The following is a 43,304-nucleotide window of genomic DNA, read 5'->3' as shown; positions in this document are numbered from 1 at the left end:
AGCCGTCGCCGATCACGCATGCGCCGACCGCTCCTCGCGCCACGGTCGCCCCCGTTCCTCGGGACCCCATCGAGGAGGGACGCGGCCCTGGCTTCACGAACAGGCGTTCTCGACCTTCGAGAAGATGGTCGTCTCGAGCGCGACGTGATCGGCCGCGGCCTTCGGCTGCGAGGACCGTTCGACGGCGTGGAAGACCGCGTGGATCGCCTCGGCCGTCTTCTCGTCGGTCCGGACGAGGCGCCCGGTCCAGGCCGTGATCTCCTGGGGCGACGATGTGCTGGTCACGAAGCCGATGATGTCGCCCTCGGCCGTGCCGACGAGGATGCGGCTTCGATGCGTCTGCGCGTAGCCGGGATCGGCGGCGGTGTAGGTCCCGGAGACCGCCTCGCCCATCTGGAGGAGGCGGAGTTCCGCGCCGGCTTGGCTCCGCCAGACACCATCGAACATCGTTGCTCAAGCCCGCCGATCGAGCGGCCGCTCGCACGGCCCATCACAAGCGATATAGCAGATTTGATATAACGGATGCGCGAGCCCGGCAATGCTGGGGCGCGGTCCGCGTCGCGTGAGGCGCTGAGCGCGGCCCCGCTACCAGAGGGCCCCGTGCGGGTGGAACCGCACGGCGTCGCCCGGCACGACCTCGGTCCGGTCATCCTCCAGCTCCACGAGGCCGTCGGATTCGGTGAGCGATGACAGCATGCCCGCGCCGTCGCGCTGGAACTTCCGGGCCTCCCAGGCGCCGTCGGCGTCCCGGGCGAGGCTGACCCGGACGAACTCCCTGCGGCCCGCGCGCTTCCGATAGGGAAAGGCCGCCCTGACGGTGAATCCGCGCGACGGCGCGTAGGCCTCGCCGGCGAGCCGGGCGAGGAGCGGCCGCACCACGAACAGCAGGGTGACGTAGACAGCCACCGGGTTGCCCGGCAGGCCCAGGAACGGCTTGCCGTCGATCATGCCCATCGCGACCGGCCGTCCCGGTTTGATCCCCAGCCGCCAGAACACGAGGCGCCCGATGCTCTCGACGGCGGTCTTCACGTGATCCTCGTCGCCGGTCGACACGCCGCCCGAAGTCAGGATCACGTCGTGCTCGGCGGCCGCCGCCGAGAGCCTGGCCGCGAGGGCCGCCGGGTCGTCGCGGATGACGCCGAGGTCGCGCGCCGCGACGCCCATCCGCCGGAGAAGAGCGAGCAGCAGGACGCGGTTCGAATCGTAGATCGCGCCCGGCCCCAGGGGCGACCCGGGCTCGACGAGTTCGTTGCCCGTCGAGAACACGCCGACCCGCAGGGTGCGGCGGACCTTCAGCGTGCGCAGGCCGACCGCGGTCGCCAGGGCCAGGTCCTGCGGCCGGAGACGCCGGCCGGCCGCGATGATCGTCGAGCCCTTCGCCGCGTCCTCGCCGGCGTCGCGGCTGTTGGCGCCCCGCTTCAGCCCGAGCGGCAGGGACACCCGGCCGTCGGGCAGGACCTGGACGTCCTCCTGCATGAAGACGGTGTCGGCCCCCGCCGGCATCGGGGCCCCGGTGAAGATCCGGGCGGCCGAGCCCGCCACCGACACGCCTTCGGGGGAGGCGCCGGCCGCGACGACCGCGCCGACCGGCAGGATCGTCGCATCGGAGGTGCGCAGGTCCGCGAAACGGACCGCGTAGCCGTCGACGGCCGAGTTGGGGAACGGCGGGACGTCGATGGGCGCGACGCAATCCTCGGCCAGGACGCGCCCGTCGGCGTCCGGGACGGGAACGTCCTCGGTGCCGACGATCGCTGCGAGCCGCTCGCCGAACAGCGCGTGCGCGTCCTCGATGGTCATCAGAGGGCCGCCGAACGCGAAGCAGTCGTCGCTGAGCTGGGCCATCCGGCTAGAGCCTCCCGAGGACGTCTTCGAAGGGAACGGCCACGTCGAGCATCAGCCCCGTCACCGCCGCCGCGTCGTTCAGATCTACGACGGGAATGCCCGATGCCGGAAACGCGACGTCGCTCGCGATGCCCACGATGGTGGTGTCCAGCGGATGGAGGGGTGGGCGGCCGTTCTCGGCCCGATGGACCTCGATCTTGGGGATGGGCTCCCGCTTGTACCCTTCCACGACGACGAGGTCGCACGGGCTGATCCGCCGCAAGAGCTGGCCGAGGCTCGCCTCCTGCTCGTCGCGCAGCTCGTGGACCTGGGCCCAGCGGCGGCCCGACGAGATCAGAACCTCGCTCGCGCCCGCCCTGCGGTGCTCGTAGGAATCCTTCCCGGGCCAGTCCGTGTCGAAGTCGTGATGGGCGTGCTTGATGGTCGCCACCCGCACCCCGCGGGCGACGAGCAGGGGGATGGCCCGGACCAGCAGGCTGGTCTTGCCGGCCCCGCTCCACCCGGCGAGTCCGATTACGCGCATGCCGGACACCGCTGACAGCCCCTCTCGTGCCGTTCCCACTGCCCCGCGCGAGGGCTCAGGGCAAGCGTCGGCCGCGCCGCCGGGACGCGTGACCCCGGCGTCACGCAAATTGAAACGACTTCAAAAACGATATAACACCTCCGCTATAACGGCTGCCATTTGGTATGCCACGAGCGAGCGCCACGCCAACGGACCCGAACGGGCACGCCATGCACGACTTCAACCGTCCCTCGATCGCGCAGGTCTGAGCATGGGCGACGCATCCTCCGCGGCGGACTGGGCCGCCATCGTGACGGACGCCTACTGCGCCGACGCGAAGCCGCCGCTCACGCAGGAGCTCGCCGGCCGAGTCCGCGACGCGCTCGCCCAGGCGGCCGCGTCGCCGGCCGGAGACGCGCCGGGCTCCCTGATGGACCGCCTGAACGACGCCCTCGACGCGTTCGAGACCGAGCTGCGCTCCGTCGTCGGACCCAGGGTCACGTCCCTGGACGAGGCGACGGGCGCGGCCACGATGAAGCCGCGGTCCGAGGCCGGCCAGCCGCTCCGGGCCTTCGGCGGCCAGTAGCCTCCGACCGGACCTCAGGACACCGCGACCACCCGTCCCAGCAGTTGGAAATCAGATACCGCATGAGTGAGGCACCGGGGACAGTCAGGACTTTCTCGCATCCCGGCCGGGGGCGGAACAAGGCGCGCAGCGTCCCCAAGGGGCGCCAGGTCGAGCCGCGGGCGAAGGTCGAGATCGAGGCGCTTCTCGGCTGCCGCTCGCGCCAGCGCGACCTGCTCATCGAGCACCTGCACCTGATCCAGGACACCTACGGCCAGATCAGCGCCGAGCACCTGGCGGCGCTCGCCGACGAGATGGCCCTGGCCTTCGCCGAGGTGTTCGAGACCGCGACCTTCTACGCGCATTTCGACGTCGTGAAGGAGGGTGACGCCTCGATCCCGCGGCTGACCGTCCGGGTCTGCGACAGCATCACCTGCGCGATGTTCGGCGCCGACGAGCTGCTGGAGACGCTCCAGCGGGAACTCGCCTCCGACGCCGTCCGCGTCGTGCGCGCGCCCTGCGTCGGCCTGTGCGACCACGCGCCCGCCGTCGAGGTCGGGCACAACTTCCTGCACAAGGCCGACCTCGCCTCCGTGCGGGCCGCGGTCGAGGCCGGCGACACGCACGCCCATATCCCGGACTACGTCGACTACGAGGCCTATCGGGCCGCCGGCGGGTACGCGACCCTCGACCGGCTCCGCAGCGGGGACCTTCCGGTCGACGACGTCCTGACGGTGCTCGACGACGGCGGCCTGCGCGGCCTCGGCGGCGCGGGCTTCCCCACGGGGCGCAAGTGGCGCTCGGTGCGCGGCGAGCCCGGGCCCCGGCTGATGGCGGTCAACGGGGACGAGGGCGAGCCCGGCACGTTCAAGGACCAGCTCTACCTCAACACCGACCCGCACCGCTTCCTCGAGGGCATGCTGATCGGCGCCCACGTCGTCGAGGCGCCGGAGGTCTACATCTACCTGCGCGACGAGTATCCCATCTCCCGCGAGATCCTGACGCGCGAGATCGCGAAGCTCCCCGCGGGCGGTCCGCGGATCCACCTGCGCCGCGGCGCCGGCGCCTACATCTGCGGCGAGGAATCCTCGCTGATCGAGTCCCTCGAAGGCAAGCGCGGGCTGCCGCGGCACAAGCCGCCGTTCCCGTTCCAGGTCGGCCTGTTCAACCGTCCGACGCTGATCAACAACATCGAGACGCTGTTCTGGGTCCGCGACCTGATCGAGCGGGGCGGCGACTGGTGGAAGAGCCACGGCCGCAACGACCGCGTCGGCCTGCGCTCCTACTCGGTCTCGGGGCGCGTGAAGGAGCCGGGGGTGAAGCTCGCCCCGTCCGGCCTCACCATCCAGGAATTGATCGACGAGTATTGCGGCGGCATGGCGGAGGGCCACACCTTCGCGGCCTACCTGCCGGGCGGCGCGTCGGGCGGCATCCTGCCGGCGTCGATGAACGACATCCCGCTCGATTTCGGGACGCTGGAGAAGTACGGCTGCTTCATCGGCTCCGCCGCGGTCGTGATCCTGTCGGACCGGGACGATGTGCGCGGCGCCGCGTTGAACCTGATGAAGTTCTTCGAGGACGAGAGCTGCGGGCAGTGCACCCCCTGCCGTTCGGGGACCCAGAAGGCCCGCATCCTGATGGAGCAGGGCGTCTGGGATACCGAGCTCTTGGGCGAATTGTCCCAGTGCATGCGGGACGCCTCGATCTGCGGCCTCGGCCAGGCCGCCTCGAACCCGCTCAGCAGCGTCATCAAGTACTTCCCGGACCTGTTCCCCGCCCCGCGCGCCGCGGCTGCCGAGTGAGGCAACCGATGGTACCGGCGAACCCTATCCCGATGTCCGAGCCAGGAGCGGCCGCATGAGCAACGCCCCCGAACAGCGCGGCGACAAGACCGAGAAGCCCGAGATCCGGGCCGACGGGCTGCAGGATGCGGGCGGCCCCGCGTCGGGCCCGAAGCCGGGGGCCGGCGGCTCCTACTCGGAAGGCGCGAAGGCGGGCGGCCAGGCGGCCCCGGAGCCGTCGGGCCTGCACGATCTCAAGGAGCGGCCGACCGCCCCCCCGACCATCGCGTTCGAGTTCGACGGCCAGCAGGTCGAGGCCGCCCCCGGCGAGACGATCTGGGCCGTCGCCAAGCGCCTCGGCACCCACATCCCGCACCTCTGCCACAAGCCCGAGCCGGGCTACCGCCCGGACGGCAATTGCCGCGCCTGCATGGTCGAGATCGAGGGCGAGCGCGTGCTGGCCGCCTCGTGCAAGCGCACGCCGGCCGTGGGCATGAAGGTCAAGTCCGCGACCGAGCGCGCCACCAAGGCCCGCGCCATGGTGCTCGAGCTGCTCGTGGCCGACCAGCCCGAGCGCGCGACCTCGCACGACCCGACCTCGCACTTCTGGGTGCAGGCCGACTTCCTCGACGTGTCCGAGAGCCGCTTCCCCGCGGCCGAGCGCTGGACCGGCGACTTCAGCCACCCGGCCATGAGCGTCAATCTCGACGCCTGCATCCAGTGCAACCTCTGCGTCCGCGCCTGCCGCGAGGTCCAGGTCAACGACGTGATCGGCATGGCCTACCGCTCGGCCGACGCGAAGGTGGTGTTCGACTTCGACGACCCGATGGGCGGATCGACCTGCGTGGCCTGCGGCGAGTGCGTCCAGGCCTGTCCGACCGGCGCGCTGATGCCGTCCGCCTACCTCGACGCCGAGCACAACACCCGGACGGTCTATCCCGACCGCGAGGTGACCTCGCTGTGCCCCTATTGCGGCGTCGGCTGCCAGGTCTCCTACAAGGTGAAGGACGAGAGGATCGTCTACGCCGAGGGCGTGAACGGCCCGGCCAACCACAACCGGCTCTGCGTGAAGGGCCGCTTCGGCTTCGACTACGTCCACCACCCCCACCGCCTGACGGCGCCGCTGATCCGCCTGGACAACGTCCCGAAAGACGCCAACGACCAGGTCGACCCGGCCAACCCGTGGACGCACTTCCGCGAGGCGACCTGGGAGGAGGCGCTCGACCGCGCCGCCGGCGGCCTCAAGACGGTCCGCGACACCCATGGCCGCAAGGCGCTCGCCGGGTTCGGCTCCGCGAAGGGCTCGAACGAGGAGGCCTACCTCTTCCAGAAGCTGGTGCGGCTCGGGTTCGGCTCGAACAACGTCGACCACTGCACCCGGCTGTGCCACGCCTCGTCGGTCGCCGCCCTCATGGAGGGGCTGAACTCGGGCGCCGTGTCGGCGCCGTTCTCGGCGGCGCTCGACGCCGAGGTCATCATCGTGATCGGCGCCAATCCGACCGTGAACCACCCGGTGGCGGCGACCTTCCTCAAGAACGCCGTGAAGCAGCGCGGCGCCAAGCTGATCGTCATGGATCCGCGTCGGCAGGTGCTGTCGCGGCACGCCTACAAGCACCTCGCGTTCAAGCCCGGCTCGGACGTCGCGATGCTCAACGCGATGCTCAACGTGATCATCGAGGAGCGGCTCTACGACGAGCAGTACATCGCCGGCTACACCGAGAACTTCGAGGCGCTCAAAGAGAAGATCGTCGAGTTCACGCCTGAGAAGATGGCCTCGGTCTGCGGCATCGACGCGGAGACGCTGCGCGAGGTCGCCCGGCTCTACGCCCGCGCCAAGTCCTCGATCATCTTCTGGGGCATGGGCATCAGCCAGCACGTCCACGGCACGGACAACTCGCGCTGCCTGATCGCGCTCGCCCTCGTCACGGGGCAGATCGGGCGCCCCGGCACCGGCCTGCATCCGCTGCGCGGCCAGAACAACGTCCAGGGCGCGTCCGACGCCGGCCTGATCCCGATGGTCTACCCGGACTATCAGTCGGTCGAGAAGGCCGCGGTGCGGGAGATGTTCGAGGAGTTCTGGGGGCAGAAGCTCGACCCGCAGAAGGGCCTCACCGTCGTCGAGATCATGCGGGCGATCCACGCCGGCGAGATCAAGGGCATGTTCGTCGAGGGCGAGAACCCCGCGATGTCCGACCCGGACCTGAACCACGCCCGGCACGCCCTGGCGATGCTCGATCACCTCGTCGTGCAGGACCTGTTCCTGACGGAGACCGCCTTCCACGCCGACGTGGTGCTGCCGGCCTCCGCCTTCGCCGAGAAGGCCGGCACCTTCACCAACACCGACCGTCGCGTGCAGATCTCGCAGCCGGTGGTGTCCCCGCCGGGCGACGCGCGGCAGGATTGGTGGATCATCCAGGAACTGGGGAAGCGCCTCGGCCTGCCCTGGAACTACGGCGGCCCGGCCGACATCTTCCGCGAGATGGCCATGGTGATGCCGTCGTTCAACAACATCACCTGGGAGCGCCTGGAGCGCGAGGGCGCCGTGACCTACCCGGTCGACGCGCCCGACCAGCCCGGCAACGAGATCATCTTCTACGCCGGCTTCCCCACGGAGAGCGGGCGCGCGAAGATCGTCCCGGCCGCCGTGGTGCCCCCGGACGAGCTGCCGGACGAGGACTACCCGATGGTCCTGTCGACCGGCCGCGTGCTGGAACACTGGCACACCGGATCGATGACCCGGCGCGCCGGCGTCCTCGACGCGCTGGAGCCCGAGGCGGTCGCCTTCATGGCCCCGAAGGAGCTCTACCGGCTCGGGCTGGAGCCCGGCGACACGATGAAGCTGGAGACGCGCCGCGGCGCCGTCCACCTGAAGGTGCGCTCCGACCGCGACGTGCCGGTCGGCATGATCTTCATGCCGTTCTGCTACGCCGAGGCCGCGGCCAACCTGCTGACGAACCCGGCGCTCGACCCGATGGGCAAGATCCCGGAGTTCAAGTTCTGCGCGGCCCGGGCCTCCGCCGTCCACACGGCGATGGCCGCCGAGTAGGCGGCGTGACCTCCGGCGGCGCGCCCAGGCGTGCCGCCGGCCCCTGGCGGCGGACATCGGGCTCGCGGGCTGATACTGTTTCCAATTGATCAGCCCGGTGCCGTCTTTGCGAGCGCAGCGAAGCAATCCAGTCGGCGCCCCGCTGACCGATGTCGCGCAGCCCTGGGTCGCTTCGCCGCGCTCGCGATGACGCAGCGGGCTGATACCGTTTCCGGTTGATCGGCCCAGTGCCGTCCTTGCGAGCGCAGCGAAGCAATCCAGTCGGCGCCCCGCTGACAGATGTCGCGCGGCCCTGGGTCGCTTCGCTGCGCTCGCGATGACGGAGCGGGTTGCACAGACCGAAGCCGAGGCCCGACCTCGAGAGACCGCTCCCGACGGACGCGCGCCTCCGCGCGTCGCTCCTACGAATCAACCTTCATCAGCGAGGCGAGAAGGTCGAGCTCGCCCGCCACGGCCTCCGAGGCGAGCCGCTCCATGCGCAGGTAGCTGTCGAGGATGGCGTCGCCCGTGCCGGTCAGGACCGCCCCGCCGCCCCGGCGGCCGCCCTTGCTCGCGGAGACGAGCGGCTCCTGGAACGCCTTGTTCAACGTGTCGATGAGGTACCAGGCTCGCTTGTAGCTCATGCCCATCCGGCGCCCCGCGGCGGCGATGGAGCCGGTGTCGCGGATGCCGCTCAGGAGGGCGGCCTTGCCCGGTCCCAGCAGGGTGTCCGAGCCGAGCTCGATCCGCAAACTGATGCTCGTGTCCTCGCCCAACGCACACCGCCGCTTCGCTGGAGGCCCCAGCGCCTCGCAGGCGTCCCTACGCCAAACGGCCCCGTCGATCATCCCGGCGGGCGACAGGATCGTCCGTCCCGTTCCGTCGAGGCCAGCCAACGGTGCGCGCGTCACGCGGCTCACGCGGCGGGCGTGAAGCCCAGAGCGCGCAGCGCGGCGGCCGTCCCGGGCTCGCCCAGAAGGCTCAGGAACGCCGCGAGCGCCGGCATCTCCCGCGCGTCCGCGCGATACGCGAGGTCGTAGGCCTCCTCCGTCAGCGGGCGGAAGCCCAGCCCGTAGGCATCCGCGACGCTCGCGATGGCCACGCCCCAGTCCGCCCTGCCCTGCGAGACCGCCGCGGCGACGGCGTTGTGCGAGCGCGGCTGGTTCCAGAACCCCGCCGGCCGGGCACCGTTCAGCAGCCCGTCCACGAGCAGGCGCGTGCCCGATCCGGCGTTGCGGTTGACCATCACGGCGTCGGGGTCGGCGAGCGCCGCGGCGACCGCGTCCGCGGCGTCGCGCCCTTCGAACCGGGCGTCGCCGCGGCGAAACACGACGCCCTGGAGGCGGCGCCACCCGGGCGCGTGGGACAGGCCCTCGGTGAGGAACGGGGCATTGTACCGGCCCGTCTCGGGATCGAAGAGGTGCATGGCGGCGACATCGCACTCGCCGCGCCGCAGGGCGGCGAGGCCGCCGGCCGACCCGACCCAGATGGTGCGTGCGCGGTACCCTCGCTCGCCGAGCAGGCCGACCACCCGGTCCAGGCCGATGCAGTGGCTGCCGACGATCGTCAGGTCCGGCGCCCGCACGCCGGCGCCCAGGCGGACCACGGCGACGCCCTCCCCCGCCTCGACGCCGGCGCGCGCGGCCGGAACCGCGAAGAAGCCGTCCGCCTGCGAGAAGGCGGTGACCGAACCCGAGCCCTTCGGCAGCGGCAGGGCGATCGTCCCCTCGGGACCGTGGGCGAGCGAGGTCATCACGAACTCGGTGCGGCCGAGTTCGGAGGGCACCCGCTGGGACACCCGCGCCGCGATCGTCTCGTCCTCGCGCGGCGGCAGCCCGGCGAGCGCCCGCACGTACGGCACGACGAAGTCGTGGAAGGTGAACATCGCGGAGGTGGGGAACCCCGGCAGGACGATGACCGGCTTTCCCTGCGCCACCGCCACGCAGAGCGGCTTCCCGGGCTTCAGGGCCACGCCGTGGAACAGGATTCCCGGCTCGCCGAGGCGGGACAGCACCCGATGCGAGACGTCGCCGGCGCCTTTCGACGTGCCGCCCGAGAGCACGACGAGGTCGCTGTCCCGGAGGGCGGACCGGAGGGCGGCCTCGAGGACGGAAGCCTCGTCGCGCACGATCCCGAGCCGGACCGGCTCCCCGCCGTTCTCGGTCACCGCGGCCGCGATGATCGCGCCGTTCGAATCGTAGATCGCGCCCTCGGGCAAGGGCTCGCCCGGTGCGACCAGCTCGTCCCCCGTGGACAGGATTGCGACCCGCGGGCGTCCGGTGACATCGACGGCCGCGAGGCCGCACGCCGCCAGCATGCCGATCTCGCGGGCGGTGATCCGCGTTCCCGCGCGCAGCACCGTCTCGCCGCGGGCCATGTCGGCCCCGGCATAGCCCACGAACTGCGCCGGCCGCACCGCGGTCAGGACATCGACGGTGAGGCTCCGGGCGTCGAACTCCGTGTGCTCGACCATCACCACGGCGTCGGCGCCGCGGGGGATCACGCCGCCGGTGGCGATCGGCGTCGCCGTTCCCGGCTGGACGACGACGGTCGGCGCGACGCCGCAGGCGAGGATCTCGCGGTTCAGCGTGAGACGCCGCGGGCTCGCCGGCCCGGCGCCTTCCGTGTCGGTCGCGCGCAGGGCGAAACCGTCGACCAGGGACCGGTCGAAGGGCGGGACGTCCATGGGCGAGGCGACGTCGCGGGCCAGAACGCGCCCGAGCGCGTCGTCCAACGACACCGTCTCGGACGGCAGGCGCGCGTGCGGGACCGCCGCCCGGAACCGCGCGAGCGCGTCGTCCCGGCTCATCACCCGGAGAAACTGCTCCTGGCTCGAGGCCGCGGCGAGGCGCGCGACGAAATCCGCCGCCCCGTCACGGTCCGCGTCGGCGCTCACAGGGCCCAAACCTCTACCTCCTCGCCGGCCCGGAAGCCTTCGCTCTCCGGCTCGACCACGACGATGCCGTCCGCCTGCACCAACCGACCGAGCGGAAGGCCGGCTCCGCCCAGCGGCTCCACGCCGTCCGACCCGCTCCGGACGAAGACGACCTCGGACAGACCGATCGACGAGACGATCTTCCGGAGGAGGACGTGCCTCAGAGGCGAGCGCTCCCGCGCGCCGGCGAGCCGCGCGATGAGCGGACGGCCGAGGGCCAGGAACGCGGCGAGCGCCGCCTCGGGAGGCCCGGGCACCAGAAGGACCGGCCTGCCGGCCGCGGAGCCGACCGCGGTGGTCTCCCCGGGCCGCAGGGCGATGCCGTGCGCGCGGACGTCTCCGGCGCGGGCGAGGGCCGCCGCGCTGTGGTCCGAGCGGCCGAAACCGCTGCCCCCGACCACCAGCACCGCGTCCGCCGTGCCGCCGCGGATCGCCTCGGCGATCTCCTCGACTCCCCGGGCGCGAACCGCCTCGGTCGCCCCGCCCGCCCGCGCGATCAGACGCCCGAGCAGGGGCGACACGGTATCGAGGCTGGACGTCCCGGCGGTGACGACGCGCAAGCGCGGCTGACGGACGTCGACCGCCTCCAGGCCGGCCGCCTCCAAGACGAGCAGGTGGAGTGGCTCGATCCGGGTGCCGGCCTCGATCAGCCGCGCGTTGGCGGCGACGTCGTCTCCCGCCCCGCGCACGCCCTCCCGCGGGGCGATGTCCGCGACGACCATGCCGTCCGCGAATCCCTCCGGGGGCAGGACGGCATCGGTGCCCGACGGCAGCGGCTGTCCCGCCTCGACCCAGGGCGGCGGTCGCGCCGGGAAGATCGGCGCGTAGGCCGACGCGCCGCCCACCGCGGCGGCCGCGACCGCGAAGCCGTCCCGCATCGCCGTCGGGCCCGCGGGCACGGCGGCGTGCGCGACGACCGCTCGCGCGGCGACGCGTCCGAGCGCCGCTGCGAGCGGGACGGTCGCGGGTTCGACGGGAGCCGCCGCGCCGCTGAGCAGGATCGCCGCCTCCCGAAGCGGGATCAGCGCCGAGGACGCATTCCGGATCATCGTGGCGGCGATGCGCCATCCGGGTTCGATGATCAAGGGCCGGCGCGGCGGCCGACCCGCCGACACGACAACGGTCGCCCCGGGCGATATGCTCACCGCCTACCCGCACGCGCTCCCCTGACAGGCATGACAGGTCCATTCCGCCGAACCTGCGTCACGAGGTCGGCCTCGACGGCTGATCTCGCCATCCGCCTCGTCCGATTCCCGAGGACCGGCCCGGGGGCATGATGCAGACGCTCCAGGACATCCTCTCCCGCCTGTTCAGCCTGGATCGGGACGTGCTGGCGATCGCGTGGCTGTCGCTGCGTGTCAGCCTCACCGCCGTCGGCATCGGTCTCGTGCTCGGTATACCCCTGGGTGCGTTCCTGGCCGTCGCCCGCTTCCCCGGACGCGGCGCCGCGGTCGGCCTGCTCAACGCCTTCATGGGGCTGCCGCCGGTGCTCGTCGGCCTCGCGCTCTACCTCGTCCTGTCCCGCTCCGGTCCGCTCGGACCGCTCGGCCTGCTGTTCACCCCCGCCGCGATGATCGCCGCGCAGGCGACGCTCGCGACCCCGCTCGTCGCCGCCCTGACGCAGCAGGTCGTCGCCGACGCCCGGGTGCATCTCGGGGAGCAGCTGCGCTCCCTCGGGCTCTCGGCGCCGCGTCAGGCCGGGGCGATGATCTACGACGTGCGCTTCTCCCTCGTGACCGCGGCGCTCGCCGCGTTCGGCCGGGCGATCTCCGAGATCGGAGCGGTCCTCGTCGTCGGCGGGAACATCGACGGGTATACCCGCACGATGACGACGGCGATCTCGCTGGAGACCCAGAAGGGCGATCTCAGCCTCGCCCTGGCGCTCGGCCTCGTGCTGATCGGCCTCGTCCTGGTGGTGAACGTCGCCGTGGCCCTGCTCCGCCGGCACGCCGCGCGGGTGTACGGATGAGCGCGACACCGGCCATCCGCCTCGAGGACGTGACCCTGGTCCTCGACGGTCGGACGGTGCTCGACCGTCTCTGCCTGGAGGTCGCTGCGGGCAGCGTCACGGCCGTCATCGGCCCGAACGGGGCGGGCAAGAGCGTCACCCTGAGGGTCGTCGACGGGCTCCTGCGGCCCGTCGGCGGTACGGTGCAGGTCGGCCCGCACCGGCGGGCCTTCGTGTTCCAGCGGCCGGCGCTGATCCGCGCGACCGCGGCCGCGAACGTCGCGCTGGCTCTCGGAGACCTGCCCCGTCCTGCGCGGGCCGCGCGGGTGGAGGAGGCGCTCGCCCGCGTCCGCCTCTCCGAGCGCGCCCGCGATCCGGCGACGCGGCTCTCCGGCGGCGAGCAGCAGCGGCTGGCGCTGGCCCGTGCCTGGGCGGTCGGCCCCGGCCTGCTCCTCCTCGACGAGCCGACCGCGAACCTCGACCCGGCCTCGACCGAGATCGTCGAGGGATTGGTGTCCGCGATGGCGCGGGCGGGCACCACGGTCGTGCTCGTCTCACACAATCTCGGGCAGGTGGCGCGCCTCGCCGACGCGGTGATCGTGCTGGCCTCGGGCCGCGCCGTCGAGCATGGTCCCGCCCGACAGATCCTGTTCTCGCCCCGGACGTCCGAGGCGCGGGCCTACCTCGCTGGGGAATTGCCGTGGACGCCTTTCGTCGCCGCCTCCTGACCCTGGGACTGGCCGCGCTCCTGAGCGCGGCTGCTCTCCTGTCGCCGGCCGAGGCCGAACCGACCTCGATCGTCGTCGCCTCGACGACCTCGACCGAGCAATCCGGCCTGTTCAAGCACATCCTCCCGCTCTTCCGGGACACGTCCGGGATCGACGTGAAGGTCGTCGCCCTGGGCACGGGACAGGCGCTCGACGCGGCGCGCCGCGGCGATGCCGACGTGGTCCTGGTCCACGACCGTCCGGCCGAGGACAAGTTCCTCGCCGAGGGCTTCGCGAAGCGGCGGTACGACGTGATGTACAACGATTTCGTGCTGATCGGCCCGGCCTCCGATCCGGCCGGCGTGCGCGGCCTGGGCGTGCGCGAGGCCTTCGCCAAGCTCGCGGCCAGCAAGGCGGCGTTCGTGTCGCGCGGGGACCGCTCGGGCACTCACAGCGCCGAGTTGCGCAGCTGGAAGGAGGCGGGCGTCGACCTCGCGGCCGTGCGCGGCCCCTGGTACCGGGATGTCGGCCAGGGCATGGGCCCCGCGCTCAACACGGCCTCGGCCCTCGGCGCCTACATCCTCGCCGACCGGGGGACCTGGCTCGCGTTCAAGAACCGCGCCGACCTGGTCATCCTGGTCCAGGGGGACCGGAGCCTGTTCAACCCCTACGGCGCGATGCTGGTGGATCCCGACAGGCACCCCGGCGTGAAGGCGAAGCAGGGACAGGCCTTCATCGACTGGCTCGTCTCACCGGAGGGGCAGCAGGCGATCGCGGGCTACAAGGTCGGCGGCGAGCAGCTATTCTTCCCGAGCGCCGGCGCGCCCGTGACGCGCTGAACCCGGGATCCCCGGGTCGAAGCGCCGGATCGCCGTCGACGCGCACGCCTGCCCGTCCCGGGCATCCGCGAGGGTGGGCGGCGGATCTCGCCGGCATTCGCCATCGTGCGGCTCGGAGACCGGCCAGGGACGATGGTCGGCCGGGTCGGGGCGGCGTGGGACGTCGCGATCCGCTTCACCGAACCGGAGGTGCCGAGCGCGCGTTTGGCCGAGGTCACCCAGGACTGTGCGGGTCCACCGTCGCGAGGGAGATCATCGTGGTCGGGCATTCAACCGAGCGGCCTGAGACGCCCCCGGAACCCGCGGCGCCCGAACACTCCGCGTTCGGCGCGTACAGCTCTCCACCCTGCTTCATGCACGAGCTCGGCCCCGACTTCGTCGGCCCGGCGGCGAAGCCTCGGCCTTCCGAACCCTGCGGTCCTGAGAGCGCCGCATCCGACTGGCCGAGCGTGCGGCAATGGCGAAAGGAGACCCGCGCCGCGCTCATCGCGCGGCGGGTCGGCATCTCCGCCCAGGACCGCGCCGCCCGGAGCGAGCGGATCGAGCAGGGTCTCCGAGCCGCTCTACCTTCGCCATCGGGCCTATCGATCGGTCTCTACTGGCCCTTCAGGGGCGAGTTCGACGCCAGATCCCTCCTGACGGAGCTGCGCGGAAGCGGGGCGCGACTGGCGCTTCCGGTCGTCGTCGAGAAGGCGCGCCCGCTCCAGTTCCGGGTCTGGTCGCCGGGCGAGCGCATGATCCGCGGCGTCTGGAACATACCCGTTCCCGCAGAGGGCGAGATTGTCGACCCGGACGTCCTGGTCGCGCCGCTCGTCGGCTTCGATCAGGCAGGGTACCGCCTGGGATACGGCGGCGGCTTCTATGACCGGACCATCGCGTCCAGATCGACGAAGCCGCGGGTCATCGGCGTCGGCTTCGAGCTCGCGCGGCTCGCGACGATCCACCCGCAGGCGCACGACGTCCCCATGGACATCATCGTGACGGAAGGTGGCGTCTGGCCCCGCACAGAGCGACCCTGATCGCGCCGCGGAGCGGGCCGGTGTCCGCGCTGGCCGGCTCGGCGGGGCCTGGCCCAGGACCGTTCGGCCTGAGGTCGGCGGATGAGGGCGCGGGGGTCTCAACCGAGGCTCCTGATCGGGGGGCCCTTGGAACAGGCGGCCGCGGCGGCTCGTTCAGGCGTCACGGCCCGCCACGTTGGCGAGCCGGTGACGACCAGGATACAGCCATGGCTACAGGCACCGTGAAGTGGTTCAACGAGACCAAGGGCTACGGTTTCATCCAGCCCGACGATGGCGGCAAGGACGTGTTCGTTCACATCTCGGCCGTCGAGCGTGCGGGCCTTCGCTCCCTCAACGAGGGTCAGAAGATCTCCTATGACGTCGAGGCGGACCGCCGCAGCGGCAAGGAGAGCGCCGCCAACCTGAAGGCTGGCTGAGCACCGCGCGACGAGTGGCCTGGATCGGGGCCGCTCGTCACAGATCGGGCTTCGAACTCGGGGCAGGAGACCGCGTCAGGCTCTCGATCTCCCGCATCGGCCTCCCCGACTTGCGGGCGATCTCCTCTTCCTGCTCGGTGATGAGAGTGCGTGCCGGCTCGTCGCCGTCGAGGCCGCCCAGGATCTCGGCCGGCACGCGCCGATTCGAGGCGCGGCTGCCGTCGGCGTAGGTGACGTCGAACAGCACGAACCCCTGCACCTTCGGCAGAGACTTGGTACGCTTGGCCATGAGGGGTATGCCGGCTTCTCGGACGAGGCGAACGCCGTCGCGGCCCCTGCGTCTTGCAGGCGCGACGCGCGGTCAGGAGCGCGTCTCATAACCCATCCTTCCCGTTTGCCGGAATATCCATGGCGCCGGCCCACAGAGGGACGCCTGTGACATCTTGGATGCACATCGACACCGGCATCGTTCCCGGCGGCACACCGTTGCACCTGATGCAGCGCGGCCACGAGTTCTCGATCGTCGCCGACACGATCGAGCTGATGAACAGCACCCGCGGAGCCTCCGAGGAGGCGCTGGCGATCCTCGCTTGCGGCCGGGTGCGCGGCCGGGGCGCGGCGCGCGTGCTCGTCGGCGGCCTCGGCATGGGGTTCACCCTGCGCGCGGCCCTGCGCAACCTCGAGCCCGAGGCGCGCGTCACGGTCGCCGAGTTGGTACCGACGGTCGCGGCTTGGGCGCGTGGACCGCTCGCGGACGTCTTCGCCGGCTGCCTCGACGACGCGCGCGTCGATCTGCGCGAAGCCGATGTCGACCACCTGATCCGGTGCGGCCCGGCCGCCTGGGACGCGATCCTGCTCGATGTCGACAACGGACCGGAAGGGTTCGTGCGCCCGGAGAACGATCGCCTCTACGGCAAGCACGGGTTGGAATCGGCGCGGCGGGCGCTGCGGCCGGGCGGCGTGCTCGGCGTCTGGTCGGCCAATCCCGACCGCAAGTTCAAGGCGCGCCTCCAGCGCTCGGGTTTCGCCGTCGAAGAGGTTCGCCCCCACGCGAACGGGCGCAGCGGCCCGCGGCACGTGGTGTGGATCGCGACCGCCGCCGGCCCGACGGTCTGACCCTTCTGAACATCGATTGGGCCGCGTTCCGGCCCTGACGGCCTTGCCTCGGCAGCGAGCGGGCGTCCTTCGCACTCTATCCTTCAGGTCCCGGCCCTCTTACACTCGATCCGTCGCCGGATCGGCCAGACTTCAGGTTCCGGTGGCTGGGGGACGCGTGCCCCCTCCTACGGAGCCGTGAGCCCGCGATGGCCGACCTCATCGATTTCCCCGGGAAACGCCGAGGTGCCGGCTCGGCCTACCGGCTGCACCGGTTCGGCGCGGACGGCAGCGACCGCGGCACGGTCCTCATCCGAGCCCGCGACGACGCGGAGGCCAGGCATCAGGCCGACAGGCTGGCCGAGGGATTGTTGGCCGAGTTGTGGTCCGGGGACCGGCTTCTGGATCACTTCGCGCCGGCCGGCCACCCGGTTGCGGCCTGCATCGGTCCCCTGCGCGACGGGCCCTGATCCCGCGGACGCGCTGGCCTGCCGGCGCCGCGAGCCAGCCGTTGTTACATTGTTGCATGCTCTCGCGCGAGGTGCGATACGCCGCGGATGTCAGCTGAGGCCACGCTCTGGGATCTGGTGACCGCCGAGCGTATCGCCATCGAAGATGTCGGCGCCGCCGTCGACGCCTACCTGGCAGAACCGACCACCCAGGATCACGCCATCGGTCCGGACCACGTGCTCGATCTCGCGGCGGCCGTCGCGGCCCACCCCTCCGCGCCCGCGATCGTGGTCGACACCGAGTCCGACGAGCCGTCGCGCCGCATGGCGGTGCGGGCGGCCCTGCTCATGAGCCGCCCCACCACCCGATCAAACAGCGACTGAGATTGCGGCCACCCGCGCCTGTCCGCCGGACGACCGGCGGCGGCGTGCGGGCCTACTGGTCGTCATCGTCGTCGTTGACCTCGACGAGATCGCTGGTGTCGTCATCGTCCTCATCGACGACGAGGTTGTCGTCGTCGACCTGCTCCCCGTCGTCCTCGATGTCGAGCGCGTCGTCATCCTCGGCGTTGCTGTCCGTGTCCTTCTCGGCCTCCTCGGCCTCGACCTCGTCCAGCGAGACGAGTTCGGGGCCCTCCGTCTCGTCCTCTTCGTCGCTCGGCGCCTCTTTGCGCGCGACGACGGGAGCGCTCCCCCTGGAATACGATGTCGCGGCAGCGATCGGCACGACCTCGCCCGAGTAGGGCGAGATCACGGGATTCTTGCCGAGATCGTAGAACTTCTTCCCCGTCGTCGGGCAGATACGCTTCGTGCCGAGGTCCGGACGCGCCACTGAGACTCTCCCTGAAGGCCGTGAGACGCTGGATCGCCAGCGAGCATGCGGTGATGTCTACCACAGTCGGCAGCCCGATGCCCCGCCTCTTCGCGCCGAGCGAGGCGTGTCTGCACGACAGAGGTGCCGACACGCGATCGGCAGAGGAGGCAGAGGGGGAGAGTGCGGCGGGGCCCGATCTCCGTGATGCCGCGCGATGTCGCGGACGCTGCGGTGACGCAGCGACCGCGATGTCCGCGATGCGGGCGGGACGTCATCCAAATAGGGGTGGTGCTCCGGAGCACGTCGCGCCGTGATGTGTGGTGCTTAATCGTGTCTCGCACCGTCATCGCCGATGGGACTTGTGCGGCGCAGGTGCTGGAGGGTCTCCACCATGTTGACTCGCACCGTCATAGGCCTCGTCGCCCCCGTCTGCCTCGCCGCCGCGTGGGCCACGCCGTCCCTGGCACAGCCGGCCGCCAATGGCGGGCCGAAATTCCTCATCCACGGCAACTACTGCGGCCCCGGCAACAACGCGCCTCTGCCGCCTATCGACGCCCTCGACGCAGCCTGCGCCCGCCACGACGCCTGCACGCCGGATATCGGACTTCCGACAAAGGCCTGTAACCTTCGGCTGGAACGCGAGGCAGCCGCGGTTGCTCGGGACCCGCGGCAGCCGGACAATGTGCGCTCCCTCGCCGGTTTCGTCGCGTCGTTCGCGGCGTCGAACGCGTCGAGCCCGGCGCCGACGGTGCTCCCCGCGAGACTGGCGCGCTGAGAGCCCGACGCATCCGCCACCATCCGCCCGCACGGGCGTCGGGCGCCGGCACGAACCGGAAGCCGGCGGGATCGCCGGCCGTGGGGGTTCATCCCGCCTGCGCCGTCTGCCGCCCCCAGTCCCACGCGCGGGAATCCGGTGACGGCGACGGCGCGCGCGGGGCCCGCCCCGGCCGGCCGGTCCGGCCGCGTTGCGCGAGCGTGGGGCCTACCGTCCGCTGGGCGCGGCGTAGCTGCCGGTAACGCCGTTACCCCGGCTGCTGCCGCCCGCAGAGCCGGGGGTCTTGTTCCGGACGAAGCTCGCACCCGGATAGCGCCGCTGGACCCGCGACATCGAGTGTCGCCGCACGTGATGGCGCCTCATCCGCACGTCGGTGAGCATGTCGGACGGCGACGAGAGGCCGGTCGCGGGGCCCGCGGGAACGGCCGAGGCGGGGACGGCCAGGACGCCGAGGCCGACACCGGCGAGCGCGGCGAGAACGAGAATGCGCATAGAGCTCCTCCATGCCTCGGCGGAGATGGATCGCCGCGGCATGGAGGGAAGACCTGAAGCGCGCGTCTGGTTCAATGAGCGGGCCTTCGTGAGCGCAGTCTGCCGGGCGGCCGCGACGCCGGCGGCAGAGACAGCCTGGTCACGCGCGGTCACAGCTGCGCCGCCCGCGCGATTAATCCCGGACGCCGCGTGCGCAGCGGCACGTCGCTCCGAGACAATCGCTCCCATATCAGTGTCACGCAAGATGAAATGGGCCGTAAGTCTCGGACTGTACTGCGTAAAGGAGCAAGAATTAGCCTATGAAGACCCGTATCGCCGCTACCGTCACCGCTCTCATGCTCGCCGTAGCTCCGATCTCGTCCGCCATGGCCTACGATCGTCCTGCCTGGACTGGCTCCACGCCCTACGATGTCGAAACCACGGGCTCGTTCGGCGCCCCGTTCGGCGGCCGCTACGACCGCGACCCCTGGACCTGCCCGCAGAGCTCGGCCGCGGAGGGCAATGCCAACCAGCAGAACTTTCCGGTCAAGCAGTACGGCCAGACCGCCGGCGGCAACCGCTGCTGAGGTCGGGGGACACGATGCTGAAGGCCTTCTCCTACGCGATGATCGGCGCCTTCCTGGGCGGCCTCATGATGACCGTCGTCGGCTCGGCCGGCGTGCTGATGGGCCTGTGAACCCGGCAGGATGCCGGCGGCCACCCGGTAACGGACCACGAGACTGACGCGAGCGGCGGGGTGCGAGCCTCGCCGCTTTCGCGTGTCCTGCCGCTCGATCCGCCGATCCGACCTGCCCGCTCGCCGGCTTGTGGCGCGGACGAGAAACCGTGTCCCATGTAACGCGCGCGGTCACGCGCCGAAATCCACCTGTAACAGAAGCATTGCGTTATCGATCCGCGCGTCGAACGCCGGGTGCGCGCCGCTTCGCGCGGCAGCCCGATCGCGGCGCCACTGATGTTCCGGCAATCCCGACGCGGCGATTGCTGGAGCGCGGAGACGTGAGCGTCGGAATGTTCCGCCCGATCCTCGAGTGACCGAGATCGTTCCGATCCGCTGCTACAGGTGAGACCTTCCAGATCATGAGCACTTCAGACGCCCTCGACCGGACCGATTTCGCGCGGCGGGCGGGGGAGAACCAGGCCCGGCTGACCGCCGACCTGAAACCGGCCTACGACTTCGTCGTCTGCGGCGCGGGCGCCTCCGGGTCGGTCGTCGCGCGGCGGCTGGCGGAGAACCCCGAGGTGCAGGTGCTCCTGCTCGAGGCGGGCGGCTCGGACGACGCCGAGGCCGTGCTCGATCCTGCCCTCTGGCCGACCAATCTCGGTGGGGCGCGGGATTGGGGCTTTCGCGCGGAGCCGAATGCCCACCTGAACGGACGCACGCTCTCCATGGCGATGGGCAAGGGCCTCGGCGGCGGCTCCAGCGTCAACGTGATGGTCTGGGCGCGCGGCCACCGGTGCGACTGGGACGCCTTCGCCGCCGAGGCCGGCGACGCGGCCTGGGGCTACGAGAGCGTCCTCGACATCTACCGGCGCATCGAGAACTGGCGCGGCGCCCCCGATCCGGCGCATCGCGGAAGCGGCGGTCCGGTCTGGGTGCAGCCCGCCTCCGATCCCAGCCCCGTGGCCCACGCCCTGCTCGACGCCGCGCGGGACCTCGGCATCCCGACCTTCGACAACCCCAACGGGCGCATGATGGAGGGGCCCGGCGGCGCGGCGATCACCGACATGCTGGTCCGCGACGGCCGGCGCGTCTCGCTGTTCCGCGCCTACGTCCATCCCTGGCTCGACCGCCCCAACCTGACCGTCCTCACGGACGCGCTCGTCCGCCGCGTGACCTTCGACGGCCGCCGCGCCACAGGGGTCGAGTTCGTCCACGCGGGCGCGGTCCGGACCGTCGGCGCGCGTGCCGAGACGGTCCTGTCGATGGGGGCGATCCACACACCCAAGGTGCTGATGCTCTCGGGGATCGGCGACCGGGACGAGCTCGGGGCGCTCGGCATCCCGTCGGTGCAGCACCTGCCCGGCGTCGGACAGAACCTTCAGGACCACGTGTCCTTCGGCTGCACCTGGGAGTATGCCGACCCGATCGCGCCGCGGAACAGCGGCAGCGAGGCGACCTTGTACTGGACGAGCCGGCCCGGCCTCTCGGCGCCGGACCTGCTGTTCTGCCAGGTCGAGTTTCCGGTTCCGAGCGAGCAGACCGCGGCGCGCGGCGTTCCGGCCCACGGCTGGACGATGTTCGCCGGCCTCGCGCAGCCCACCAGCCGCGGCCGCCTGCGGCTGCGGAGCGCCGACATGGCGACGCCGCCGGTCATCGAGGCGAACTTCCTGTCCCACCCGGCCGACGTGACGGCGGCCGCGGCCTGCGTCGATCTCTGCCGCGCCCTCGGCAACGCGCCGGCGTTCCGCCCGTACGTGCGCGCCGAGGCCATGCCGGGCCCGCTGTCCGGCGCGGCGATGGCGGACTACATCCGCGATGCCGCCGTCACCTACTGGCACCAGAGCTGCACCGCCCGGATGGGCCGCGACGCGCTGGCGGTCGTGGACGGGGCGCTCCGGGTCTACGGCATCGACGGCCTGCGGGTCGCCGACGCCTCGATCCTGCCCCGCGTGACCACCGGCAACACCCAGGCGCCGTGCGCGGTGATCGGCGAACGGGCCGCCGAGATGCTGAAGCGGGCGCACGGCCTGTAACGCCCGTCGCCGCAGCGAGCACGATCGGCTGACCGGAGGGCTCGCTCAGGACGCCCCGTCGCGCGGACATCGCACCGGCCGAGCCGGGCGTCGATCCCGTCCCCGGAATCGCGACGCACAGCGCGTCGCGGACGGCCCGATCAGGCCGCGTGTGACGGCCGGAAGCGCTGAGGTCCCCTGAGCCGCTGTCGAGGAGCGACCGGGCGGATGATCCACGGGCTCACGGCCGGGAAAGACACCGCGGATCCTTGCCCGGCCTCTTTCCGAGGATGCCGGGCCGGGCCGTCCTGTTCGGGTGCCACGACGCGTCGTGGCGATCATCACTTCGGCGGTCGCGGATGGCTATCGACACGATTGAACACACGCTGCGCGCGATGGGAAACGCGGCGCGAGGCCTGGCCGCGATCGGTGCAGCCCTGCGATTGCGGCAAGACGCGAAGGAAGGCGCGCGGGAAAGCGCGAGGGCGGTCGATCCCGAGGTGGCGCGCCGACTGCGCGACGTGGTCGCCGCCGTCATCCCGGGCGGCCTCGGTGACCTCAAACCCGAGCAGGTGTCCGCGCTCCTGGCATCCGTCACCCACGCGCTCGAGGAGGCGCGGGATCTGCTGGATCACCCGGAGCAGCCGCCGGTCTGGCAGGTTCGCGATCCCGCGATGTTGCAGGCTCAAGGCCAGGCGTCGCGCAGCGTCGTGCGGCGCCTCGCGGCCTTGTCGACCGAGCGCCCGTCGCTCGCGGCCGCACTCACCGGGCGCTTCCTGGATGTCGGCACCGGCGTGGGCGGCATCGCGCTGGAGGCCGCGGCACACTGGCCCTCGCTGCGGGTCGTCGGCCTGGACATCTGGGAGCCGGCCCTGGCGCTGGCGTTCGCGAACGTGGCGGCGAGCCCCTTTCACGACCGTATCGAACTCCGTCTGCAGGATGTGACGCGGTTCGACGATTCGGCAGGCTACTCGCTGACGTGGCTTCCGGCACCCTTCCTCTCCCGGGACGCGGCCCGAACAGCGCTCGATCGGCTCACGGCGGCCCTCGAGCCGCGGGGGTATCTGGTGGTCGGACTCTACGCTCCGCCGGCGGATCCCGCGGCCGCCGCGCTCGCTGCCCTGCGGCTGGCCCGCAGCGGCGGACATCTGTGGGAATGCGCGGCCATGGAGGCTGAACTTCGCGCACGCGCCTTCACCGCGGTCGAGACTTTCGCGGGCCAGCCGGTCACGCTCGTGATGGGGCAGCGCCCGTAGAGCGATCGCACGCGCGGGGCCGACGCGGCCGACGTGGCGGCCGACGTCGCGGCCAACGGCGCGGGCCGCCTGCCCGCCGCGGCGTCGGAGTTCGCGGTCGTCCCGACCGGTCGAGGTTCGGTCGAAGCGCGCACCCGAGCCCCCGCGAGGGATCCCGCGTCGAGCCCCGCGTCCGGGCTTCTGTGACCGGGATCACAGCGACCGGCCATCGGTCGGCGGCAGAGTGCCTTCACCCCAACAGGGAGACGCACGATGAAGATGATCTCGACGAAGATGTTGATGGTGGCGGGTCTCGCGGCCGCGTCGTTGGCCGGTGGTGCCGCCAGTGCCGACGCCCGCGGGTTTGGCCGTAGCGGTTTCGGACACGGAGGCTTCGGCCATCACGGAGGCTTCGGCCATCGCGGGTTCGGGCACGGAGGCTTCAGGCACGGCGGGTTCGGTCACCATCGCCATTTCTACCGCCGTGGATTCCGTCGGCGCTTCGGCGGGTTCAGCTGGGGCTATCCCGCGAACAGCTCCTTCCTCGGCCCGAACTTCGGCGACTGCCGCGCGATCTACAATCCTGTCTTCTTCGGCCATGAGCGCGTGTGCGGCTAGCTGAGCGACCATCTTCGACGGAGCGCGTTTCCGTCACGCGATCGGCCGCCGCTGCACGCGGCGGCGGCCGGCTGACCGACGCCATCCCGCAACCCCTCGCTCCGACGACGGGATCCGTGACGGCGACCCCAGCCCCATCCGTCCCGGGGATGCCGCCCGACTCTCGTGATCCGAGCCGCATCGGCCGCGGATCGAGCGACAGCTCGTAGCGGCCGCGAATTCGGACCTCACGTGCCGCCCTCGCTTGAGGGCGGCACGTGAGCGTGGTGAGGGTTGTCTCACCGAGGATGGTATCGGTGACGCGATCCGGGCGCGTCACGGCGCCCTGGCGCTGCGCCGAGGAGCAGGGCGATGGCGGTGGGGACATCGATGGGTGCAGGTCAGGAACGCGAACCGGCGACACGCCGCGCGGCCCCGGATTTCTACGACAGTCTGCCCCGGTTCACCGCCTTCTCCAGCCTCATGGATCCAGGCCTCTACCGGCCCCTGCCCGCGGATTGGTGGCTCGGCGTGGCCGATGTCGTCGGCTCCCGGCAGCAGATCGGGCTTGGCCGCTACAAGGCGGTGAATGCGGCCGGCGCAGCCATCATCACGGCGGTCTCCAACGCACTCGGCCGGCGCGAATTCCCCTTCGTCTTCGGCGGCGACGGGGCCAGTTTCGCCGTCGCCCCGGACGACGCGGACGCCGCGAGAGACGCGCTGGCGGCGACGGCCAGCTGGGTCCGCGAGGCGCTGCAACTGGAGCTGCGCACCGCTCTCGTGCCGGTCTCGGCCGTGCGCGATCGCGCGCTCGACGTGCGCGTGGCGCGCTACGCGCCCAGCGCCCACGTTTCCTATGCCATGTTCAGCGGAGGTGGGCTGCCCTGGGCAGAGGCGGCCATGAAGGCCGGCGACCACGCTATCGCACCGGCCGAGGCCGGCACCCAGCCCGACCTGACCGGCCTCTCCTGCCGCTGGCAGGAGATCCGTCCCCGGCACGAGCTGATGCTCTCGCTCATGCTCGTGCCCCAGCACAGCGGCGACGCGCCGGCCTTCCGGCAACTCGTGCAGGAGCTCCTGCAGAGGCTCGAGATCAGCGCCGAGGTCGCGCGCCCGATGCAGGACGCGGGACCGGAGATGCGCGGACCGTGGGCGGGACTGGACCTCGAACTGCGCGCGATACCGGGCTCTCGCAGGAGCCGCTTCTGGGCCAAGTTCCGCCTCGCGGCGCGATCGATACCGGAATACCTGATCTACCGCACGGGCGCGCGGGTCGGCGCGTTCGATCCCGCCGTTCTGCGGCGCGAGATCGTGGGCAACACAGATTTCCGGAAGTACGATGACGCGCTGCGGATGACGCTGGATTGCACCCGCGCCTTCGCCGATCGCCTCGAGGCGGAGCTCGCCGGCGCGGAGGCGCAGGGGATCTGCCATTTCGGCCTGCAGCGCCAGGCGGCTGCGCAGTTGACCTGCATCAGCCCTCCGGTCCCCGGCAGCGGGCACATGCATTTCATCGACGGTGCCGGTGGCGGCTATGCCGCGGCGGCCGCGAATCTGAAGGGTCGCGCGGCCGATGGCGGTGCCTCGGCTCAGACCCGCCCGTGACGCGGCTCCGGACCGTGCCCGCTGCGGGACGGGGCGCGGGCACGCGATGACGCGATCGGCAGGGCCGTTACCGGCCCGGGATCCCCGCCGGGTGGCCGGGATGGGCCCTGTGCCGGATGTCTGCTCCGCGGCGGCGCGGTCGGCTCTGCGCCCGGGACGAAGCCGGATCGACGGCCCGCGCGATCGTCCGTGTCGAGCCAGCCGCGGTAATGCACCACCAGCCCGACGCGTGGCAGGGCGATCGAGACGTCGAAGCGGAACAACCCCGCCTCCTCCCACTCGCGGGCGGCGGTGCGGGGTGCGAGCGCCAGCGGCAGGGGCAGCCGCGCGACGGACCAGCCGCGCAGCACCATGCGCAGGCCGCCGCCCTCGGGCGCGAGGTCGAACCTGAAGCGGAGCGGGCCGAACCGCTCCACGAGGCAGCCGCGCTCTTCGGAGAACGCGCTCGTGAACCGGCGACCGGAGAACGCGCGCGTCCAGCGCTCCACCCCGCGCGCCTCGCTGAAGCCGACGTGGAGATCGTGCGCGCCCGCGACCGGCAATCCGAGGAGCGCCGCGAGGCCGCGCGCGACGGGGTGGCGGCCCCGTCGCACGACGGCGCGGCCGTGCGCCCCCGCCTCGCGCAGCACGCCGTGCAGGGCCGCGACGCGCGGCGCGAGTTCGGCGAAGCGCGGACCCAGGACGCGCGCGTAGAGCGCATCGGCCTGTCCCGACTCCCGCACGTCGTGGCGGATCGACAGGCGCGCGAAGCTCGGCTCGAAATCGGACAGGTCGAGCGCGGTCCCGGCGTCGCGCGCCCCGGGCGCGATCGCACCCTCCAGGATCCGCTCGGCCAGGATCGCCGCCGGCAGCACCGGGATCTCCGGGCCATGACCGTCGGCCGCCAGGAGGGTCCAGCGCCGTTCGACGCGGCGCCCTGCGGCCGTGCCGAACATCCGGACGACCATGCCGGACCGATCCGAGCCCCAGCGCGCGGTCAGCCGCTGCGCCAGGAGAAGCCCGCGCGCGAGCCCCTGCAGGGAGGGGATCCAGCCCCAGCGCACCGGCCAGCTCGCGCACCAGAGGCCGATCGTCTGCACCGCGAGTTCGGTCCCGGCCCTGAAGCTGACCGCCGGCCGGCCCGGAAGCCGGCCGGGCAGGAGATCGAGGTCCGGGACGTCCGCCAGGGCCAGCCAGCGGCGGCCGAGGGACGCGCCGTCGGACAGGGCGAAGTGCTCGCGCCGCAACGCCTGCCAGCCGACACCCGCCGACCAGCGCTGTCCGCGCCAGAGCCGGATCGGCCGGCCCACGTAGCTCAGGATGGCCGCGGCGACCGACGTCCCGGCGGTCGCGCGGTTCGAGGCGCTGATCGCGATCTCCACGGCGGTGACCGCCTCCATCCCCTGCGCCAGGCGACGGGCGACGGCACCGGACAGGGCGGGGACGCTCGATGCACCGGAGAGGATCGCGACGCCGCCCGCGCGTGCGGCGGCGTCGAGCTGGCCGATGCCGGTCACGAACGCCCGGCCGTCCGCGAGATCGAGGTACGGGATCGCCGCGGCGATACAGGCCTGAGGCAGAGCGTAGCCGCTGCCCTGGAAGGGGCCGGCCGCATCGATCACGAGGTCGGGACGGACGCGTTCCAGCAGGGGCGCGACGGCACCGCTGCGGTCGGCCTGAAGGGGACGGCACGGGGGATGGGCCGCGCAGAACGCCTCGGCCCGCGCCAGGCGGCGGCCGGCGACGACCACGTCGTGACCGGCCTCCGCGAGCCGCCGCGACAGGCGAGCCCCGAAGCCGCCGTACCCGCCGAAGACCAGGACCGTGCTCACGCCGCCTCTCCCTGCCCCGCCGGCTCGGCGTCCTGGAAGACCGCTTCCTGGTGGATCAGCCGCCCGAACCAGGGGTGGGCGATGTCGAGGATGAAGCGGAAGGCGCCCGGCGTCGCGTCCCCGCCGGCATCGGCGTGGGTGACGGTGAGCGCGCCGGGGGTGAGCCAGCCCGGCAGGTGCAGGCGGCGCCCCAGGCAGTCGATGAAGTAGCGGTGGCTGCGAAACGTCAGCGCCCCGTCCTCGACCGCCACCGTGAGGCTCATGCCGACGCCGGCGCCGACATGCTCCTCCAGGCCGGTGGGACCGGCGAAGCGCTTGGCCGAGTGGATCACCTGCGGGAAGCCGGAGGCGCGGGCGTACAGCCGCGTCCAGACCTGACCGCCGCCATCCGGGTCCTCGGTGACGGTGACGACGCCGGCGCGGCCGGTCTGGCGTTCCAGAGGCAGCGGGCCGCCGACCAGCCGCGTCGCCTGCGCGACGAGCCAGCCGAAGCGGCTGACGTCCATCGCGACGACGTGGCCGACATAGACCGCGCTCGCCCCCTGCGCGAGCCGCTTCCCGAAGCGGCGGCGCACGGCCGGCGACAGGCTCGCCCACGCGCGTTCCGGGATCAGGGCCCGGAAGCGCAGGTCCAGCAGGTCGCCCGGCTCGGTGAGCGACCGGGCGGGGGAGAACGCGCGGGACGGCCCCGCATCGGCTCGACGGACATGTCCCATCGCGGTCACCTGGGCCCCTCGATCGGTCCGGCTCCCTGAAGACGACCCTCGGATCGTCACTCAGCCTTGGCCGGCAGGAACTTCACGATCCGGCCGCCCAGCCGGATGAGCTTGGCCAGCGTGCCCCGGGGCACGTTGAGCATCTGGCCGTACCAGCGCTCCATCGACTCGGTGAAGTCGAGCATCGCGCGCAGGCGCCGCTTGGCGACCGCCCCGAGCGCCGGGTCCGCGTCCGCTTCGGCGACGCAGGCGCGCAGGGCCGCGATGGCGGGATCGATCTCGCGCTCCTTGCGGCCGGCGGCGATGCGCGTGACCATCTCCCAGAGGTCGGTCTCGGCGGCGAAGTGGTCGCGGCGCTCGCCCATCACGGGCACACGGCGGATCAGGTTCCAGCCGAGCAGCTCGCGCAGGGAATTCGAGACGTTCGACCGCGCGATGCCGAGCATGCCGGCGATGTCCTCGGCGGCGAGAGGGCGCTCGGAGAGGTAGAGGAGCGCGTGGATCTGCGCGACCGAGCGGTTGACGCCCCACTGGCCGCCCAGATCGCCCCAGTGCAGCACGAAGCGCTCGACCGCGGCCGGCAGGGGACTCGGCATGTCTGTTATTTCTGTCATGACAGAAATAACAGACCAGAACGAATACGCTGTCAAGCGGCCGGGATCGCGGGCTGTCGACGCTCGGCCGGGTCCCGGTCGCGCCGCCAGGGCGGGACCGGGCATCCCGTCCCGCGCCTGACCGGGAACGGCGCCCGCGTCAGGCGCGGGGGCGCCTCGCCCCGCTCTGGCGCGGGTGAGGCACCTCCATCGGGGCGGGTCGGGACCACCCCGGTCTCCGGTCCCGGCGCGGGCGGCTACTGGCCGTGCCGCTTCAGCCACGCCTCCATGTCGGAGATCTCCTTCTCCTGATCGTCGATGATCTTCTGCGCCATCGCCTTGGTGGCCGGATCCTTGGCGTGCTTCAGCGCGACCTTGGCCATGGCGACCGCGCCCCTGTGGTGCGGGATCATGTGCCTGCGGAAGTCGACGTCGGCATCGCCGGTATAGGGGACGTCCATGTCCTTCATCATCGCCGTGTCGGCGGCCTTGAACGCCTTGGTCGAGGCGTCGTCCTTCGGGTTCGGCTTCATCGAGCCCATGTCCTTGCCGGACATGGAGCCGTGGTCGTGCATGCCCTGCGCCAGGGCCGCCCCGGCCAGCCCGGTCGACAGCAGGGCGGCGGCGAGAAGGGTGCGGAGGTGCGTCATGGATCGTTCTCTCCCGGTGGGGTCAGTTGAACTTGCCGCTGGCGGTCGCGCCGTCCGGGCCGGTGAGCTGCACCGCGCCCTTGGGGCTCGCGCCGAGCGCGGTCGCGGCCTTGCCGGTCATGCGGTTGCCGTCGGCGGGCTCGAGCGGCACGCGGGTCGGCTTGCCGCCGACGACGAGGATGGCGGTGCCCTTGAAGCCGGCGGCCGGGACCGGCTTCTGGCCCTCGTCGGACAGGAACACGTCGACGGCCTCGCCCTTGGCGACGAGCTCGACGTGGAATCTGCCGGCATCCGTCACACGGCCGCCGTGCTGGCCGGCGGTCTCGTGGGCGCAGACGGCGGACGCGGCGAGGAGGGCGGCGATCAGGGCCAGTCTCGGTAGGATCATCCCGGTTCTCCTGGGTTGTGCGGATCAGTTGGGTTGTGCGGGTCAGTAGGCCTCGGCCGGGCGCGGGCGGGCGCCGTCCGGGGATGGGTGGGCCGGCGTGTCGGCGTGGAGGGCGCGCAGCCGCTCCAGCGGCGCGCGGCCGAAGCGCAGGAACAGGACGGGGGTCAGGACGGTGTCGAGCAGCGTCGCGCTGACGAGGCCGCCGAAGATCGTCACCGCCACCGGGTGCAGGATCTCCTTGCCCGGGCTCGCCGGGTCGTAGAGCAGCGGCACCAGCGCGACGCCGGCGGCGAGCGCGGTCATCAGCACCGGGGTGAGCCGCTCCAGGCTGCCGCGCACCACGAGGTCAAGCCCGAACGGCACGCCCTCGTGCAGCGACAGGTTCAGGTAGTGGCTGATCTTCAGGATGCCGTTGCGCGCCGCGATGCCGGTCAGCGTGATGAAGCCGATCATCGACGCCACCGACAGCGGCTGCCCGGCCAGCCACAGGGCGACCACCGAGCCGATCAGCGCCAGGGGCACGTTGCCCATGATGATCAGGGCGAGCGCCGTCGACCTGTAGCGGCTGAACAGGATGGCGAAGACGAGCGCCAGGGACACCGCGGAGAGCACCGCGATGGTCCGGCTGGCCTCCTCCTGCGCCTGGAAGGTCCCCTCCAGGCTGGTGAAGAAGCCCGGTGGCAGCGGCTCCTTCGCCATCGCCTCGCGGATGGCCGCAACGACGGTGGCCATGTCGCTCCCGCCGTCGGTGTTGGCCTGCACCACGATGCGGCGCCGGGCGTTCTCGCGCAGGATCTGGTTCGGGCCGTCGGTCTCGCGGATGTCGGCCACCTGGCGCGCCGGCACCCAGCCCGAGGGCGTCTCCAGCAGCAGGTCGCCCAGGCCCGCGGTGGTCCGGCGGTCCTCGGACAGGCGCAGCACCACGTCGAAGCGGCGCACGCCGTCGACCACTGTCGAGACCACGCGCCCGTTCGAGAGGCGGCTGATCTGCTCGACCACGGCCGCGGGCTGCACCCCGTAGAGGGCCGCCCGCGTGTAGTCGACGCGGACCTCGAGCTGCGGGATGCGGACCTGGCGCTCCACCTGCAGGTCGGCGAGGCCGGGGATCGCCGCCATCCGGTCGCGCAGGGCGTTCGCGACCCGCCGCAGGGCGTCGAGATCCTCCCCGTACACCTTGAGCGCGATCTCGGCGCGCACGCCCGAGAGCATGTGGTCGAGCCGGTGCGAGATCGGCTGGCCGACGTTGACGGCGACCGGCAGGGCCGCGAGGCGCCCGCGGATGTCGGCGACCAGCGCCTCCTTCGGGCGCTCGGCACCCGCGTCGAGGGCCACCTCGATCTCGGAGGCATGGACGCCCTCGGCGTGCTCGTCGAGTTCGGCCCGGCCGGTGCGGCGGCCCACCGTCCTCACGCCCGGGATGTCGAGCAGCAGCTTCTCGGCGATCAGCCCGACCCGGTTGCTCTCGGCGAGCGAGATGCCCGGGTTGAAGGTCATGTTGACCGTGAACGAGCCCTCGTTGAACGGCGACAGGAAGGCCCGCGGCAGGGTCCAGGCCGCGACGCCGGCGGCGACCACCGCGACCGCGACCGTGCCGACGAGCAGGCCCTGGTGCCGGAACGCGACCCGCAGCAGGGCGGCGTTGCCGCGTTTGAGCCGCTTCAGGAGTCGGCTGTCGTGCTCCTCCAGCGTCTTCAGGCCCGGCAGCAGCAGGGACGCCAGCACCGGGGTCAGGGTGATGGAGGTGAGCAGGCTCGCCAGGATGGAGATGATGTAGGCCTCGCCCAGCGGGGCGAAGAGGCGTCCCTCGATGCCCGACAGAGCGAAGAGCGGCACGAACACCAGGATGATGATGAGCGTCGCGTAGACGATGCCCGAGCGGACCTCGTTCGAGGCCTCCACCACCACCTGGAGCACGCCTCTCGGGTTGCCCGCCCGCCGGTTGTCGCCGAGCCGTCGGTAGATGTTCTCCACGTCCACCACCGCGTCGTCGACGAGCTCGCCGATGGCGATGGCCAGCCCCCCGAGCGTCATCGTGTTGATCGACAGCCCGAACAGGTGGAACACCGCCGCGGTCGTCAGCACCGAGACCGGGATGGCCAGCAGCGAGATGGCCGTCGTCCGCACGTTCAGCAGGAAGGCGAACAGCACCACCGCCACCACCAGCACGGCCTCGACGAGGACACGCGCGACGTTGCGGATCGAGGTCTCGATGAAGTCGGCCTGGCGGAACAGGATTCGGTCGGCCCTGATGCCGGACGGCAGGGTCGGGCCCATCTCCTTCAGGGCGGCCTCGATGCTGCGGGTGAGCCGCACCGTGTCGACGTCCGGCTGCTTCTCGACCGAGACGATGACCGCGGGCCTCGCCATGTAGCCGGCGTCGCCGCGCTTCACCTTCGCGGCGAAGGAGACCTCGGCGACCTGCCTCAGGTGGACGGGCGCGTCGTTGATCGTCGCGACCACCAGGCTGCGCAGGTCGTCGAGGCTCATGGTCCGGCCGATGTTCCGGATCAGGTACTCGCGCGCGTTCTGGTCGGTGAAGCCGCCGCCGGCGTTGGTGCCGAACCGGGCGAGCGCCGTCTCGAGCTGCGCGTTCGTGACGGCGAGCGCGCGCATGGCGGCCGGGTTCGGGCTGACCCGGAACTGGCGCACCTCGCCGCCGATGGGGATGACCTGCGCGACGCCCGGGATGGTCAGCAGCCGCGGCCGGATCGTGAAGTCGGCGACCTCGCGCACCTGCATGGGGGTCGCGGTGTCGCCCGTGACCGCCACCAGCAGGATCTGGCCCATGATCGAGGAGATCGGGCCCATGACCGGGGTCACGCTCCGGGGCAGTTGGTCCTGCACCAGGGCGAGGCGCTCCGCGACCTGCTGCCGGTTCCGGTAGATGTCCGTGCCCCAGTCGAACTCGACGTAGGTGATGGACAATCCCACGCCCGAGACCGAGCGCACCCGGGTGACGCCCGGCAGCCCGTTCATCCGGGTCTCGATGGGATAGGTGACGAGTTGCTCGACCTCCTGGGGCGCGTAGCCCTCGGCCTCCGTCATGATGGTGACGGTCGGCTTGTTGAGGTCGGGGAAGACGTCGACGGGCAGCTTGGTGGCGGTGAAGGCGCCGTAGAGCACGAGCACCGCGGCGAGCGCGAGGACGAGCAGGCGGTTGCGGACCGATTGTCCGACGAGGACGGTGAACATCGGCGGATCCCTCAGCGGACCTGGTCGAGGAGTTCGGCGCCCTGCGTCACGACCCGCTTGCCGGGCCCGACCCCCTCCGCCACCAGCACCCGGCCGCCGTCGAGGGGCTCGACGCGGACCGGCCGCGCCTCGAAGCGCTCGGCGGTGGTGTGCTCGTAGACGACGTCCTGCCCGTTCCCCGCGCGCACGACCGCCGCGCGCGGCAGCGCCAGCCCGGCCTGCTCGGTGTCGGTCCCGGCGAGCACGGTGACGAACTGCCCGACCCGCAGGCCCGAGGCGTCGCCCTGGACGGCGAACTGCACCGGGATGGCCTGGTTGCGGTCGGCGAGGCCCGAACCCTGGTAGGCGAGCTTGAGGGTCCGGCCGTCGGCGAGCCGTGCCGTGGCGTCCTGCGCCGCCGCGAGGGCGTCGAAGCTCAGAGCCTCGACCCAGAGGCGGCCCGGGTCGACGACCTGGAAGACCATCTGCCCGGGGGTGGCCATCTGACCGGCCACCGCCGCGGCCTGCGCGACGACGCCGTCGACCGGCGCGACGAGCGGCTCCGGCTCACGCCTGATCCTGTCGAGGGCCGACCGTCGGTCCTGCAGGCCCTTGAGCTCGGCCAGGGCGTCGTCGAGCTGGGTCTGGGCCACGGCGCCGGTCAGGGCGAGCCGCCTGTAGCGGTCGACCCGGCGCTCGACGATGGAGATCTGCTGGTCGAGATCCCCTTGCGTCTGGCGCATGTCGGAGACGTCGACCGCCTGGATCGGCGGTGTGACCGTGGCCAGGATCTCGCCCTTGCGCACCCGCGTGCCGAGGCGCGGGAACGGGCCCGAGGGCGGAGGCGACAGGCGACCGCCCACCGAGGACTGCACGACGCCGCTGGCGTTCGGGTCCGGGATGATGCGGCCGGGCAGCTCGACCGAGCGGTGGAAGCTGCCTTGCTCGGTCATCGTCGTGCGCAGGGCGAGCAGGCGCTGGGTGGGCTTCGGCACGAAGACGGATCCGTCGGGCAGGCGCTGCGCGAGGTCCGACGCGGACGGCGCGGCCGGGCGCGTCCCGGTCAGCGCGGCCCCCCGCACGGGGGCTTCGCGGTCGTCGTCGCCGTGCGCGAAGGCGGCGGTGCCCAGAACGAGGGTGATGCCGACGGCGATCAGCGCCGCCGTCGGGACGCCGCGGCGGCCCCGCGCGAGGGCGGTGACGAGGACGCCGAGCAGGAAGGCGACGGCGACCGCGCCGACCAGGATCGGGTCCCCGGCGCCGAGGCGCTGGCGGACGCCGCGGGCGACCTCCGAGACGCGCGCGAGCGCCGCCCGTGCCGCGGCCGGCTCGGCGGGAATTGCGGCGCCGGCATCGGCCGGCACGGTCACCGTGACCGGCAGCACGTCGACCGCGTCGCCGGCGGTGACCGTCGCGACGAGGTCGTGCCGGCCGGGCCTCGACAGCCACGGGGCCGGCAGCGTGTAGCCGCCCCCGGGCGTGGCGCTGGCTGTCCTCGGGCCCTCGGGGGTCTCGACCTCGATCGTCGCGCCGGTCACCGGCTCGTTCGTCCGGAAGCGGTCGAGGAACAGGGTCAGGGCGCCGTCGCGCGGGATGGCGACCAGCTCGAAGGCGTCGGAGAAGGCCTCGCCGCGCGGGGCGATGGTCTTCGAGACGGGGGGCTGGGCGGCGCCGTGGTCGTGGCCCTCGTGGGCGCGGGCGGGCCCCGCCGGGACGGCGGCGAGCAGCGCCACCGCGCCGAGGGCGGCGGCAAGACGGGTCGACATGGAAACGGTATCCTCGCGATGGGGATGCCGGGCGCGGCCACGGGCGGGCGCACCTCGGGCGTCGCGCGCCTCGGGCGCGCCTCATCTCACGCGCGGGTTCGTGGGGGCTCGGGCAGGGCCTCGGGGCCGAGGCCGGTGCGGCCGGCGACGTCGCCCGGGACCAGCGTGACGGCGCCGAACAGGTCCGGCGACAGGCCAGGGGGCCCCCCGAGGACGCCGGTGGCGCAGCAGGCCATCGTCCCGCAGCAGCGGGTCTCGCGGCCCGGACGACAGCACCCGTCCTCGGCCGGCTCGACGCGCGCCGCCGCGACGGTGGCGCGGCCGACCTTGGACCATGCCGGCGCCGCGGACCGGGCGGCGGGCGTCACCTGTACGGACGCGGCGACCGGGGCGACCGCCCTCGGCTGCGCCGCGGCCGCGCGGTGGCCGTGGTGGGCATGGCCCTCGTGGGCCTGGGCCGCGGACGGCGCGACGTAGGCGACGATCGCGAGGATCATCGCCGCCATCAGGCGCAGGATCTGCCGGTCCGGGCTCATGGGTACGGGATTACACCGGTTCTGGCGGCGGGACCATGTCCGCCGCCGGGACGTGGATGCCGACGTGAGATTCCGGTCGCTGCGGCGCCGCGTCGGGCCGCCGCGAGCACGGGCTCGGCCGGGAAGAAGGCCGAGACTCGTCCGGTGACATCCCGCCCGGCCGGGATGGTATCCTGCGCGGTTCGTCCCGCGCCCGGCCTCGCCGGCCTCGAGCGGAGCGGATCAGTCCCGCGAACGCCCCAGGGCCGCTCCGTCTGTTCGCGAGGACGTGACGGATACGCTCCCGGCACGTCCGCCCGCGAACCGCGGAAACGGATCGGGTCATCCTGGTGCGCCTGCTGGTAGGCCGGGTGGTAAGCTTGGTAATACGCCCGGCGGTGTTCTTCCCGAACGGCATCCGGACGCGGCTCGACCCCGAGGTGCCCGGTGCCGGTCGTTGGACGCCAGCCACGCCCGCCCCTTCGCGACACGCCCGGACCCAGGCCGCCCATGACCGACGCCTCATCGTCCGCTGAGCCCGGGCGGCCCGAGTCCGCGTCCGCAGGCGCGCCGGGTTCCGTGGGAGAGGTCTTCCGCGCCTTCCTCAAGCTCGGATTGACCGCGTTCGGCGGCCCCATCGCGCACCTGGGCTACTTCCGCGACGAGCTGGTCACCCGGCGCCGATGGCTGGACGAGCGCGGCTATGCCGACCTGGTGGCGCTGTGCCAGTTCCTGCCGGGGCCCGCCTCCAGCCAGGTCGGGTTCTCGCTCGGCGTGCTCCGCGGCGGCGGCCTCCTGGGCGGGCTCGCCGCCTGGGCGGGGTTCACGCTGCCCTCGGCCCTGCTGCTCCTGGCCTTCGCCTACGGCGCCGCGGCCCTGTCGGGTCCGGTCGCCGACGGCGTGATCCACGGTCTCAAGCTCGTCGCCGTGGCGGTCGTCGCGCAGGCGGTCTGGGGGATGGCCCGCTCCCTGGCACCGGACCGGCCGCGCGCCGGCATCGCGGTGGCGGCCCTGTTCCTCACGGTGTTCGTCGCGGGCTCGGTCGGGCAGCTCGGCGCCATCGCCCTCGGTGCCCTCGCCGGGCTCGTCCTCTGCCGGGCGGCACCGCAGGCGCAGGCGGGGCACCTCGCGGTCCCAGTGTCCCGGCGGGCCGGCGCCGCGGCGCTGGTCGCCTTCGCCCTGCTCCTCGTCGTGCCCCATCTGCTCGTCGCCGGCCTGCCATCCCAGGGCCTGGCGCTGTTCGACGCCTTCTACCGCTCCGGCTCCCTGGTGTTCGGCGGCGGCCACGTGGTGCTGCCGCTGCTGCAGGCCGAGGTGGTCGCGCCGGGCTGGGTCGGCCCCGGCACCTTCCTCGCCGGGTACGGCGCCGCCCAGGCCGTGCCCGGCCCGCTGTTCACGTTCGCGGCCTACCTCGGCGCGGTCGCGGGGCCGTCGCCCCACGGCGTGGTCGGCGCGGCCATCGCGTTGGTCGCGATCTTCCTGCCGGGCGTGCTCCTGGTCTACGGCACGCTGCCCTACTGGGACGCGTTCCGGACGCGTCCGCTGGCCCAGGCCGCGATGCGCGGGACCAACGCGGCGGTGGTCGGAATCCTCGGTTCCGCGCTCTACGATCCCGTCTGGAGCAGCGCGGTCGGCAACCCGCGCGATTTCGCCGTGGCCGTGCTGGCGTTCGTGCTGCTGACGGTCGGTCGGGTGGCGCCGTGGATCGTCGTCGCGCTCACGGCCCTGGGCGGTGTCGCCCTCGCCTCGCTCTGACCGGAGCCGCCCTGACCCGATCGGCCCGCTCGACCCGGCCGACCTGAACCCGACCGACCTGGACCCGACCGCCTTGGACCCGTCCTGGCCGGTGCGAGCGGGAGGATCGGCTTCGACCGAGGGAGCCGGACATGCGGCGCGGTCGGAAGACGAGCGCGGAACAGGCGGTGCGGAACGGAACTGCCCCGTCCCCGTCGCGGAGTTTCGCTTCGGCTGCGCGCCCAGACCGGCGGCATCGCCGGCGGCCTCGGCCCCGGCCGCGACGGGCGGGCCCTGTGAGCCCGGATGCGTCACAGGGCCCGCCACCTTCGAGGCGCCTCGGCTACGGCTTGTTGGCGGGAGCCGGATTCGTCGTCGTCGCCGGAGGCGCAGGGTTCGCCGGCGCCGTGGCGGCGGGAGGCGGAGGCGGAGGCGGCGGGGGGGCCTCGGCCTTCTTCTCGTCCTTGCAGGCCGTGAGCGCGAGCAAGCCGACGAGCGGCAGCAGATGGCGAATTCGCATGAGCGTTCCTCCTGTCTGGGCGATGTAGGCCATGAGGAACGTCACCCGGCCGCTGTTCGATCCAGCGCGCAGCGAGCCCGGCCACTCGGACGATGCCGATTCATCGCGGGTACCGGCGAGCCACGGCCGCCGGCCCGATCCCGCGGGCCGGCATCACGGAACGACGCGGAGCGGACATCGCGAGAGCCGGCCTCGGGTCGGGAAGAGGCGCGCCGGCAACGTCCGCGACCCTGGATCACCGCGCGGAGGCAGACCGTCGCGAGACCACCCGCATGCGTCACGCGCGCCGCCTCCGGTCGCAGCGGCATCCGGCGGCACGCCGCCTCACCGCTTTCGGCTATACTGCGCCGTGAAGCGCGTGCGGCGGCCTCCGGTGGCGAGGACCCGGACGGCCTCGCGTCGGTGTCGCTCCTGCCCGCCGCCCCATCCTGGAAGCGCTGCCGATGCCGAATCGAGTCCAGTCGGCCTTCCGCGCGGCCGCCGAGTTCGGCGTCGGCCTGGTGGCGGCCTGCAACCGGCTGCGGCTGCCCAGGGCGGCGAATCCCTTCGTCGTCGGTGTCCACGCGCCGATGCGCGCGGAGCTGACGCTGGAGAACCTGCCGGTCACCGGGACGATCCCGCCCGGCCTCGACGGCCTCTATCTCAAGATGGGGGCGAACCCCGTCCGCGCGGCGACGCGGGGCCACGACTGGTTCCTCGGCGACGGCATGGTGCACGGTCTCGCGCTCGAGGGCGGCAGGGCGCTGTGGTATCGCAACCGCTGGATCGGCTCGCGCACGGCCGCCGCGGCGCTCGAGCGGCCCGCGGCGCCCGGGCCGCGGCGGGGCGGCAACGACACCGTCAACACCAACGTCGTCGCGATCGGCGACCGGATCTTCGCGGTGGTGGAGGCCGGCAGCTTCCCGGTCGAACTCTCGCCCACCCTGGAGGCTCAGCGCTACAACCCGTTCGACGGGACGCTGGCCGGCTCCTTCAGCGGGCACCCGCACCGCGACCCGCTGACCGGCGAGACGCACGCCGTCGCGTATGACGGCCGCGTCTGGGACAGCGTGCGCCACGTCGTCCTCGCCCCGAGCGGGCGGGTCGTGCGCGATGTGCCGGTCGCGGTCGCGCACGGCCCCTGCATCCACGATTGCGCGATCACGGCGCGCTTCGTGATCGTGCTGGACCTGCCGGTCACGTTCTCGTTCCGGGCCCTGCTCGCCGGGTACCGCTTCCCGTTCCGCTGGAACCCCGGCCACGGGGCCCGTGTCGGCCTCCTCCCGCGTCAGGGCGACGGCGCCGACATCGTCTGGTGCGCCGTCGAGCCCTGCTTCGTGTTCCACACCGCCAACGCCTACGACGACGCGGACGGGCGGGTGATCCTCGATGTCGTCGCCTACGGGACGGTGTTCGCCTCGGCCGCCGGCGGGCTCGATACGCCGGGCCGGCTCGAGCGCTGGATCATCGACCCGTCGACGGGTCGGGTCGAGCGGCGCGTGATCGACGCGGCGGCGCAGGAATTCCCCCGCATCGATGAGCGGCGCCTCGGGCAGCGCCACCGCTACGTCTACACGGTCAGCGTGCCGGCCGACGGCAACACGCAGCTCGCCGGTGCGACGCAGCTCTACAAGCACGACCTCGAGACGGGCGCGCGCCACGTGCACGACTTCGGTCCCGGTCACGTCCCGGGGGAGTTCGTCTTCGTGCCGGCGCGGACCGGGGCCGATGAGGACGAGGGCTGGCTCGTCGGGCTCGTGATCGACACCGCCGGCGAGGTGACCGACTTCACCGTCCTCGACGCGCGGGCGTTCGACGCCCCTCCCCTCGCCCGGATCCGCCTCGGGCACCGGATCCCCCCGGGCTTCCACGGCAACTGGTTCCCGGCGCGCGGGCCGGCCTGAGAGACCGGGCGCGGTCCCGGTGACGGCCGAATCCGGACCGATCAGGCCGCGGCCGTCCAGCCGACCACCGCCGTCACGGGGTCGCCGGGACCTCCCGCGGGCTTGAGGACGCGCCGCTCGACGCGGACGAAGCCGGCGCGCTGGAGGTACAGGCCGACGAGCTGGGCATGTCCCCCACCGTCGAGGGCACTCCAGATGGCCACGGCCTTGGTCGGGAAGCAGCGGTTCGAGAAGCTGATCACCGCCGGGGCACCGGGGCGCAGCACGCGCGCGACCTCGGACAGGACGGAGACGGGGCGCTGGAGATACTGGACCGAGACGCAGATCAGCGCGGCGTCGACGCAGGCCGTGTCGAGCGGCAGGCGCGGCTCGGTGTTGAGGTCCTGCACGAAATGCCGGGTCAGGCGCGGGTTGGCGGCGAGTTCGGCGGCGTTCAGGCCGTGACCGGTGACGCTGGCATACGCGACCTCGTCCGGCAGGTGGCTGACCCAGCTCGACATCAGGTCGAGGACGTCGCCGCCCGCCGGCACGATCGCCCTGTAGAGGTCGGTGACCGCCGCAACCGCGGCGGCATCGATATGGGTCACGAAGCGCGGTTGCGCGTAGAAGGCGGGATCGGGATCGCGGTCGTGCTTGGCGAACGCCTCCGGGGGAAAGTCCGGCAGATCCTGGGTCATCGTAGCGCGCTTCCGGATCTGACGGCGCGCCGGCTCCGAGAGACTGCGCGCGAACCGTGGATTGCGTGCGCGTGTAGAGAGAGCCGGGACGCCCCGCGGCCAGATGTCCACGTCGCCGCATCGGCACGGGGACGCCGGCGAGGCCGCCACCGGGAACGTGGGTCGTGACCGGCAGCTCTCGCGGCCGTATCGTGGGACGTCAGGCTCCGTGGCCGGCACAGCGGCCGAAGGGAGTGCAGCATCCCCCCTCGCCTCTTCGCCGACCGCATCCACGGCGTGTCACGCCCCCTGAGGACAGACCGATCGCACGCGAAACACCATCCCGCAGCGGCCCGAGCCAGAGCGCCTCGCGACCCACCGAGCACGAAGCCGCCGGCCGGTCCTGCGGGTCCTGCACGATGTGCTGTCGTGTTCTGGCGATCCCCGCCCTCGGCAAGCCGGCCGGGATCCTGTGCCGGCACAACACCGGAACCGGCTGCGGGATCTACAGCGAACGTCCGGAGGCGTGCGCCCGGTGGGACTGCCTCTGGCGCAAGATCGACGCCCTGCCGGACGCGCTCAGGCCCGATCGATCGGGCGTGATGTTCTCGTTGGACAATCGCCCCCCCGCGGCCGATACGGCGGGCGCGGCCTGCATCGTCGGGCGGGCACCGGGGGGCATGGGCGCCTTCGACCGGCCAGACGTGATCGAGGCCTTCGCCATGTTCATCCGCGAGGGCTCCTGGCCCGTGTGGCAGGTGTCCGAGAACGTCGCGACCCTGGTGCATCCGGGTCCGCGGATCCCTCCCCCTTGATCGACGGGGTGCGGGCAGGCCGGATGACGGGACGCGCGCATGGCGATCCGCCCGCGTCGACGCTCCCGGTGACCCGTCCGTGCCCGCGCGCTGAACGGACAAGGCGAGGGCCTCGTCCCGGCCAGCCCGCCGCGACGGAGGACAGGGCCGCGACCGGGCGCGCGATCCGGCAGGGTCGACGGGCAAACAGCGCTCAGGATCGGGCACCGGCCGCGCGCGCGTGCTCCAGGAAGAAGCGGATCATCTCCCGGCTCGCGTCCGGGCCGCGCGGGTCGGTGAACGAGCCGGCCGGGCTGCCGCCCGACCACGCGTGCCCGGCTCCGTGCAGAACCCACTGCTCCACGATGGCGCGGCCGGACGCGTCCGAACGGACGGTGCGGGTGTAGTCCACCCCGTCCGGTGTCCGGCCCTGGGTCACCGCTGTGCGGAGTTCCGGGTCCGACGGCCCCTGAGCGGCCACGCGATCGCCGTTGGCCGCGTGCACCGTGCGGTCGCGGTCGCCGTGGAACACGATCAGCGGCACGGCGTGGCGTTGTCCCGTCGCGCGCGCGCCGTCCCCCTTCATGGCCGCGAAGGCCGAGGGCACGTCCCGCGCGGAGCCGCAGGCCAGGCCGGAATGGACGCCGATCGCCGCGAACAGGTCGGGGTAGGTCATCGCCAGGATCGCGGCGGCAGCCCCGCCCGCCGACAGGCCCGCCGCGTAGACCCGCCTGTCATCGGCCGAGAACTCCGCGATCACCTGCCGGACGATGCCGGCGATCAGGGCGGGCTCGCCGCCCTCCCGCTGCTGGTCACCGGGCTCGTACCAGTTCCAGCACCGCTGCATGTTGGCCGAGCGCGGCTGCTCCGGATAGACCACCAGGACGCTGCGCGCCTCCGCGACCGCGTTCATCCGCGTGCCTGCGGCGAAGTCGTCCGGGTTCTGCGTGCAGCCGTGCAGCATCACCACGACGGGCAGGGCCTGGCCGGTGTAGCCGCTCGGTACGTAGACCTTGTAGTTTCGGGTCCCGGCCGCGCCGGTGAACGTGCGGGCCTCGAAGCGTGCCCCCTCCGGAAGCCGGGGCGCGGCCGGCGTCGCGCCGTCCCGCCCGTCGCGATCCGTGCCGATGCCGGCCTTCGCCAGCGCCTCCTGGACGGTGCGCATCACGGTGCCGGCGATGTCGCCCGCGGATCCGGTGTGGGGATGGCGGCCCGGACGTTCTCCGGCCGTCTCCGGCGCGACCCAGGCTTCGCCGGGAGCGGAGGGCGCGACCATGTCGAGGATGTCGGCCGCGTCCGCGCTCGGCGCACCCGTCCCGGCGGCGCTCCGGGCCGCCCCCGACCACAGCCTCAAGGCTGCGGCCTGGCGCTCCTGAAGCCTGGCCATCGCCTCCGCGGCGCGGGCGGCACGGGCCGGGTCGACCTTCGGGAACGCGAAGCGCGTGAAGGCGGTCTTCGTGGCGTGATCCATCGGACGGGTCCTGGCTGAGCGGGAAGCGGGCGCGGCGGGGTCCGGCCGCGTCGGCGGGGAGAGGTGGCGGCGTCAGCTCGTCCGGTCGGCGAGCGCCGCCTTGACGGCGGGACTGGCCTGGAAGGCGCCGAGCACCTCGACCGAGGCGATGGCGGCGCGCGCCAGTTCGGGCGTGACGTCGAGGGCGATGCTGGCCAGCCCGAGCACCTGGATGTGCAGCGGGGCGCCCGCGTCGCGCGCCGCCTCGAGCGCCTGCTTCGTGTAGTGCGACAGGCCGAGGCTGAGCTGCTTCCGGCTGACCGATTGCCTGACGGCCTCGCCCTGGCGCTCGATCTGATTGCGCACGGCGGTGCGGATGAAATCGGCACGGTTGGCGTAGAAGCCGTCGCGCACCATCAGGTCGATATGGCCGAGGTCGACGAATCCGAGGTTGAGCGTGATCTTCTCGCTGTCCGGCAGCCTGGGTCGTAGATCGTGCACCTTGTCGGCCATACAAACCATCCATACGACATCCGTTTGGATGGTTTGGAGATGGTGTGCGGATGCGGCGGCGCAAGGGTTGCCGGTGACGACTCCAATCCCAGGGGCCGATCGCGACGTCTTCGAGGATGCGCGGAACTGCCTCGAGGACACGACCAGCGTCGCGTCGGATCGAACCGCGGCAGGGCGCGGCCCCGCTGGGTCTCGCCGCGAGAAATCGATTCCGGATCCGGACGGGTCGTCAGCTTTGAGGCCGGCGCGCGGTCGGTGCGGCCTCGTCCCATTCGCGATCCTGCTCCGCCAGCAGGGCGGCGCGACGGGCCGCCGCGCTCGCGGCGTCGCATGACGGTGCCGCCCCGGCCTCCTCCAGGGGACGCGGAGGAACCGGATCGGACGCGCGAGCGAGGCGGGTGAGTGCGGCGACGACGTGGTCCACGTCACCGGATGTCACGGCGCCTGTCCGGAGGAGCCCGAGACGCGAACACGTGGCGATGTCCGCACAGGATGCGTCCGCGAAGCGGAGCGCCGCGATCTGATCCGCCGCGAGGGGCAGGCATCCGGCCGGCAGCCCGCGCAGCCGGCCGAGCCGCCGCGCCCGCGTGGCCTCGGGTGTGTGCATCTCCCGCGCGCCCGGGAGCCAGCGCGCCAGCACGTCGAGGATGAAGTGCCGGACGCGCTCGACGCGGATGGGACCGAACTTCCTGATCGTGGCGATCGCGACCGGTGAAGACTGGGCCAGATGACCGAGATCCGGGAATCCGGCCTTCCGCAGGCGGGCGCGCAGGGACGCCGTCAGCAGGCCGCGCCCGAAGCCCTCGGCCGACAGACGCCGGATCATGTCC

At 72.6% G+C, this 43,304-nt stretch carries 42 protein-coding genes (1 of these 42 only partly in view); 20 read left to right on the top strand and 22 right to left on the bottom strand.

From position 1 onward, the window contains the following. Positions 1-93 precede the first annotated feature (93 nt). The 3 genes from ACLBYG_RS24200 to mobB all read right to left on the bottom strand — a co-directional run bounded on the left by ACLBYG_RS24200 (position 94) and on the right by mobB (position 2,365). On the bottom strand, positions 94-447 hold the full coding sequence (locus ACLBYG_RS24200; protein WP_447683161.1) for an avidin/streptavidin family protein: 354 nt from the start codon (positions 445-447) through the stop codon (positions 94-96). A 138-nt stretch (positions 448-585) separates the two neighbouring features. Continuing rightward, positions 586-1,842, bottom strand: coding sequence for a molybdopterin molybdotransferase MoeA (locus tag ACLBYG_RS24195; protein ID WP_447683160.1), 1,257 nt, complete (start codon positions 1,840-1,842; stop codon positions 586-588). A 4-nt stretch (positions 1,843-1,846) separates the two neighbouring features. Continuing rightward, positions 1,847-2,365 carry a molybdopterin-guanine dinucleotide biosynthesis protein B gene (gene mobB / locus ACLBYG_RS24190; RefSeq protein WP_042675035.1) on the bottom strand — a complete coding sequence of 173 codons (519 nt, stop codon included), beginning with the start codon at positions 2,363-2,365 and terminating at the stop codon, positions 1,847-1,849. A 250-nt stretch (positions 2,366-2,615) separates the two neighbouring features. On the opposite strand from mobB, the gene ACLBYG_RS24185 reads away from it, so the two are divergent. From ACLBYG_RS24185 to fdhF, 3 genes are all read left to right on the top strand, one after another. After that, positions 2,616-2,930 (top strand): hypothetical protein, encoded by a 315-nt coding sequence (locus ACLBYG_RS24185; protein WP_056530459.1) that lies wholly within the window; start codon positions 2,616-2,618, stop codon positions 2,928-2,930. Positions 2,931-2,992: 62 nt separating this feature from the next. Then, positions 2,993-4,711, top strand: coding sequence for an NAD(P)H-dependent oxidoreductase subunit E (locus ACLBYG_RS24180; protein ID WP_447683159.1), 1,719 nt, complete (start codon positions 2,993-2,995; stop codon positions 4,709-4,711). 55 nt (positions 4,712-4,766) lie between these two features. Further along, the gene (gene fdhF, locus ACLBYG_RS24175) at positions 4,767-7,736 is read left to right on the top strand and encodes a formate dehydrogenase subunit alpha (RefSeq protein ID WP_447683158.1); all 2,970 of its coding nucleotides are present in this window, start codon (positions 4,767-4,769) and stop codon (positions 7,734-7,736) included. Positions 7,737-8,137: 401 nt separating this feature from the next. Here fdhF and ACLBYG_RS24170 read toward each other — a convergent pair whose 3' ends face one another. The 3 genes from ACLBYG_RS24170 to ACLBYG_RS24160 form a co-directional block, all read right to left on the bottom strand. After that, positions 8,138-8,467 (bottom strand): winged helix-turn-helix domain-containing protein, encoded by a 330-nt coding sequence (locus ACLBYG_RS24170; protein ID WP_024827492.1) that lies wholly within the window; start codon positions 8,465-8,467, stop codon positions 8,138-8,140. Between the two features lie 164 nt (positions 8,468-8,631). Then, positions 8,632-10,611: a molybdopterin biosynthesis protein gene (locus ACLBYG_RS24165; protein ID WP_447683157.1), complete on the bottom strand. Its 1,980-nt coding sequence runs from the start codon at positions 10,609-10,611 to the stop codon at positions 8,632-8,634. Then, the gene (locus ACLBYG_RS24160) at positions 10,608-11,699 is read right to left on the bottom strand and encodes a molybdopterin-binding protein (RefSeq protein WP_447683165.1); all 1,092 of its coding nucleotides are present in this window, start codon (positions 11,697-11,699) and stop codon (positions 10,608-10,610) included. Before ACLBYG_RS24160 ends, ACLBYG_RS24165 begins: the two co-directional genes overlap by 4 nt. A gap of 224 nt (positions 11,700-11,923) precedes the next feature. Between ACLBYG_RS24160 and ACLBYG_RS24155 the strand changes: the two genes are divergently transcribed. The 5 genes from ACLBYG_RS24155 to ACLBYG_RS24135 all read left to right on the top strand — a co-directional run bounded on the left by ACLBYG_RS24155 (position 11,924) and on the right by ACLBYG_RS24135 (position 15,579). Next, positions 11,924-12,619, top strand: coding sequence for an ABC transporter permease (locus tag ACLBYG_RS24155; protein WP_447683156.1), 696 nt, complete (start codon positions 11,924-11,926; stop codon positions 12,617-12,619). After that, positions 12,616-13,326: an ATP-binding cassette domain-containing protein gene (locus ACLBYG_RS24150; protein WP_447683155.1), complete on the top strand. Its 711-nt coding sequence runs from the start codon at positions 12,616-12,618 to the stop codon at positions 13,324-13,326. Before ACLBYG_RS24155 ends, ACLBYG_RS24150 begins: the two co-directional genes overlap by 4 nt. Next, the gene (locus ACLBYG_RS24145; protein WP_447683154.1) at positions 13,299-14,144 is read left to right on the top strand and encodes a substrate-binding domain-containing protein; all 846 of its coding nucleotides are present in this window, start codon (positions 13,299-13,301) and stop codon (positions 14,142-14,144) included. Before ACLBYG_RS24150 ends, ACLBYG_RS24145 begins: the two co-directional genes overlap by 28 nt. Positions 14,145-14,497: 353 nt before the next feature. Next, positions 14,498-15,163 (top strand): 5-formyltetrahydrofolate cyclo-ligase, encoded by a 666-nt coding sequence (locus ACLBYG_RS24140; RefSeq protein ID WP_447683164.1) that lies wholly within the window; start codon positions 14,498-14,500, stop codon positions 15,161-15,163. A 206-nt stretch (positions 15,164-15,369) separates the two neighbouring features. Further along, positions 15,370-15,579, top strand: coding sequence for a cold-shock protein (locus ACLBYG_RS24135; protein WP_020094851.1), 210 nt, complete (start codon positions 15,370-15,372; stop codon positions 15,577-15,579). A 37-nt stretch (positions 15,580-15,616) separates the two neighbouring features. Here the strand turns inward: ACLBYG_RS24135 and ACLBYG_RS24130 are convergent, their stop codons facing one another. Beyond that, positions 15,617-15,868, bottom strand: a complete 252-nt coding sequence (locus ACLBYG_RS24130; protein ID WP_020094852.1) for a hypothetical protein — start codon at positions 15,866-15,868, stop codon at positions 15,617-15,619. 158 nt (positions 15,869-16,026) lie between these two features. Here ACLBYG_RS24130 and ACLBYG_RS24125 point away from each other — a divergent pair, with 158 nt between their 5' ends. From ACLBYG_RS24125 to ACLBYG_RS24115, 3 genes are all read left to right on the top strand, one after another. Then, positions 16,027-16,695 carry a hypothetical protein gene (locus ACLBYG_RS24125; RefSeq protein ID WP_447683153.1) on the top strand — a complete coding sequence of 223 codons (669 nt, stop codon included), beginning with the start codon at positions 16,027-16,029 and terminating at the stop codon, positions 16,693-16,695. A 188-nt stretch (positions 16,696-16,883) separates the two neighbouring features. Next, positions 16,884-17,144 carry a hypothetical protein gene (locus ACLBYG_RS24120; protein WP_091978528.1) on the top strand — a complete coding sequence of 87 codons (261 nt, stop codon included), beginning with the start codon at positions 16,884-16,886 and terminating at the stop codon, positions 17,142-17,144. An 87-nt stretch (positions 17,145-17,231) separates the two neighbouring features. After that, a complete protein-coding gene (locus ACLBYG_RS24115) occupies positions 17,232-17,507 on the top strand; it encodes a hypothetical protein (protein WP_020094855.1) in 276 nt (91 codons plus the stop codon). Between the two features lie 52 nt (positions 17,508-17,559). On the opposite strand, the gene ACLBYG_RS24110 is transcribed toward ACLBYG_RS24115, so the two are convergent. After that, positions 17,560-17,955, bottom strand: coding sequence for a TIGR02300 family protein (locus tag ACLBYG_RS24110; RefSeq protein WP_020094856.1), 396 nt, complete (start codon positions 17,953-17,955; stop codon positions 17,560-17,562). Between the two features lie 373 nt (positions 17,956-18,328). Between ACLBYG_RS24110 and ACLBYG_RS24105 the strand changes: the two genes are divergently transcribed. Further along, the gene (locus ACLBYG_RS24105) at positions 18,329-18,712 is read left to right on the top strand and encodes a hypothetical protein (protein WP_042672250.1); all 384 of its coding nucleotides are present in this window, start codon (positions 18,329-18,331) and stop codon (positions 18,710-18,712) included. 207 nt (positions 18,713-18,919) lie between these two features. Here ACLBYG_RS24105 and ACLBYG_RS24100 read toward each other — a convergent pair whose 3' ends face one another. After that, the gene (locus tag ACLBYG_RS24100) at positions 18,920-19,204 is read right to left on the bottom strand and encodes a hypothetical protein (protein WP_020094858.1); all 285 of its coding nucleotides are present in this window, start codon (positions 19,202-19,204) and stop codon (positions 18,920-18,922) included. A 299-nt stretch (positions 19,205-19,503) separates the two neighbouring features. On the opposite strand from ACLBYG_RS24100, the gene ACLBYG_RS24095 reads away from it, so the two are divergent. The 5 genes from ACLBYG_RS24095 to ACLBYG_RS24075 all read left to right on the top strand — a co-directional run bounded on the left by ACLBYG_RS24095 (position 19,504) and on the right by ACLBYG_RS24075 (position 25,314). Further along, positions 19,504-19,770, top strand: a complete 267-nt coding sequence (locus ACLBYG_RS24095; protein WP_042672249.1) for a hypothetical protein — start codon at positions 19,504-19,506, stop codon at positions 19,768-19,770. A gap of 511 nt (positions 19,771-20,281) precedes the next feature. Next, on the top strand, positions 20,282-21,898 hold the full coding sequence (locus tag ACLBYG_RS24090; protein ID WP_447683152.1) for a GMC family oxidoreductase: 1,617 nt from the start codon (positions 20,282-20,284) through the stop codon (positions 21,896-21,898). A 338-nt stretch (positions 21,899-22,236) separates the two neighbouring features. After that, positions 22,237-23,133 (top strand): SAM-dependent methyltransferase, encoded by an 897-nt coding sequence (locus ACLBYG_RS24085; RefSeq protein ID WP_447683151.1) that lies wholly within the window; start codon positions 22,237-22,239, stop codon positions 23,131-23,133. A gap of 252 nt (positions 23,134-23,385) precedes the next feature. Next, positions 23,386-23,730 (top strand): hypothetical protein, encoded by a 345-nt coding sequence (locus ACLBYG_RS24080; RefSeq protein WP_447683150.1) that lies wholly within the window; start codon positions 23,386-23,388, stop codon positions 23,728-23,730. A 351-nt stretch (positions 23,731-24,081) separates the two neighbouring features. Then, a complete protein-coding gene (locus tag ACLBYG_RS24075; RefSeq protein WP_447683149.1) occupies positions 24,082-25,314 on the top strand; it encodes a DUF3095 domain-containing protein in 1,233 nt (410 codons plus the stop codon). On the opposite strand, the gene ACLBYG_RS24070 is transcribed toward ACLBYG_RS24075, so the two are convergent. The 8 genes from ACLBYG_RS24070 to ACLBYG_RS24035 form a co-directional block, all read right to left on the bottom strand. Then, complete coding sequence (locus tag ACLBYG_RS24070) at positions 25,299-27,125, bottom strand: DUF4166 domain-containing protein (protein WP_447683148.1); 1,827 nt, start codon at positions 27,123-27,125, stop codon at positions 25,299-25,301. The two genes, ACLBYG_RS24075 and ACLBYG_RS24070, sit on opposite strands and share 16 nt — an antisense overlap. Beyond that, a complete protein-coding gene (locus tag ACLBYG_RS24065; protein ID WP_447683147.1) occupies positions 27,122-27,841 on the bottom strand; it encodes a DUF4166 domain-containing protein in 720 nt (239 codons plus the stop codon). Before ACLBYG_RS24065 ends, ACLBYG_RS24070 begins: the two co-directional genes overlap by 4 nt. Positions 27,842-27,897: 56 nt before the next feature. Continuing rightward, positions 27,898-28,455 (bottom strand): GbsR/MarR family transcriptional regulator, encoded by a 558-nt coding sequence (locus ACLBYG_RS24060; protein ID WP_056530495.1) that lies wholly within the window; start codon positions 28,453-28,455, stop codon positions 27,898-27,900. A 236-nt stretch (positions 28,456-28,691) separates the two neighbouring features. Beyond that, a complete protein-coding gene (gene copM / locus ACLBYG_RS24055) occupies positions 28,692-29,084 on the bottom strand; it encodes a CopM family metallochaperone (RefSeq protein WP_091681661.1) in 393 nt (130 codons plus the stop codon). A gap of 22 nt (positions 29,085-29,106) precedes the next feature. Further along, positions 29,107-29,472: a hypothetical protein gene (locus ACLBYG_RS24050; RefSeq protein WP_020094869.1), complete on the bottom strand. Its 366-nt coding sequence runs from the start codon at positions 29,470-29,472 to the stop codon at positions 29,107-29,109. Positions 29,473-29,514: 42 nt separating this feature from the next. Then, positions 29,515-32,664, bottom strand: coding sequence for an efflux RND transporter permease subunit (locus ACLBYG_RS24045; RefSeq protein ID WP_447683146.1), 3,150 nt, complete (start codon positions 32,662-32,664; stop codon positions 29,515-29,517). A gap of 11 nt (positions 32,665-32,675) precedes the next feature. Beyond that, positions 32,676-34,409, bottom strand: a complete 1,734-nt coding sequence (locus ACLBYG_RS24040) for an efflux RND transporter periplasmic adaptor subunit (RefSeq protein WP_447683145.1) — start codon at positions 34,407-34,409, stop codon at positions 32,676-32,678. 86 nt (positions 34,410-34,495) lie between these two features. Next, entirely contained in the window at positions 34,496-34,945 is a 450-nt protein-coding gene (locus ACLBYG_RS24035; RefSeq protein WP_447683144.1) for a hypothetical protein, read from the bottom strand. Positions 34,946-35,434: 489 nt separating this feature from the next. On the opposite strand from ACLBYG_RS24035, the gene chrA reads away from it, so the two are divergent. Beyond that, entirely contained in the window at positions 35,435-36,679 is a 1,245-nt protein-coding gene (chrA, locus tag ACLBYG_RS24030; protein WP_447683143.1) for a chromate efflux transporter, read from the top strand. Between the two features lie 322 nt (positions 36,680-37,001). Here chrA and ACLBYG_RS24025 read toward each other — a convergent pair whose 3' ends face one another. Beyond that, a complete protein-coding gene (locus ACLBYG_RS24025) occupies positions 37,002-37,211 on the bottom strand; it encodes a hypothetical protein (protein WP_447683142.1) in 210 nt (69 codons plus the stop codon). A gap of 410 nt (positions 37,212-37,621) precedes the next feature. On the opposite strand from ACLBYG_RS24025, the gene ACLBYG_RS24020 reads away from it, so the two are divergent. Next, complete coding sequence (locus tag ACLBYG_RS24020) at positions 37,622-39,061, top strand: 8'-apo-carotenoid 13,14-cleaving dioxygenase (RefSeq protein WP_447683141.1); 1,440 nt, start codon at positions 37,622-37,624, stop codon at positions 39,059-39,061. A gap of 41 nt (positions 39,062-39,102) precedes the next feature. Here the strand turns inward: ACLBYG_RS24020 and ACLBYG_RS24015 are convergent, their stop codons facing one another. Then, the gene (locus ACLBYG_RS24015) at positions 39,103-39,738 is read right to left on the bottom strand and encodes a class I SAM-dependent methyltransferase (RefSeq protein WP_447683140.1); all 636 of its coding nucleotides are present in this window, start codon (positions 39,736-39,738) and stop codon (positions 39,103-39,105) included. A 398-nt stretch (positions 39,739-40,136) separates the two neighbouring features. Between ACLBYG_RS24015 and ACLBYG_RS24010 the strand changes: the two genes are divergently transcribed. Then, entirely contained in the window at positions 40,137-40,532 is a 396-nt protein-coding gene (locus tag ACLBYG_RS24010) for a hypothetical protein (RefSeq protein ID WP_447683139.1), read from the top strand. 193 nt (positions 40,533-40,725) lie between these two features. On the opposite strand, the gene ACLBYG_RS24005 is transcribed toward ACLBYG_RS24010, so the two are convergent. From ACLBYG_RS24005 to ACLBYG_RS23995, 3 genes are all read right to left on the bottom strand, one after another. Further along, positions 40,726-41,982 (bottom strand): extracellular catalytic domain type 1 short-chain-length polyhydroxyalkanoate depolymerase, encoded by a 1,257-nt coding sequence (locus tag ACLBYG_RS24005; protein WP_447683138.1) that lies wholly within the window; start codon positions 41,980-41,982, stop codon positions 40,726-40,728. A 72-nt stretch (positions 41,983-42,054) separates the two neighbouring features. Beyond that, on the bottom strand, positions 42,055-42,474 hold the full coding sequence (locus ACLBYG_RS24000) for a CopG family transcriptional regulator (RefSeq protein WP_091681679.1): 420 nt from the start codon (positions 42,472-42,474) through the stop codon (positions 42,055-42,057). 229 nt (positions 42,475-42,703) lie between these two features. Then, a protein-coding gene (locus tag ACLBYG_RS23995) for a hypothetical protein (RefSeq protein ID WP_447683137.1) crosses the window boundary here: on the bottom strand, positions 42,704-43,304 show its 3' portion. 89 nt of this gene lie beyond the right edge of the window; 601 of the gene's 690 nt are visible here — the last part of the coding sequence; the start codon falls outside the window, past its right edge; the stop codon is at positions 42,704-42,706.

Source organism: Methylobacterium sp. D53M (assembly GCF_053345625.1).
The sequence above is the reverse complement of the archived record's forward strand: the minus strand, read 5'-3'. Positions and strand labels throughout refer to the sequence as shown.

Coding starts and splice junctions, on each gene's coding strand:
- ACLBYG_RS24200 (WP_447683161.1), bottom strand. CDS start 447: ATGTTCGATGGTGTCTGGCGGAGCCAAGCCGGCGCGGAACTCCGCCTC.
- ACLBYG_RS24195 (WP_447683160.1), bottom strand. CDS start 1,842: ATGGCCCAGCTCAGCGACGACTGCTTCGCGTTCGGCGGCCCTCTGATG.
- mobB (WP_042675035.1), bottom strand. CDS start 2,365: ATGCGCGTAATCGGACTCGCCGGGTGGAGCGGGGCCGGCAAGACCAGC.
- ACLBYG_RS24185 (WP_056530459.1), top strand. CDS start 2,616: ATGGGCGACGCATCCTCCGCGGCGGACTGGGCCGCCATCGTGACGGAC.
- ACLBYG_RS24180 (WP_447683159.1), top strand. CDS start 2,993: ATGAGTGAGGCACCGGGGACAGTCAGGACTTTCTCGCATCCCGGCCGG.
- fdhF (WP_447683158.1), top strand. CDS start 4,767: ATGAGCAACGCCCCCGAACAGCGCGGCGACAAGACCGAGAAGCCCGAG.
- ACLBYG_RS24160 (WP_447683165.1), bottom strand. CDS start 11,699: ATGATCCGGAATGCGTCCTCGGCGCTGATCCCGCTTCGGGAGGCGGCG.
- ACLBYG_RS24155 (WP_447683156.1), top strand. CDS start 11,924: ATGATGCAGACGCTCCAGGACATCCTCTCCCGCCTGTTCAGCCTGGAT.
- ACLBYG_RS24150 (WP_447683155.1), top strand. CDS start 12,616: ATGAGCGCGACACCGGCCATCCGCCTCGAGGACGTGACCCTGGTCCTC.
- ACLBYG_RS24140 (WP_447683164.1), top strand. CDS start 14,498: ATGCACGAGCTCGGCCCCGACTTCGTCGGCCCGGCGGCGAAGCCTCGG.
- ACLBYG_RS24135 (WP_020094851.1), top strand. CDS start 15,370: ATGGCTACAGGCACCGTGAAGTGGTTCAACGAGACCAAGGGCTACGGT.
- ACLBYG_RS24130 (WP_020094852.1), bottom strand. CDS start 15,868: ATGGCCAAGCGTACCAAGTCTCTGCCGAAGGTGCAGGGGTTCGTGCTG.
- ACLBYG_RS24125 (WP_447683153.1), top strand. CDS start 16,027: ATGCACATCGACACCGGCATCGTTCCCGGCGGCACACCGTTGCACCTG.
- ACLBYG_RS24120 (WP_091978528.1), top strand. CDS start 16,884: ATGGCCGACCTCATCGATTTCCCCGGGAAACGCCGAGGTGCCGGCTCG.
- ACLBYG_RS24115 (WP_020094855.1), top strand. CDS start 17,232: ATGTCAGCTGAGGCCACGCTCTGGGATCTGGTGACCGCCGAGCGTATC.
- ACLBYG_RS24105 (WP_042672250.1), top strand. CDS start 18,329: ATGTTGACTCGCACCGTCATAGGCCTCGTCGCCCCCGTCTGCCTCGCC.
- ACLBYG_RS24100 (WP_020094858.1), bottom strand. CDS start 19,204: ATGCGCATTCTCGTTCTCGCCGCGCTCGCCGGTGTCGGCCTCGGCGTC.
- ACLBYG_RS24095 (WP_042672249.1), top strand. CDS start 19,504: ATGAAGACCCGTATCGCCGCTACCGTCACCGCTCTCATGCTCGCCGTA.
- ACLBYG_RS24090 (WP_447683152.1), top strand. CDS start 20,282: ATGAGCACTTCAGACGCCCTCGACCGGACCGATTTCGCGCGGCGGGCG.
- ACLBYG_RS24085 (WP_447683151.1), top strand. CDS start 22,237: ATGGCTATCGACACGATTGAACACACGCTGCGCGCGATGGGAAACGCG.
- ACLBYG_RS24080 (WP_447683150.1), top strand. CDS start 23,386: ATGAAGATGATCTCGACGAAGATGTTGATGGTGGCGGGTCTCGCGGCC.
- ACLBYG_RS24075 (WP_447683149.1), top strand. CDS start 24,082: ATGGCGGTGGGGACATCGATGGGTGCAGGTCAGGAACGCGAACCGGCG.
- ACLBYG_RS24065 (WP_447683147.1), bottom strand. CDS start 27,841: ATGGGACATGTCCGTCGAGCCGATGCGGGGCCGTCCCGCGCGTTCTCC.
- ACLBYG_RS24060 (WP_056530495.1), bottom strand. CDS start 28,455: ATGACAGAAATAACAGACATGCCGAGTCCCCTGCCGGCCGCGGTCGAG.
- copM (WP_091681661.1), bottom strand. CDS start 29,084: ATGACGCACCTCCGCACCCTTCTCGCCGCCGCCCTGCTGTCGACCGGG.
- ACLBYG_RS24050 (WP_020094869.1), bottom strand. CDS start 29,472: ATGATCCTACCGAGACTGGCCCTGATCGCCGCCCTCCTCGCCGCGTCC.
- ACLBYG_RS24045 (WP_447683146.1), bottom strand. CDS start 32,664: ATGTTCACCGTCCTCGTCGGACAATCGGTCCGCAACCGCCTGCTCGTC.
- ACLBYG_RS24040 (WP_447683145.1), bottom strand. CDS start 34,409: ATGTCGACCCGTCTTGCCGCCGCCCTCGGCGCGGTGGCGCTGCTCGCC.
- ACLBYG_RS24035 (WP_447683144.1), bottom strand. CDS start 34,945: ATGAGCCCGGACCGGCAGATCCTGCGCCTGATGGCGGCGATGATCCTC.
- chrA (WP_447683143.1), top strand. CDS start 35,435: ATGACCGACGCCTCATCGTCCGCTGAGCCCGGGCGGCCCGAGTCCGCG.
- ACLBYG_RS24025 (WP_447683142.1), bottom strand. CDS start 37,211: ATGGCCTACATCGCCCAGACAGGAGGAACGCTCATGCGAATTCGCCAT.
- ACLBYG_RS24020 (WP_447683141.1), top strand. CDS start 37,622: ATGCCGAATCGAGTCCAGTCGGCCTTCCGCGCGGCCGCCGAGTTCGGC.
- ACLBYG_RS24015 (WP_447683140.1), bottom strand. CDS start 39,738: ATGACCCAGGATCTGCCGGACTTTCCCCCGGAGGCGTTCGCCAAGCAC.
- ACLBYG_RS24010 (WP_447683139.1), top strand. CDS start 40,137: ATGTGCTGTCGTGTTCTGGCGATCCCCGCCCTCGGCAAGCCGGCCGGG.
- ACLBYG_RS24005 (WP_447683138.1), bottom strand. CDS start 41,982: ATGGATCACGCCACGAAGACCGCCTTCACGCGCTTCGCGTTCCCGAAG.
- ACLBYG_RS24000 (WP_091681679.1), bottom strand. CDS start 42,474: ATGGCCGACAAGGTGCACGATCTACGACCCAGGCTGCCGGACAGCGAG.